At 45.1% G+C, this 57,671-nt stretch carries 52 protein-coding genes and 1 other RNA gene (1 of these 53 running past the window's edge); 10 read left to right on the top strand and 43 right to left on the bottom strand.

What is annotated here, in order from left to right; genetic code table 11:
• From smpB to AB4503_RS16040, 4 genes are all read left to right on the top strand, one after another.
• Window positions 1-41, top strand: partial view of an SsrA-binding protein SmpB gene (gene smpB, locus AB4503_RS16055; RefSeq protein WP_004735156.1) — the final stretch only. The gene continues 445 nt to the left of window position 1, outside the view; only the last 41 of its 486 coding nucleotides appear in the window; its start codon lies off the left edge, out of view; the stop codon is at window positions 39-41.
• A 66-nt stretch (window positions 42-107) separates the two neighbouring features.
• Window positions 108-474: a transfer-messenger RNA gene (gene ssrA / locus AB4503_RS16050) on the top strand.
• Between the two features lie 615 nt (window positions 475-1,089).
• Entirely contained in the window at window positions 1,090-1,338 is a 249-nt protein-coding gene (hipB, locus tag AB4503_RS16045; RefSeq protein ID WP_171732553.1) for a type II toxin-antitoxin system antitoxin HipB, read from the top strand.
• Window positions 1,338-2,654 carry a type II toxin-antitoxin system HipA family toxin gene (locus tag AB4503_RS16040; protein WP_372115379.1) on the top strand — a complete coding sequence of 439 codons (1,317 nt, stop codon included), beginning with the start codon at window positions 1,338-1,340 and terminating at the stop codon, window positions 2,652-2,654. The genes hipB and AB4503_RS16040 overlap by 1 nt, the downstream gene beginning before the upstream one ends.
• 111 nt (window positions 2,655-2,765) lie before the next feature.
• Here AB4503_RS16040 and AB4503_RS16035 read toward each other — a convergent pair whose 3' ends face one another.
• The 4 genes from AB4503_RS16035 to AB4503_RS16020 all read right to left on the bottom strand — a co-directional run bounded on the left by AB4503_RS16035 (window position 2,766) and on the right by AB4503_RS16020 (window position 8,342).
• On the bottom strand, window positions 2,766-4,646 hold the full coding sequence (locus AB4503_RS16035; protein ID WP_372115378.1) for an ATP-dependent zinc protease: 1,881 nt from the start codon (window positions 4,644-4,646) through the stop codon (window positions 2,766-2,768).
• A gap of 305 nt (window positions 4,647-4,951) precedes the next feature.
• Window positions 4,952-5,761, bottom strand: a complete 810-nt coding sequence (locus AB4503_RS16030) for a M15 family metallopeptidase (RefSeq protein WP_372115377.1) — start codon at window positions 5,759-5,761, stop codon at window positions 4,952-4,954.
• An 81-nt stretch (window positions 5,762-5,842) separates the two neighbouring features.
• Window positions 5,843-6,571, bottom strand: a complete 729-nt coding sequence (locus AB4503_RS16025) for a DUF429 domain-containing protein (protein WP_017065619.1) — start codon at window positions 6,569-6,571, stop codon at window positions 5,843-5,845.
• A 58-nt stretch (window positions 6,572-6,629) separates the two neighbouring features.
• A complete protein-coding gene (locus AB4503_RS16020) occupies window positions 6,630-8,342 on the bottom strand; it encodes a class I SAM-dependent methyltransferase (protein WP_372115376.1) in 1,713 nt (570 codons plus the stop codon).
• Between the two features lie 270 nt (window positions 8,343-8,612).
• On the opposite strand from AB4503_RS16020, the gene AB4503_RS16015 reads away from it, so the two are divergent.
• From AB4503_RS16015 to AB4503_RS16000, 4 genes are all read left to right on the top strand, one after another.
• Window positions 8,613-9,551 carry a hypothetical protein gene (locus AB4503_RS16015; RefSeq protein ID WP_372115375.1) on the top strand — a complete coding sequence of 313 codons (939 nt, stop codon included), beginning with the start codon at window positions 8,613-8,615 and terminating at the stop codon, window positions 9,549-9,551.
• 196 nt (window positions 9,552-9,747) lie between these two features.
• Window positions 9,748-10,515, top strand: a complete 768-nt coding sequence (locus AB4503_RS16010; RefSeq protein WP_102333729.1) for a 1-acylglycerol-3-phosphate O-acyltransferase — start codon at window positions 9,748-9,750, stop codon at window positions 10,513-10,515.
• Window positions 10,516-10,662: 147 nt separating this feature from the next.
• The gene (locus tag AB4503_RS16005; protein WP_372115374.1) at window positions 10,663-12,033 is read left to right on the top strand and encodes an MBL fold metallo-hydrolase; all 1,371 of its coding nucleotides are present in this window, start codon (window positions 10,663-10,665) and stop codon (window positions 12,031-12,033) included.
• A gap of 455 nt (window positions 12,034-12,488) precedes the next feature.
• The gene (locus AB4503_RS16000) at window positions 12,489-14,036 is read left to right on the top strand and encodes a sodium:alanine symporter family protein (RefSeq protein ID WP_017069529.1); all 1,548 of its coding nucleotides are present in this window, start codon (window positions 12,489-12,491) and stop codon (window positions 14,034-14,036) included.
• Between the two features lie 145 nt (window positions 14,037-14,181).
• On the opposite strand, the gene AB4503_RS15995 is transcribed toward AB4503_RS16000, so the two are convergent.
• From AB4503_RS15995 to guaB, 5 genes are all read right to left on the bottom strand, one after another.
• Window positions 14,182-14,775 (bottom strand): acetate uptake transporter, encoded by a 594-nt coding sequence (locus tag AB4503_RS15995; protein WP_010440610.1) that lies wholly within the window; start codon window positions 14,773-14,775, stop codon window positions 14,182-14,184.
• A 483-nt stretch (window positions 14,776-15,258) separates the two neighbouring features.
• Window positions 15,259-16,809: a Na+/H+ antiporter NhaC family protein gene (locus tag AB4503_RS15990; RefSeq protein WP_372115373.1), complete on the bottom strand. Its 1,551-nt coding sequence runs from the start codon at window positions 16,807-16,809 to the stop codon at window positions 15,259-15,261.
• A gap of 274 nt (window positions 16,810-17,083) precedes the next feature.
• Window positions 17,084-18,796, bottom strand: a complete 1,713-nt coding sequence (locus AB4503_RS15985; RefSeq protein WP_372115372.1) for a glycoside hydrolase family 19 protein — start codon at window positions 18,794-18,796, stop codon at window positions 17,084-17,086.
• 324 nt (window positions 18,797-19,120) lie between these two features.
• The gene (gene guaA, locus AB4503_RS15980) at window positions 19,121-20,674 is read right to left on the bottom strand and encodes a glutamine-hydrolyzing GMP synthase (RefSeq protein ID WP_017059729.1); all 1,554 of its coding nucleotides are present in this window, start codon (window positions 20,672-20,674) and stop codon (window positions 19,121-19,123) included.
• A 378-nt stretch (window positions 20,675-21,052) separates the two neighbouring features.
• Window positions 21,053-22,516 (bottom strand): IMP dehydrogenase, encoded by a 1,464-nt coding sequence (gene guaB / locus AB4503_RS15975; protein ID WP_017062496.1) that lies wholly within the window; start codon window positions 22,514-22,516, stop codon window positions 21,053-21,055.
• Between the two features lie 244 nt (window positions 22,517-22,760).
• Here guaB and xseA point away from each other — a divergent pair, with 244 nt between their 5' ends.
• Window positions 22,761-24,107 carry an exodeoxyribonuclease VII large subunit gene (gene xseA, locus AB4503_RS15970; RefSeq protein WP_372115371.1) on the top strand — a complete coding sequence of 449 codons (1,347 nt, stop codon included), beginning with the start codon at window positions 22,761-22,763 and terminating at the stop codon, window positions 24,105-24,107.
• A gap of 93 nt (window positions 24,108-24,200) precedes the next feature.
• Here the strand turns inward: xseA and ureG are convergent, their stop codons facing one another.
• The 34 genes from ureG to trmJ form a co-directional block, all read right to left on the bottom strand.
• Entirely contained in the window at window positions 24,201-24,839 is a 639-nt protein-coding gene (gene ureG / locus AB4503_RS15965; protein ID WP_017062498.1) for an urease accessory protein UreG, read from the bottom strand.
• A 48-nt stretch (window positions 24,840-24,887) separates the two neighbouring features.
• Window positions 24,888-25,568, bottom strand: coding sequence for an urease accessory protein UreF (locus tag AB4503_RS15960; RefSeq protein WP_372115370.1), 681 nt, complete (start codon window positions 25,566-25,568; stop codon window positions 24,888-24,890).
• 42 nt (window positions 25,569-25,610) lie between these two features.
• Entirely contained in the window at window positions 25,611-26,207 is a 597-nt protein-coding gene (locus AB4503_RS15955) for a HupE/UreJ family protein (RefSeq protein ID WP_102569721.1), read from the bottom strand.
• Window positions 26,208-26,281: 74 nt separating this feature from the next.
• A complete protein-coding gene (gene ureE / locus AB4503_RS15950; protein ID WP_048614367.1) occupies window positions 26,282-26,734 on the bottom strand; it encodes an urease accessory protein UreE in 453 nt (150 codons plus the stop codon).
• A gap of 77 nt (window positions 26,735-26,811) precedes the next feature.
• Window positions 26,812-28,515: an urease subunit alpha gene (ureC, locus tag AB4503_RS15945; RefSeq protein WP_372115369.1), complete on the bottom strand. Its 1,704-nt coding sequence runs from the start codon at window positions 28,513-28,515 to the stop codon at window positions 26,812-26,814.
• Between the two features lie 39 nt (window positions 28,516-28,554).
• Entirely contained in the window at window positions 28,555-28,890 is a 336-nt protein-coding gene (locus AB4503_RS15940) for an urease subunit beta (protein WP_017062503.1), read from the bottom strand.
• Between the two features lie 11 nt (window positions 28,891-28,901).
• Window positions 28,902-29,204 (bottom strand): urease subunit gamma, encoded by a 303-nt coding sequence (ureA, locus tag AB4503_RS15935; protein ID WP_004735119.1) that lies wholly within the window; start codon window positions 29,202-29,204, stop codon window positions 28,902-28,904.
• 133 nt (window positions 29,205-29,337) lie between these two features.
• Window positions 29,338-30,285, bottom strand: coding sequence for an urease accessory protein UreD (locus tag AB4503_RS15930; protein ID WP_017062504.1), 948 nt, complete (start codon window positions 30,283-30,285; stop codon window positions 29,338-29,340).
• Window positions 30,282-30,977, bottom strand: coding sequence for an urea ABC transporter ATP-binding subunit UrtE (gene urtE / locus AB4503_RS15925; protein ID WP_017062505.1), 696 nt, complete (start codon window positions 30,975-30,977; stop codon window positions 30,282-30,284). The genes AB4503_RS15930 and urtE overlap by 4 nt, the downstream gene beginning before the upstream one ends.
• Before the next feature lies 1 nt (window position 30,978).
• The gene (urtD, locus tag AB4503_RS15920; RefSeq protein ID WP_372115368.1) at window positions 30,979-31,821 is read right to left on the bottom strand and encodes an urea ABC transporter ATP-binding protein UrtD; all 843 of its coding nucleotides are present in this window, start codon (window positions 31,819-31,821) and stop codon (window positions 30,979-30,981) included.
• Window positions 31,818-32,999, bottom strand: coding sequence for an urea ABC transporter permease subunit UrtC (gene urtC, locus AB4503_RS15915; protein WP_248395822.1), 1,182 nt, complete (start codon window positions 32,997-32,999; stop codon window positions 31,818-31,820). Before urtC ends, urtD begins: the two co-directional genes overlap by 4 nt.
• A 10-nt stretch (window positions 33,000-33,009) precedes the next feature.
• Window positions 33,010-34,638: an urea ABC transporter permease subunit UrtB gene (urtB, locus tag AB4503_RS15910; protein WP_065584654.1), complete on the bottom strand. Its 1,629-nt coding sequence runs from the start codon at window positions 34,636-34,638 to the stop codon at window positions 33,010-33,012.
• A 160-nt stretch (window positions 34,639-34,798) separates the two neighbouring features.
• Window positions 34,799-36,085: an urea ABC transporter substrate-binding protein gene (urtA, locus tag AB4503_RS15905; protein ID WP_065584655.1), complete on the bottom strand. Its 1,287-nt coding sequence runs from the start codon at window positions 36,083-36,085 to the stop codon at window positions 34,799-34,801.
• A 295-nt stretch (window positions 36,086-36,380) separates the two neighbouring features.
• Window positions 36,381-36,608 (bottom strand): zinc ribbon domain-containing protein, encoded by a 228-nt coding sequence (locus AB4503_RS15900; protein ID WP_010440564.1) that lies wholly within the window; start codon window positions 36,606-36,608, stop codon window positions 36,381-36,383.
• 40 nt (window positions 36,609-36,648) lie between these two features.
• On the bottom strand, window positions 36,649-37,653 hold the full coding sequence (locus AB4503_RS15895; protein WP_065584656.1) for a sensor domain-containing diguanylate cyclase: 1,005 nt from the start codon (window positions 37,651-37,653) through the stop codon (window positions 36,649-36,651).
• Window positions 37,654-37,942: 289 nt separating this feature from the next.
• Window positions 37,943-38,845, bottom strand: a complete 903-nt coding sequence (locus AB4503_RS15890) for an alanyl-tRNA editing protein (RefSeq protein WP_372115367.1) — start codon at window positions 38,843-38,845, stop codon at window positions 37,943-37,945.
• A 131-nt stretch (window positions 38,846-38,976) separates the two neighbouring features.
• Window positions 38,977-40,458: a ribosome biogenesis GTPase Der gene (gene der / locus AB4503_RS15885; RefSeq protein WP_017062511.1), complete on the bottom strand. Its 1,482-nt coding sequence runs from the start codon at window positions 40,456-40,458 to the stop codon at window positions 38,977-38,979.
• A gap of 158 nt (window positions 40,459-40,616) precedes the next feature.
• Complete coding sequence (gene bamB, locus AB4503_RS15880) at window positions 40,617-41,777, bottom strand: outer membrane protein assembly factor BamB (RefSeq protein WP_017062512.1); 1,161 nt, start codon at window positions 41,775-41,777, stop codon at window positions 40,617-40,619.
• 10 nt (window positions 41,778-41,787) lie between these two features.
• Entirely contained in the window at window positions 41,788-42,402 is a 615-nt protein-coding gene (locus tag AB4503_RS15875) for a YfgM family protein (RefSeq protein WP_017062513.1), read from the bottom strand.
• Window positions 42,403-42,481: 79 nt separating this feature from the next.
• Window positions 42,482-43,750 (bottom strand): histidine--tRNA ligase, encoded by a 1,269-nt coding sequence (gene hisS / locus AB4503_RS15870; RefSeq protein ID WP_004735105.1) that lies wholly within the window; start codon window positions 43,748-43,750, stop codon window positions 42,482-42,484.
• Between the two features lie 70 nt (window positions 43,751-43,820).
• Complete coding sequence (gene ispG / locus AB4503_RS15865) at window positions 43,821-44,942, bottom strand: flavodoxin-dependent (E)-4-hydroxy-3-methylbut-2-enyl-diphosphate synthase (RefSeq protein WP_009848294.1); 1,122 nt, start codon at window positions 44,940-44,942, stop codon at window positions 43,821-43,823.
• A 7-nt stretch (window positions 44,943-44,949) separates the two neighbouring features.
• Window positions 44,950-45,906: a cytoskeleton protein RodZ gene (rodZ, locus tag AB4503_RS15860; RefSeq protein WP_372115366.1), complete on the bottom strand. Its 957-nt coding sequence runs from the start codon at window positions 45,904-45,906 to the stop codon at window positions 44,950-44,952.
• A 440-nt stretch (window positions 45,907-46,346) separates the two neighbouring features.
• Window positions 46,347-47,489 carry a bifunctional tRNA (adenosine(37)-C2)-methyltransferase TrmG/ribosomal RNA large subunit methyltransferase RlmN gene (locus AB4503_RS15855; protein ID WP_017062516.1) on the bottom strand — a complete coding sequence of 381 codons (1,143 nt, stop codon included), beginning with the start codon at window positions 47,487-47,489 and terminating at the stop codon, window positions 46,347-46,349.
• Between the two features lie 433 nt (window positions 47,490-47,922).
• Window positions 47,923-48,357, bottom strand: a complete 435-nt coding sequence (gene ndk / locus AB4503_RS15850; RefSeq protein WP_016797173.1) for a nucleoside-diphosphate kinase — start codon at window positions 48,355-48,357, stop codon at window positions 47,923-47,925.
• A gap of 106 nt (window positions 48,358-48,463) precedes the next feature.
• The gene (pepB, locus tag AB4503_RS15845; protein WP_372115365.1) at window positions 48,464-49,759 is read right to left on the bottom strand and encodes an aminopeptidase PepB; all 1,296 of its coding nucleotides are present in this window, start codon (window positions 49,757-49,759) and stop codon (window positions 48,464-48,466) included.
• A 206-nt stretch (window positions 49,760-49,965) separates the two neighbouring features.
• Window positions 49,966-50,166, bottom strand: a complete 201-nt coding sequence (iscX, locus tag AB4503_RS15840; RefSeq protein WP_004740335.1) for a Fe-S cluster assembly protein IscX — start codon at window positions 50,164-50,166, stop codon at window positions 49,966-49,968.
• A gap of 134 nt (window positions 50,167-50,300) precedes the next feature.
• Window positions 50,301-50,639: an ISC system 2Fe-2S type ferredoxin gene (gene fdx / locus AB4503_RS15835; RefSeq protein WP_010440525.1), complete on the bottom strand. Its 339-nt coding sequence runs from the start codon at window positions 50,637-50,639 to the stop codon at window positions 50,301-50,303.
• Between the two features lie 20 nt (window positions 50,640-50,659).
• Window positions 50,660-52,510 carry a Fe-S protein assembly chaperone HscA gene (hscA, locus tag AB4503_RS15830; RefSeq protein WP_017062518.1) on the bottom strand — a complete coding sequence of 617 codons (1,851 nt, stop codon included), beginning with the start codon at window positions 52,508-52,510 and terminating at the stop codon, window positions 50,660-50,662.
• A gap of 22 nt (window positions 52,511-52,532) precedes the next feature.
• Window positions 52,533-53,048 carry a co-chaperone HscB gene (hscB, locus tag AB4503_RS15825; protein ID WP_010440522.1) on the bottom strand — a complete coding sequence of 172 codons (516 nt, stop codon included), beginning with the start codon at window positions 53,046-53,048 and terminating at the stop codon, window positions 52,533-52,535.
• A gap of 84 nt (window positions 53,049-53,132) precedes the next feature.
• The gene (iscA, locus tag AB4503_RS15820; RefSeq protein WP_010440519.1) at window positions 53,133-53,456 is read right to left on the bottom strand and encodes an iron-sulfur cluster assembly protein IscA; all 324 of its coding nucleotides are present in this window, start codon (window positions 53,454-53,456) and stop codon (window positions 53,133-53,135) included.
• 98 nt (window positions 53,457-53,554) lie between these two features.
• Window positions 53,555-53,932 (bottom strand): Fe-S cluster assembly scaffold IscU, encoded by a 378-nt coding sequence (iscU, locus tag AB4503_RS15815; RefSeq protein WP_004735094.1) that lies wholly within the window; start codon window positions 53,930-53,932, stop codon window positions 53,555-53,557.
• A gap of 33 nt (window positions 53,933-53,965) precedes the next feature.
• Window positions 53,966-55,180 (bottom strand): IscS subfamily cysteine desulfurase, encoded by a 1,215-nt coding sequence (locus tag AB4503_RS15810; RefSeq protein ID WP_010440514.1) that lies wholly within the window; start codon window positions 55,178-55,180, stop codon window positions 53,966-53,968.
• 27 nt (window positions 55,181-55,207) lie between these two features.
• Entirely contained in the window at window positions 55,208-55,729 is a 522-nt protein-coding gene (gene iscR / locus AB4503_RS15805; RefSeq protein WP_010440512.1) for a Fe-S cluster assembly transcriptional regulator IscR, read from the bottom strand.
• Window positions 55,730-55,845: 116 nt separating this feature from the next.
• Window positions 55,846-56,574: a tRNA (cytosine(32)/uridine(32)-2'-O)-methyltransferase TrmJ gene (gene trmJ, locus AB4503_RS15800; protein WP_017062835.1), complete on the bottom strand. Its 729-nt coding sequence runs from the start codon at window positions 56,572-56,574 to the stop codon at window positions 55,846-55,848.
• 181 nt (window positions 56,575-56,755) lie between these two features.
• Between trmJ and suhB the strand changes: the two genes are divergently transcribed.
• Entirely contained in the window at window positions 56,756-57,559 is an 804-nt protein-coding gene (suhB, locus tag AB4503_RS15795) for an inositol-1-monophosphatase (RefSeq protein ID WP_017062836.1), read from the top strand.
• Window positions 57,560-57,671 lie beyond the last annotated feature (112 nt).

Genomic DNA, 57,671 nt, shown 5'->3' with positions numbered 1-57,671 from the left:
CGAGAGATAAAGCACGAATTATGAAGAGTAATTTGCGTTAATTTTAAGCACTTAAACGCACAGTGCTAGACAGGGTAAGCTTTTCTGGTACTATGCAAATAACACTTGGGGCTGATTTAGGATTCGACAGGAATTTTGAAGTCTGAGGTGCATGCCGTGGGGCGGTTGGCCACGTTAAAAGCCGCAAAAAAATAGTCGCAAACGACGAAAACTACGCACTAGCAGCTTAATAACCTGCTCAGAGCTCTCTTACCCTAGCTTCCGCTCGTAAGACGGGGACCAATAAGAGATCAAACCCAAACTAGCTAGCGTGGCTTCTCCCACCTGAGAGGAAAAGCGCGAATTATAATTCAGGTTAGCCTTTAACTAGCGTGTCGGTTCGCAGGTTGCTGGTGAAATTAAAGATCGACTAAGCATGTAGTACCAATGATGAATGATTTTTGGACGCGGGTTCAACTCCCGCCAGCTCCACCAAACGTTTGGAAAGGGCGGTAACTCACTGAGTTATCGCCCTTTTTGTATTTATAATCATTAATTATGCTATTAGTACTAAAAGCAGATACTAAACGCGCCACCTTGCACTTTCGCTTTCAACACACCTTCAAAAGCCGTAAATAAATCAAACGTAGCCTCCACACATCCAACTTGGATGATGCTAATACCTTGCGTTACCATTATTTATTTCTTAATCACCTGTGTTTTCACTCACAGGGTGATGCACAGTGTAAGTGCTTTTGATTGCCATAACTTTAGTTTAGAACCATCTCGTTGCGCTTCAAAGTCAGTATTTCTAATTATCTCTTGTGTGGCATATTTGATCTACTTACGTGTAACTATCACCTCACCTTACCCGCATGGATAATCGCCAATCGCAAAAGAACTTAGCGACAAGTCTAACAAAGGCTGGCATCCACCTTCTTGCAATACCTCTTTAAGCTAAAGGCTTTGATAATCCTACTTTATCCCCTACAAGGTATATAACTTGCAATATCCCCTACAAGGTATAAAGTTACATATATCCCTTTGTTGGGATAGCACGACCAATATCCTCTAATGGGGATAAAACATCATAGTAAGGAGTGACAACTTGTGATTTATAGCCCACAACAATTAGCCAATACTTTACTGCTAATACGCCAAAAGAATAGGTGGACTCAGTCTGAGCTGGCAAAAAAAGTAGGGATAAAACAAGCAACCATTTCGAACTTTGAAAATAGACCAGAAAAGGCAACTATTTCAACAATGTTCAAGCTTATCCAAGCATTAGAGCTCACCCTTAAAATCGAACCCAAAGATGCAAAAAATAGTCAAAGCACTGTTGATGAGGAAGATTGGTAATGCAACAACTTAATGCCTACATGAATGGTGAGTTGGTCGGTACTCTCATAAAGCAAAACAATGGCTCTCACGAATTTAAATATAATGAGTCTTGGCTAAGTAACGACAAATCTCGCCCATTATCTTTATCCCTTAAGCTACAAATACCTACGATAACTTCTGATGCCGTTATCAACTACTTTGACAACCTACTACCAGACAATATTGCTATACGTAATAGGATTGTTGCACGCTATCAAACGGCTTCAAATCAACCTTTTGATCTTCTGAAAGAAATTGGCAAAGACAGCGTTGGTGCCATTGCTCTGCTCCCTCCAAGTCAACCCTATATCGAGAACAAACTGTCATACGAACTTCTTGATGAATCTCGGCTTGAAAAAATCTTAGCTGCCCATCATTCCGATATTCCATTAGGTATGATTAAGGAAGAAGATGATTTCCGAATATCGGTTGCTGGCGCTCAAGAAAAAACAGCATTGCTAAGGTTGAATGGAGATTGGTGTTTGCCTAAAGGGAATACACCTACAAGCCATATCATTAAGCTACCTATTGGTGAGATTAAGCAGCCCACCTCTATTCTAGATCTGACTGAAAGTGTCGAGAATGAGTTCATCTGTATTGAGTTAGCTAGAGAGTTGGGGTTTGATGTTCCGACAGTCGAGATCATCACAACCCATAATTATAAAGCCATTGCTGTTGAGCGTTTTGATAGACGTTGGATTAAGGATCGTACACACCTACTGCGCCTTCCTCAGGAAGATATCTGTCAAGCCAAAGGAATCCCTTCATCGATAAAATACGAAAGTGATGGAGGCCCCGGAATCGCCGATATTATGAAGCTACTTGAAGGATCATCAAATGCACTGGAAGACAGATATAACTTCATGAAGTTTCAAGTCTTCCAATGGGCTATAGGCGCTATTGATGGGCATGCAAAGAACTATTCAATATTTATTGAAAAGCAAGGTAGTTATCGCTTAACACCATTTTATGACATTTTGTCGGCTTACCCTATCACAGGAAAAAAAGGACTTAACATCAGAAAGTTAAAGTTAGCAATGGGGTTAAAAGCAAGCCGTGGTAAAAAATACCAGATAAGCAAGATCTACTCTCGCCACTTTCTTGATACCGCCCATTCAGTTGGCTTTAATTCTGATAGCATGCAAAGCATATTGGATGACATGCAAACTGAATTACCCAAAGCAATCGAGCGCCTCGCCGCACGCTTGCCTGAAGGTTTCCCAAAACACATAACCGAAGCTATCTTTGATAACTCTATTGCCATGCTTAACAAATTGAATTTGAGCAAGAACTAGATCATTTCCCTTTAGAGAAGATGGAGCACTCAATAAAAAACCACACATCCCATTGTTGAAATGTGTGGCTGTTTAGAACTGTTCTGATACGAACTTAGATAAGTTTAGGTGTTACTCCATATCACCGAGTAAGTAATCTTCATCACTGCTCACGACTGCGCCGTGTTTCAGGAAGTTCTTACCTAAGATCATGCTGTATTCAAAGCGAGAGCGATCTTGAAGGTTTACCCTCACCTCTTTCTCTAAGTCACCCAACTTAACCTTCATTTCTACTACGGGGCGAATGTTCACCTTCTCGCCTTTCTTGGCTTTGATGCGCATTACATCAATCACTGGCTTGGTGAAATCTTGCTTATCGCCTTGGTTGTTTTGATAGGTAAAGCTCACCATGTCTTGGCCGTCTTTCTTAAATCGTTTGATGTTGACTGCATTCATTGAGCTCACATCCGCACCAGTGTCGAGCTTGGCCGGGAACTTCATGCCGTTCACTTCTACTACTTCAATGTGCCCTACTTTAAACAGTGGCTCAGCTTTCAGAAGGTAATCAGAACGCGTATTAACGTAAACGCCTTCTTTTGCCATCTTCTTACCTAAAATAAAGTACGCTTCTTTCTCATTTGTATTAAGCACATCGATGGCAAACTCTTGCGTACGCACTTTTCCAGACACCGCAAACTCACCACTTACAACCGGACGAGTATCATCCCCGACTTTAAGCTTCTTAATAATTGGCTTGGTCACCTTCTGCTTCTCACCATTTACATCCGTAAGATAAAATTCAACGGAAGCATCTTTGCCTTTACCTGTCATTTCAAAACTGTCGACCTTCAGCAAAGGTGTATTGACAGTGAAAGAAGCCACAGCCTTAAGCGGGAAGTCATCTAGGGTGATGTCCTCTTCCGGCGAGATAATCATAGGCTCACCAGACTCAGCCACATCACTAAAGTTCTCTGAACCTTCTAATAAAATATTCTCAGCACTGGTGTCAATCATGAAGAGTTCGCTGGCGGTGTTGGTTCCAAATCTCAACTGCGACTCACTACTCGAGCGCTCACGTAGGTACACCAGAACGTCTTTAGTCGTGTTTTCATCGAGTTGAACAGGCACATACACCAAAGGTCTCTTCTTACCGCTCACGCTTAACATACGAACCAACGGCAATGTCATCTCTTTTTGCTTGCCGTCGTTGTCGAACATATCAAACGTCACTTCACTGTTCTTCTTATCTATATCGATGTCTTTTGCATGAAGGATGCTGTAGCGATTTTTTAATGAGAAGGTCGCGTTCATCGCCATTCCAGAGATAGACACCACCTCTTTTCGGCCAACAACGGTCGCGTTTTCCTGCTCTTGCAAGTAGTCATAGCCCGCAAACACTAAAGCGTTGTCAACAAGGAAGGTTTTACCAATCAGCACTGGCGCAGAGAAATGGCTTCTGTCGGTCAGGTTAACGTCTGTTTTTAGCTCTTGATCTGCAATGGTCAGCGACATTTTTACGGTAGGACGAAGCAAAGGCGTGCTGCTGGTGCGGCTTCGTATCATACTGACACGCTCTAAAGGCGCTTCGATTAATACCATGTCTCCCGTCCGCGGGTTTTGAACCTTAAAAGACACCACAGCCTCATATTTCGCAAAGGTACTGCCATCCCAATCATCGTAATCAACATCGGAATTGTTCAACAGGTCTTCGGTTAACGCCGCCATCAACTCTTGGTCTTTGAGATTTTGGTAATCGGGATTAGAGCTCTTCACATGAATGTCTTCAGCATGCATAGAAGTGGTTTCCGCACCAGTATCAATTTTACCAATGAAAGGAACGTCTTTTAACCCTTGAACGCTAGATAGGTACACGTTCTCAGTGCGGCCTAATACCGACTTACCATCGAGTTCGTAAGTAGGATTTTGAGTGGTAGGTGAAGTGTCAGTAGCCAAAGTGTATTGTGAAAAAAGTAGAGTGCTTAAAAGAGTTAGAGCCAAAGGTATCTTTTTCATTAGTTGGTCCGTTGTGATCAGTTCACTAATAATACTGGCGTTTGCGCGAAGAATTCCCCCACCAGCAATGGTTCTCACATAACGTTAACGCTATGAGTTTTTAAATGACAAACCGATGACTTTGCGCTGCATTCGCTTATCGATTATTGACTAATGGATACCCAATAACCTTTTCAATGCTCGGTGTTCTATTGAAGAAATGAATACAAAAAAGGCCAACGACGAGCGCTGACCTTAGCTATTCAAAACACACCTGAAGCGAGTTTAACTTGCTAAAACACAAACGGTTCTAGATAAACATAGCACTAAAAAGTCCCGACTGTTTTCTTTGCACAGATAGCTCGAGCTTTTTCTGCGTCCTCACCTTTATTTTTGAGATAGCACTGTCGATAAGATTTGACGTAGCGCTCAAATAACACCTCGGCTTCAGGTTGTGGTTTAGAGAGCAGTTGGTTAACGAACTTTCTTGATCCAACCTCAAAATGCTGAGTATCGATTGGGCTATTCCAATCCCCTCCCCAGATCATAAATCCGTGATGGGCAAACAGCTCCACCACATCTTCAGCCATGCCGCGGCGTTCAATTTCATCACGAGCACGAAAACGAGTACGGTTCACATAACTTGTCGCAGATTGTGAAGGCTTGACCGTGATTTTTCCGTTGCTATCGAACTCTAAGAAAGGGTTTTGAACTGGGTTGATGTCTATTGCCACACCATACGCATGTTTCGACCAACCTCCTCCGCCTGTAATAGGACGAGCGTTAAACGCACTGCTGTTGTTCGCATCCATTGAGGCGTTATCGTCACCTCTGAATTCACGCATTAAACGAGCGGAATGAAGAGGAAAATTGCGCTGTTTAAGCTCTGAAAAGATTTGTTCAACAGCCGGCGCAACAACATCAAGCACAATCATGTTCCCCTGCTGCGTTTCGCCCTTAAAGTTAACGAAATCGAAATCCACTTTGGATAATCGCTCACAACCGACGGGCGCACCACTACTCAAGACATTGTTCTTTTTCATCATGTCGCATTGCCATTGAGATATAGGGGCAACTTGGGCATAACTCGCAGCACTGAGCACAGTGGCCAGCAAGCCGACAATAAAACGTTTCATATCAAAGACTCAAAAATAGTAAGAGTGAAAAGTAGCAGAGTTGGAAAATAACATATTAAGCCAAGTTGAGCGCACGCTTTGTTAGCGTGTTTTGTTCCAGTAAACAATCTCTCTAACTCGTCCGTTCTGATCCTTGTCAGCTTCTCCACCAACATCAGAAAGTTCAGGTAAGGTCGATAATTGCGGAGCGTAATAGGCAACTAACATAAGTACGAACGCATCGTAAATATCGTCTATCGCGGCGTCTTTACGTTTGGTATTTGAAATGGCCAACGACAAGCGGTCACACCATTGAGGGGATAGCTGCTGAATAATAGAAAGCCGTTCCTCTTTGCCTTCTTGCGTTCGTTTTGAAAACGTCAGCGGTTCGTCTTTCAATGCTGCAAACACCACTTCAGGATGTGATTCCCTGATAGAAAGATTGGGATGAGTTTCAATGAGCTCATCAAGCTCGCGAATCTTGGGCACAATTCCCCAAGTCTGTTTAGAAAACTTCTTATCAAGCTGCTCCACATTGGCATTACACGCCGCAATGTAATCGGTTTGGTAAACCGCCTCACGACACGGAACCGGAAACACCGAAGAACCACGTTTGCTGGTTAGAAAACGCCTTGCTGCTTTGTCACACAAGCGATCTGGAGTTTGTGCATCACTAAAACCAATAGGCATATCGATAAGCGCCGTTGAACCGATAAGATCACTCGCTAGCTCATCGAGGGTGTTTACCACTTTAAACGCAGGTATCTCATTGTCAGAGACAATCCAAGCGATCCAACCCGACTTGCAGCCATCAATTCCGATGTATTTCATTATGTTCTCGATGATTAGTTTGTTGAGGGTTATTTGGGATAACTAGCCCACTTAATGATCAGTGCCACTCACTAATCAGCAGTCTGCTTTTTACACCACGTACCTGCAAGCCCATTGCATCGAACACCTCTTCAAAGTCTCGACACTGCGCAGGGATGTTAGGTAACGAAAGCGCGGCTTCTGAAAAGAATTGTTGTTCAAAATGAGCCGAATCGTTCCAAGCGAGTTGCCACCACTCTAGAATCCTCGACTTAGACGAGCGCAGCTTTTCAGCCGTAGGAACTTTATCACTTTTACTTAAGTTCTCTTTGCTTGTAGTAGGAAAGAGGTTCCACTTATCGTTGTTTGGCCAGTAAGCGAAAGGCAAACAGTGATCAACGTGATACTCATTTTTTAATGATTTTCCACTCCACACGCTGACAATGTCGGCACGATCAGATCTAAGTTGCTCGACACGTTTACGCACATCGCGAGTATCATGGTTTTGATCGATCCATACCAAGCAGTCGTGATAAGTCTGTAGTGAAATGCTTCGCTGTCGGTTCAACTCGAAACGCTGCATCTCCATGACCCATTGATTCACCACCAGTGGTTCAATCCAAGAGTGGTAGATTCTAAAGCACTCCCACAGGCTTTCATCGAGAGTGAAATAACCAAAACTTTCTAAGAACTCACTATCAATGACCAGTGATTCTCGGCTCTTCCGTCGTTTGTGAGGTGGGTATATATCGAATAGTCGGTTGTCTTTCGAGCCTTGATAAATGAAAGTCACAGGTCCTGATTTAATGGTGCTGATCGTTTGTGAAAATAGCTTTTGTAGAGCCTTAGCTTCATCGCCGAGAAACATAGCGCCTATCGCTAGATCATCAGCACTTAAGTGTTTGAGTTTATTCCACCCATCCTCTTTTACAAACCCAAGTCCCTTCGTTGTGTTGCTATTTTGCTGAATCCCTGCGCCTTCTATGTCGATATCAATCAGTCGCTTAAACTGCCTAACCCAATACAGAGCAACCAAGCCCACTGGTAGAGAAATTTTTCCATCAGTTCGATCAATCACAGCGCCTGAATGCGCATCAGCAATTCGCAGTAATGTTCTCAACAAAGCCAACTTGTATGTGGCCGACTTGTTGTCATTCACAATAATGTGGCGCACCTTGTTCAAATCACCGGAGCCATCATCTGGCAAGGTCATCACCACGGTTTGCCACCAAACCTCACAGCGCTTCAAGGTGTCTTGGCTGTTATCAACATGACGCACCAACAAAGCACTGTTCTTCGACAAACGCTCAAGCTCTTCAACCGAGACCTCATAACCCTCTCGGTCGTCATGAAACTCTCCGTGACGTAGGGTAATCACCAATTTGCCATTTGGAGCGAGTAAGTTAGATAACTTTCTGAATGCTCGCTCTCGATGAGACGGAGCGAGATGCATCCAAACCGCACTGACCAATATCAAGTCAAAACGCATTCCGAGGTTTTCAGTGCGGCTAAGCGAGGGAAGTGAATCATCAATCCAGGTAACACTTGGGCCTGTATATTTCGAGCCTTGTTCGCGTAATGAAGCACTTGGTTCTATCGCAATAACATCAGATCCGGCCTTGTACATCCATAGCGCATCACGACCGCATCCAGCACCGACATCGAGTACTTTATCGCCCACTAAAGGCCAATAAGCTTGCCAGCTTTTATGCACCGTCTCGAAGGTCACTGAGTTGTACTGCTGGCAAAGTGTGTGAGCATTTTTATCGTAAAAAGGAATCGATGAGGACATATGCGCTATTGGAGTAAGGAGTCTACCTCAATAGTAATGGGGAGCTTAGGCGATTGCTAGCAGCTCATGTAAGTTCAGCCACACCAATCAGCATTTATCGTTAGTGACTGTTTTATATCAATATCCACCTAATGAGTTCATCAGGCGAGTCACACCTCGAATTGATCTCGTCAGAAAAACAAAAACAAACAAGGTGCAAGCTGACGTGCGAACAGAGATAATTGTTTGAAGATGATTAACTCGCCTCAAGCACCTAGCCGATAAAGACTAATGAACACATACTCGCACATAGATACCCCATTCAACCTGCGCCACAGCTGTTGGTTTTGTGGTGAACCTTCCAATGATGTTGTTGAATTCCCTAAGACAGCGCAGGCAGTTGCCAAGATAGGCCATTCACCGATCGCACTGCCGGCTTGTAATGAGTGTGCGAGAATTAACTATTCAAAGAATCTAACCTCAATTTGGTCAGTGCGCGATCAGATAAAACACACTCTGATAGACAAGTACGCTAAGCACCTTGGCATCGGTGAGAACTGGACGGAGCAAGAGCTTATTGATTCTGATTTCTCGGGTTCGACGCTCGGTGGGTTTGGGCGCAGCGCTTGGAAGATGTATCAAATCGCCAAACAACGCGTCGATTATAAAGGCTGGCCTTTGTCGGTTGATGACATCCCACTTGAGGTATACGACGAAACCAGTGGCTTTGAGTTTGACGGTACTCGTTATGCCTCAATCAATTCATGTATCGACTATTTCACCAAGGCAGCAGGCGTAGACAAAGAGCTGTTGTCGCAGCTTGTCGACATCGTTTCATCAGAAAGGTTTAGCTACGCACTGCGAATCGCCAAGCTGAACAAGAATGTCTCTAATACCAAGCGCTCGGAGATCGTCGAAGAGGTACTACAACAAGAGTCTGAACAAGAAGAGATACTGCTTGAGCAAGCTAATTCAATGTTTAACCCAAACGTCGAAGAGGTGAATATTTCAGGCTCAATAGCGCCTGTATTTGCCATTCAGTGGGCGCTGGCTAACAAGGTTAAAGATTTAGCCCACCTTTGTGCTCTCGAAGATGAGTATTTTGACTATTTCGAGCACCTCGGCAGCCCTGCAGCTTTCATGTCCTATAACGGCCTACAACTCTATTTAGAGTCGCGTCAAGATCCTGAATGGGTAGAAGAGTTGGATCCAAATAAACAGTATTGGTGAACATGCCTCGCTACTGGTGAACACGTGTAAGCTCGATAATCGTGTCAAACACCCATTGTTAGTCCTTGTTTTATATAAAGATCTAAAAACAGAACCCTATAACAGTTAATTGTTGCAATTCGGTTAAATAGAGTGAAAACTTCAAGCATCTAAAACTATTTAATCACTGCCATCTGCGGTGAGTAAGGAGTGAATTGTGCTTGCTGTTCTTCGTATTATTTTGGCTACGGTGTTTATTATTTTCACCACTCTATGTGCTTTTGTTTACTGCTTGTTTAGCCCCAAGAACCCCAAGCATGTGTACGTTTTCTGTCGTTGGTTCAACCAACTCCAAAAGATCATCGGTGTAAAACTGGTGCAGCGCGGCCTAGACAATGCCCCAACACCAGAAAACAGCGTCTACATCTCTAACCACCAAAGCATATTGGACTTTGTGACCGATCCAGGAATGCTAAGACCGCGCACCGTTTCATTGGGCAAGCGCGATTTGTTGTACGTGCCTTTCTTTGGCCTGCTGTATTGGATCACCGGTAACATCATGATTAACCGCGAAGATAAGTCCAAAGCACGCGATACCATCAAGCAAGTGGCGGAAGCGATTCATCAGAGAGATCTGTCTGTTTGGGTTTACCCGGAAGGAACCCGTAGTAAAGGGCGTGGACTATTGCCATTCAAAACGGGCGCTTTCCGAATGGCAATTGAAGCTGGTGTGCCTATCACCCCGATGTGTACCAGCACCACGCACAATAAGATCGACTTGAATCGAGCCAATAATGGCATTGTGATCACCGAGATGCTGGAACCTATCGATGTATCCGGATACAAGCTTAGCGACGCAAGAGAGCTGGCCAATCGCTGTCACGCACTCATGGCAGAGAAAATAGCAGAGCTTGATGCCGAAGTGGCTCGTTTAGAGGCGCAGCAAAAAACAGAGTTGGATTCAGATCGTTCTTCTACGAACTAACTCGCAACGAAACCACTGAGTCATCGCTCAGTTACTTAAAAAGACACTCAACGATCGCAACTCTCATTGTTCTTGTTTTACTTGCTGGCGCTTATCCGCAAAATAAAAACAGGCGTTATCTGCCTTATAGAGCAATGGGAGTAAACGATGGAAGTGATTCACCATGGTGGCAAACATACTGTCACAGGATCTTGTCACGAATTAAGAGATTCAGGCCAAGCGGTACTCATCGATTGTGGCTTATTTCAAGGTTTAGATCTTCAAGGTAAAAAGCTTCAAGGAGAAGATGCACGCCCTCTTGATATTGAATTTGAAACGTCCCACCTCAACGCTCTGCTGCTGACCCATACTCACATTGATCATATTGGTCGATTACCTTGGTTACTCGCCAGTGGATTTAACCAGCCAATTTATTGCACGCAAGCCACCGCCGAACTCGCTCCTTTAATGATTGAGGATGGCTTAAAACTGCAAGGGCTCAGCAATAAACAATCGAAGCTGATACTCAAAAAGATTCATTCGCTAATTGCTCCCAAGCCTTACGGGGAATGGTTTCCAATCACGTCTAAACAGCAAAACAACGGAAAGGATCATCATAGGCCAAATACTCTACATGCTCGCTTTCAACCTGCGGGGCACATCTTAGGTTCTGCCTATATCGAGATTAAATTACCCAACCAAGAGGTGGTAGTCTTCTCTGGCGATTTGGGCCCAAGTAACACACCACTACTGCCCGATCCTAAGCCACCACGACAAGCCGACTATCTGTTTATCGAATCCACTTATGGCACCAGTACTCATGATGATATCGCTACGCGAGCTGAGCGCCTCAAAGCAATAATTGATCGTTCACTGCTCGACGGTGGCGTTATTCTAATTCCGGCCTTCAGTATCGGCAGAACTCAGGAACTGCTGTTTGATATCGAGCACCTGATCTTTGAGCATCAACTCAGTAGCGATATTCCTATTATTCTCGATTCTCCGATGGCTCAGAAAGTGACACGTTCATACCGACGCTTTAAAGAGTTGTGGGGACAAGAAGCAAAGCAGCGTCTTGAACTGGAACGCCACCCACTCGCTTTTGAGCAGTGCATTACCGTCGATGGACATAGAATGCACAAGAAAATCGTGAATCGCCTCAAGTCGACAGGTGAACCCGCGATTGTGGTCGCAGCTTCTGGGATGTGTCAGGGTGGTAGGATAATGAACTACTTATCTGCCTTGCTTCCCGATAAACGAACCGATGTAATTTTAGCGAGCTATCAAGCGCACGGGACGCTCGGACGAGAGCTGCAACAAGGCGAAATGCAGGTTTCTATTGATAACAAAGACGTTGAGGTTAATGCTCAAATTCATGGCATGTCTGGCTATTCTGCCCATGCTGATAAAGAGGATCTTTACCAATTTATAGACGGCATCGCGACTCCACCGAAAGAGGTGCATTTGATTCACGGCGAGCCAAATACTCAGTCTGAGTTCGCTAAAGAATTACAGGCGCGAGGGTTCGTAGTTGTTTGAAACAGGCATCAAATTAACAACTTTTACTAGGTAGATATTAAGGCCTCAATTATCAAACCTTCAAAAGCCATAGTCTCATAGACCTGCTAGCTCACCTGATGCAGGTGATATATTCCAACCTACTTATCCCACCATCCATATGTCAGCCGTTTATGCTAATCGGCTTTAACCGCTGTTTTGCGCAATTTCGTTTCTTATGCGCACCTCAAGATCCCCTTTCTGTATTAATCACTATTTATTCACTTTTCAAAACACAACAAATCACAACTAGTTGCATATCAGATTAAATGGAACGATTCTAGAATTAGCACTAAGCATTAACAAACACCCTCTATAACTTGCTTTATGTCACAGTAATCCTAATGCGCAGTTAAATAATTTAACACTCGGGTTACAAGTGAAGTATTGTGTTGTTCGAAAAACAATCATAAGCAAAACTAACAGGGAAAATACTCATGCAGTCATTCGTTGATTTTTTGAATGGAATAATCTGGAGCCCAGTACTTATCTACCTATGTTTAGGTGCAGGTTTGTTCTACTCCATCATGACTCGATTTGTTCAAATCCGTCACTTCTTTGAAATGTGGCGCTTGCTACTATCGGGTAAAAGCTCATCAAAAGGCATCTCGTCTTTCCAAGCTCTAGCCGTTTCGCTATCTGGCCGTGTCGGTACAGGTAACATTGCTGGTGTTGCTGCCGCTATCGGTTTCGGTGGCCCAGGTGCAGTATTCTGGATGTGGGTTGTAGCCTTCTTTGGCGCCGCGACTGCTTATGCAGAATCTACGCTAGCGCAAATCTACAAAGAAGAAGACGAAGGCCAGTTCCGTGGTGGTCCGGCTTACTACATTGAAAAAGCAATGGGTCAGAAGTGGTACGCATGGATCTTCGCAATCGCGACTATTTTTGCATGTGGTATTTTGCTTCCAGGTGTTCAGTCAAACAGTATTGGTAATGCTGTAGAAGCTGCATTTGGTTCAGGTGACATGATTGAAACAGCTGTCGGTACATTCAGTTTCGCTAAAATTTTCACCGGTACTGTTGTTGCTATCATCCTTGCTTTCATCATCTTTGGTGGTGTTAAACGTATTGCGAACTTCACACAGATCGTTGTTCCTTTCATGGCATTGGCTTACATCATCATCGCGTTCGTTATCATTCTGCTAAACATCAGCCAAGTGCCAACTGTTTTCGCAATGATTGTTGGTGATGCATTCACACCTATGGCAGGCTTCGGTGCTGCAATTGGTTGGGGTGTTAAGCGTGGTGTTTACTCAAACGAAGCAGGTCAAGGTACTGGTCCTCACGCGGCAGCTGCTGCAAGTGTTGATCACCCAGCTCAGCAAGGTTTAGTACAAGCATTCTCTATCTACATCGATACTCTTCTAGTATGTTCTGCTACAGCGTTCATGATCATCATCACTGGTGCTTACAACGTTCACGGCGGCGCTGAGGGTGTGTTCCTTGTTCAGAACCTAGCAGCAAACATCGGTGCGAATGGTCCTGTATTTACACAGCTTGCTATTGAAAGTGCACTACCAGGCATTGGTAAGCCATTCATCGCATTTGCTCTGTTCTTCTTCGCATTTACAACGATTCTTGCTTACTACTACATCGCAGAAACGAATATTGCTTACCTACGTCGTACCATCAAGATCCCTGGCATGATGTTCGTACTTAAGCTTGTTCTTATCACTGCCGTTTTCTATGGCACAGTTAAAACAGCGAACCTTGCATGGGCAATGGGTGATGTTGGTGTTGGCTTGATGGCATGGTTAAACATCGTTGGTATTCTGATCATCTTCTTCATGTCTAAGCCTGCGCTTAAAGCTCTAGCTGACTACGAAGAACAGCAGAAACAAGGCGTAACTGAGTACACATTCAACCCTGTAAAACTAGGCATTAAAGGTGCAACTTACTGGGAAGAGAAGTACAAGCGTAAAACAGGCAAGTCTCCAGAAGCAGAAGCTGCAGACACTAAACCTGTAGAGCAACCTTCAGCTTAAGCTTTCCTTAGCAAATAGATCGCTTTAACAAATAGTGCTATTAATAACGCATAAAAAAGGGGTTAGCTATTTCGGCTAACCCCTTTTGTTTTATTCATAACCAATAAATGGCTTATAACAAACTAACTGTTCCCGAGTTAGAGTATTAAGCAGCGATTTCTTGTGTTGCCATTTGAGGCGCTTTCTTCTCACCGATAGGCAGTACTGTGCGGCCGTATTCGTTGTTGATTACTTGTGCCATTGCAAAGTAAATAGCTGAAGCGCCACAGAAGATACCTTCAAAACCAGCGATAGTGCCGATTAGTTCGCTGCCAGTGAAATCACGAGCTGCAAGTAGGAAGAACAAGATAGTTAGTGAACCGAATACTACTTGCTTCGCCACTGGGTAGCATAGAGAACCGATGAACATGAAGCCTGTGAAGATGCCCCATAGTAGTAGGTACCAACCCATGAATGCTGCAGGGCTTGCAGGTAGACCCATGTAAGGCATCACGATTAAACCAACCAAAGACAACCAGAATAGGCCGTAAGAAGTAAACGCAGTTGTACCGAACGTGTCACCACGTTTGAAACACATCGTGCCCACGATAACTTGGCTCAAACCACCGTAAAAAATACCCATAGCAAGAATCATTGAATCGATTGGAAAGAAACCTGCGTTGTGGATATTAAGAAGAATAGTGGTCATACCGAAACCCATTAAGCCTAGTGGCGCTGGGTTAGCTAGTTTGGTCGACATTGCGAATTTACCTTATTAAAGTGGTTGATTAAAAAAAAACGATAAAAGTTATCAGAAAATTTTAATCTATAAACCGTACAACTAGGTAATCCAGTTATCGAAAACTAAGATTGTGTAAATGATCTTATGGAAAATTAGTTTCATAACAATACCAATCAATTCACATAAACTATAAGTAAGCAGGTTCCCTATCGCGTATCTACTCATTAGATCGTCATTCCAGAATCGAGGGACGAGATGTCTGGAATCTTGCACTTAGACATAAACACCGACGATAAAAGCTAGAGATTCCCTATCACGTTCGTTCCTCACTGTAGGGAATGACGGAGGTTTGCTTAGATGCGGGTAACGAGATACGGGATGCGAAGAGCGCGTTCAGATTAAGCAAGCGAGAAACTAAATTGCAAACACGAGTAATAATAGGGCGAGCTTTTCGTTACTTGTTTACTCCATTAAATCTCGTATCTACTTGGACAGATTAAATTACGCTTGTTGTGGTTTAGATTCAGACACTTGAGATTGAACGTCTGAAGAAGCGTTTTTACTCGCATCGCGCTTGGCTAACAACGTCACGACAATCAACTGAGCAACAAGAGCGCCTAACACAACCAATGCACTTCCCGTAAAGCCTGCGACTACAAAACTAATCAGAGCAATAGAGCCGTTCATCAATGCGTAAGGAAGCTGCGTCTTAAAGTGTTCAAACTGATCACACCCTGCCCCGGTTGAAGAAAGAATCGTGGTTTCAGAAATCGGTGAGCAATGGTCACCAAACAAGCCACCAGACAACACAGCGCCAATTGCGACGAGAAGCGGAGCATCTATCGCAATCGCGGTTGGAATAACCAATGGCATCATTATCGCGAAGGTTCCCCACGACGATCCCGTTGCGAATGAAATGATAGCCGATAATAAAAACGTGACCGCAGGTACTAACCAATATGGAAAGCCGCTCTGTGCTTGCTCAGCAATATAAGCTGCCGCACCCAACTCTTTACCAACGGTGCTTAATGCCCAAGCCAATACCAAGATGATCGCGACTGGCATCATGTTTCCCATGCCTTTTAAGTACACAGAAACACCATCAGACAACTTTCTTACACCGTAGTAAGCCATTAACGAAATTAATGTAATCGCCGCAAAGAAATAAGCCGATGATAACGCCGCTCTAAATGATGAACCTGCGACCTTTTGGAACGGGAAACCTTGTGGTACCAGCATGGCACACAACACCACCAGCATCACTAACAATGGTGCCCAGACAAAAGATGCCTTTGCATTTTTATGCGAGAACGGATTTAGTGATTCGTTATTCACGCTAGAGTTAATTCCCGCCTGGCAATCACGCTCAGCTTTTGCCATTGGCCCAAAATCTAAACCTTTAACGGACACGAGCGGAACGATGAAAATCGCGAGGAATGCGTAGAACTGAAAAGGAATCGCACCGATGAAGGCATCCCAATCGGACATGTTGACATTCAACGCCGTGAACTCTTTCTGAATAAGGCTCATGATGTAAACACCCCATCCAATGAAAGGGATAAGAATAGCAACGGGCGACGAGGTTGAATCAATGATGAATGCTAGCTTCTGTCTAGAAAGTTTCAGTTTATCGAAAAGGGGGCGAAAAACAGGGCCAACAATTAAAGGGGTGCCTAAGTCTGAGAAAAATATAACGATTCCACCCAACCATGCTGACAATTGAGCTTGGCATTTATTGCTTACCCACTGAGTCACTCGCTTTGCAAACGCGACGCCACCACCGGACTTTTCCATCAATGCGACAAAGCCACCGATGAATACCAACAGCATGATCACACCAGCGTTATAGCTGTCGGTAAGTTGAGGGACTAGGTAACCTTTCACCATGGTACCAAACGTATCAAGCGGGTTAAGTTCGCTAAACATGCCAGTCAGCATTGCAACACCACTCAGCACACCAGCAAAAAGGCCTATCACCACATTCCTTGTCGCCAATGACAACACCAAAGTAATCACAATGGGGATGAGTGACGTGATATCTGTCTGTTCCATAGGTACACCTTAACCCTAAAATAAGAGAGTAAATATAAATTAAATTTGAATATAAATTCACAAACATCATTTGTACAGAACTTTATCCTCTAACTGGATAATTAGTCTTTAAATGCGCTTCAACATAGCCAAATAGACCAATCACCCTGCTTAAATAGCCAAGTTCGAAACGGAAAAAAGCCGAAAGTAGAAACTTTCGGCTTTTGATTATTTATATCGCTATGGTCGTACTACTGAGCTCGTAACTTAGGCCACCTCTTCAGTATTCAGACTATCAATTACAGCTGATTTCATCCCAGAACCAATTCGATTGAACTGGGCTTTCCCAAACACCTGGGCCGTTTTTAGCCACGAAGCACTTACCGTTATGCGTCACTTTATCGCCATTACTCACTTGGCTAACACCGGCTTGCCACGTAATAAATTCAGATGGATCGACAACCACTGGCGGTTCTGTCACAGGTGGTTCAACGGGTGCAGGGTCTACTGGTTCTGGATCGACAGGGGCAGGATCAACAGGCGTTGGATCTGTCACAACTGGTGGTGTTGGCTCTCCAGCAATCAATTTCCAAGGGCCGCCATTGGTAGGGTCATCCCCTTGTGTCCACCATTTCGCTTCATAGGTTGCACCGTTGTGAGTCACTTGGTCACCCGCGTTGTAAACCTTGGTCGCACTCCAACCATTACCACCGGGATTGGTTCCTGGATCTACCGGATCCAGCTTATCGACCACTTTCACTTCAGGCCAACTCGCATGTGACCCATAAAAATTGGTCACACACTTCTCGTAATCGCCAGCCACCAACGCAGAATAAGCCGTTTGGAAACCAACAAGCTCACACTCAAACGAGTAACCTTCTGGGCGGTCTGCGTAGTATTTCCAGTTACCATCCCAGTTGGTGTACAACACATCCGTTGCTCCGTTGAGGTTTAAGCTTCCGTAAGGCGTTTGCTGCCAACAAGTATTGGCTTCATCCGCTTCTACCGGAATTTCATAGTGCGCTGCTAACCCTTCCCAATAACGAATACGGTTAACGGGTTGGCCTTTGTCTTTGTTCTGCTCGCCACATTCAATACCACCATTGATCACGTTGATTGTGGTACCAAAGCCATAACCAATACCCGCATCCAATTCGCGTTGAGATGGCGTCCAAGTGCGGTCGATGACATGCAGCATAGCTGGTTTAGGTGCTTGAGGGGTAAGGAAAAACCAAATAGCAGAAGCTAAGTTCAACCAAGAGTCCGCCACTAAGCCCGGATTGTTGAGAAGCACCGTCGCGTCACCATCAAACATCACTTCAGAGAACGCGCCATAATTAAAATGGTAAGAAAGCTGTTTAGCACCACGTCCGAAGTAGCCCTGTCCCGCAGCACATGGCCAACGGGCATTCTGCCAATCGTTCTGACCACAACCTGTGGTGTAACCTTCTTGGCCTTCAGACCAACCCATTTCGCGAACATGCACCAGCGCTTGCTGCCACTCTTCTAGAGCTAATGGATTATCAGAGGTGTTGTCTATCGCGATATGCCCACCCGTCTCTTGTGAAAAGTGAGCAAAGGCCGTGATGATGGATTTTTTACAGATAGCATCAGAATCACGGCCATCGGTGTACTCTCCACAGAACGCTGGGAATTTACCGATCGCACGTAAGAAGCGAGTGTAGGTGTATTCTGGCGCTGCCATCTGAGTGAGGAAGTCCCATTCAGATTGAGGGAACACGCGCTCTACACGCTTTATGTTTTCAGGATTCGAGGGGGAACCGGGTTCAATCGCTTCAACGATTGTATTCGGGCGAGTTTGAAGGGCCTGTGACCAGATCGCATACATAGGATCGGATGTTTTCGCTTGTTCAGCAGCTTGTAGAGCCGACTTTTCAACAAGGTAACCATTCGGGTTTTGCGGATCAGGTTGAATGTTCAAAGACGCATGACTTTGCGCTGCTAATGTGCAGCCCAGTACTGTCGCCAAATATTTGATTTTTAACATGATGGATTCTCTTATCTGTCCTTAATAAGTCCATCAAAGAGTATGCTTCACATGTGGAATGGCCTAGCTGTAGCTGTGTGAATTTATAAAAAGTGCGAGTGATCTTTTTGATACATGGCTCAGCACAACAAAGCGTCTCATGGTTTCTTGAGCTGATATCTAGTTTCCAACTCATTTGGTTTCTAGTTATTGTTCATTTGATTTCGAGGTATTGCTCATAAGCCTTTAATGTAATGAATCAATATAATCAATCGAAAAGAAAAAAGCCCCGAACTGAGTTCGAGGCTTAAGATCTTAATCAAAGCTGGTTAAATCTCTAAGAGATTATTCCCACTCGATAGTTGCTGGTGGCTTACCAGAAATATCGTAAACAACACGTGAAATGCCGTTAACTTCGTTGATAATACGGTTAGAAACCTTACCTAGGAAGTCGTATGGTAGGTGTGCCCAGTGAGCAGTCATGAAGTCGATAGTTTCTACGGCACGTAGAGATACAACCCAATCGTACTTACGGCCATCGCCCATTACGCCAACTGAACGTACTGGTAGGAATACCGTGAATGCTTGAGATACTTTGTGGTAAAGGTCAGCAGCGTGAAGCTCTTCAATGAAAATAGCATCTGCGCGACGCAGTAGATCACAGTACTCTTTCTTGATTTCGCCAAGAACACGAACACCTAGACCAGGACCCGGGAATGGGTGGCGGTAAAGCATGTTGTATGGAAGACCAAGCTCAAGGCCGATCTTACGTACTTCATCTTTAAACAGCTCACGTAGAGGTTCAACAAGACCCATTTCCATATCATCAGGAAGGCCACCAACGTTGTGGTGAGATTTGATTACGTGTGCTTTACCTGTCTTAGATGCTGCAGACTCGATTACGTCTGGGTAGATAGTACCCTGAGCAAGCCATTTAGCATTAGATAGTTTCTTAGACTCTTCATCGAAGATATCTACGAATACGTGACCGATGATTTTACGCTTAGCTTCTGGTTCAGCTTCGCCTTCCAGAGCTTTAAGGAAACGATCTTCTGCATCGACTTTGATGATGTTTAGGCCGAACTGGTCACCAAACATATCCATAACTTGCTCAGCTTCGTTTAGACGAAGAAGGCCGTTATCAACAAATACACATGTTAGTTTGTCGCCGATAGCGCGGTGAGCAAGCATCGCAACTACAGATGAATCAACACCACCAGAAAGACCAAGGATAACTTCGTCGTCACCTACTTGTTCTTTAATACGTGCAACTGCATCTTCAATGATTGAAGCTGAAGTCCACAGACCTTCACAACCACATACGTTAAGAACGAAGTTCTCAAGCATTTTCAGGCCGTTTTTAGTGTGTGTTACTTCTGGGTGGAATTGAACACCGAAGTACTTCTTCTCTTCGTTTGCCATTGCAGCGTATGGGCAAGTGTCTGTTTCAGCGATCTTTGTGAAATCAGCTGGAATCTCAACTACTTTGTCGCCGTGGCTCATCCAAACATCTTGAGTAGACTCAAGGTCAGCGAAAAGTGCAGATTCGCCAGTCACTTGTACCGCTGCGTAGCCGAACTCGCGCTCAGTAGACGTTGCTACTTTACCGCCAAGTTGCTCAGCCATAGTTTGCATGCCGTAGCAGATACCGAATACAGGAACACCTGAATCAAATACGTACTGAGGTGCACGTGGAGAGTTCTCCTCCGTTACACTTTCAGGACCACCAGATAGGATGATGCCGTCTGGATTGAATTCACGAATATCCGCTTCTTCTACGTCCCAGCTCCAAAGTTCACAGTAAACACCGATCTCACGAATACGACGAGCTACTAGCTGTGTGTATTGAGAACCGAAGTCCAGAATTAGAATACGTTGGTCATGAATATTTTTAGTCATTGTAAGCAGTCTTATTGGCTATGTGATAAAACGGAGGAGAGTTTACTCACCTCTGATTAACTCTTCAAGAAATAAAGCAAACGTTTTCGTTAGATATCTTTAACCACGTGTTTTGAGAAAATCGGACTTTTAACAAAACAGGCGGTAGATATAATACCAATCACAGTAAGTAAGTGTTCAGGAATAGCGTAGGAAAAAAGCCTGAGAACAAGGCTGCTCTATTCGACAAAGAGTTCTGATAAGTAGTTATTCTACAATCAAAAATTCTAACGAAGTTATCGAGGTTTTTAACAAGCTAGGATGACCAGTTATTTACTACGATTGGTATATTAATGTGCCGACTAAATCAGCACATTATTCAAACGTTTGGACGTATTATTAACCTAAACGGTAGTTAGGTGCTTCTTTCGTGATTTGAACATCGTGTACGTGAGATTCTTTCATGCCCGCACCAGAGATACGAACAAACTCAGCTTTAGTACGCATGTCTTCAACAGTTGCAGAACCCGTTAGGCCCATGCTTGAGCGTAGACCGCCCATCTGTTGGTGAACGATCTCTTTTAGACGACCTTTGTATGCGATACGACCTTCAATACCTTCTGGAACAAGCTTGTCTGCAGCGTTGTCAGATTGGAAGTAACGGTCAGAAGAGCCTTGAGACATAGCGCCAAGAGAACCCATACCACGGTAAGACTTGTAAGAACGACCGTTGTAAAGGATAACTTCACCCGGTGCTTCTTCAGTACCAGCGAACATTGAACCAACCATCACACAAGATGCGCCAGCAACGATAGCTTTACAGATATCGCCAGAGAAGCGGATACCGCCATCTGCGATTACTGGAATACCGTATTCGTTTGCAACTTCCGCTGCGTCTGCGATGGCTGTTACTTGAGGAACACCAACACCAGTAACGATACGAGTCGTACAGATTGAACCTGGGCCGATACCAACTTTAACTGCACTAACACCAGCTTCGATAAGAGCACGTGCGCCAGCGCCAGTTGCTACGTTACCACCGATGATTTGTAGATCAGGGTATGCAGCGCGAGTTTCGCGGATACGGTTAAGTACGCCTTCAGAGTGACCGTGTGAAGAGTCGATAAGTAGAACGTCTACGCCAGCTTCAACTAGAGCAGCAACGCGCTCTTCGTTACCAGCGCCAGCACCAACAGCTGCACCTACACGTAGGCTGCCGCGCTCATCTTTACAAGCGTTTGGTTTACGTTCTGCTTTGTGGAAATCTTTTGCAGTGATCATTCCAGTAAGTTGGAAGTCATCATTTACAACAAGAACTTTTTCAACACGCGCTTCGTGCATTTTCTCTTGAACTTCTTCACGAGTTGCACCTTCTTTAACAGAAGCAAGGCGAGCTTTAGGCGTCATTACTACATCAACTTTCTTAGAAAGGTCAGTAACAAAGCGAACGTCACGGCCAGTAATGATACCAACCAATTCGTTTGTTTCAGTAACAACAGGGAAACCGGCGAAGCCGTGTTTTTGAGTAAGGGCTACAACATCAGCGATTGTCGCGTCAGGGCTTACAGTTACTGGGTGAGAAACCACACCAGCTTCGTAAATTTTAACCTGGCGAACCATTTCAGCTTGCTGCTCGATTGACATATTCTTATGAATAAAGCCAATACCACCTTCTTGCGCAAGGGCAATTGCTAGGCGTGCTTCCGTAACAGTATCCATCGATGCAGAGATCATTGGGATGTTTAAAGAAATGTTTTTCGTTAACTGAGTGCGAAGATCAGCTGTGTTCGGAAGAACGGTTGAGTGTGCTGGGACGAGTAAAACGTCATCAAAAGTTAAAGCTTCTTTTGCGATTCGTAGCATTTGCAATATCTCACAACAAAGGTGTTAAAAGGAGTAAACCCAACTTTATCGTTTCGCATAATAAAGTGATTTGGATTTGATATTGCAGACGGATTATACGCACGGCGAAATCGCTTGGCTACACATTTTTGTATTTTTAATTTGCATTTACCCCCTTGCTATGTATTATATTGCCGCTATCTTCCATACTCACGCCCTGTGAGATTCCAAGAAAGACCTTCCTTCAAGGAAAGATAGTGCTTCTATGACTAATCCAAACATCTTTACTGTTTCTCGCCTCAACTCAGAGGTTCGTCTCCTATTAGAAAACGAAATGGGAATAGTCTGGCTCGTTGGTGAAATCTCAAACTTCTCTGCACCTGTCTCTGGTCACTGGTACCTCACGCTAAAAGACTCTCGCGCTCAAGTTAAATGCGCCATGTTTCGTGGCAATAACCGCCGTGTGACCTTTAAGCCTCAGAACGGCAATCAAGTTTTAGTCAAAGCTCGCCTATCTCTTTACGAGCCACGCGGTGACTACCAACTGATCATCGAAAGCATGCAGCCAGAGGGTGACGGTAAACTTCAGCAAGAATTTGAAAAGCTGAAGATGAACCTTGCCGCAGAAGGACTGTTTGCTCAATCAAGTAAGCAAGCTCTTCCTGAACACCCAAAACGTGTTGGCGTTATCACATCTAAAACCGGTGCAGCGCTGTTTGATATTCTTGATGTACTAAAAAGGCGCGATCCTTCGCTACCGGTTGTGGTTTACCCGACCATGGTTCAAGGCGAAGAGGCGGCGATTCAGATTGCCCAAGCGATTGGACGCGCTAACGAACGCAATGAATGTGATGTGTTAATCGTCGGCCGTGGTGGCGGCTCACTGGAAGACCTATGGTGCTTCAATAACGAGATCGTAGCTCGCACAATCGCAGCAAGCCAAATCCCGATTATCAGCGCCGTTGGCCACGAAGTGGATGTCACTATCGCTGATTTCGTTGCCGATATGCGTGCCCCAACGCCATCAGCTGCCGCAGAATTGGTTAGCCGTGATAACAGTCATAAAGAACAAGCTTTCGCGTCTAAACGTGCTCGCTTAGTCAGTGCGATTCGTCATGTGTTAATCAAACAGGCGCAATCAACTCAAACGTTGAAATACCGCTTAGAGAAGCAACACCCTAGCTACCAACTTCAAAAGCAGAGTCAGCAGCTTGATGACCTAGATATGCGTTTGCGTCGTGGTATGACTCAATACCTAAAACAGCATGCACAGCGTGTTGAACGTAAACAGCACCAGCTTCAATTGAACTCGCCAGTGAAACGCCTTGGCGAACAGAAACTGCATCTGCAACGTTCAGAGCAAAAGCTATTGGATGCAATGGACAAGACATTACTAACCACTCGCCACCAGCTCGCTATGGCTGCAGAGAAGTTAGAGACCGTTAGTCCACTGGCAACCCTAAAGCGTGGCTACAGCATTACTCATTCAGAATCGAGCAAGACGGTATCATCGATTAACGATGTCGAAGTCGGTGAAGTGATCACCACTCAAGTTGAAGACGGTGTGATTGAGTCGCAAGTGACCAAAAGAGTGACTAAGAGCGAGCTTTAAGTTCGACCTAACGTTTCAAACCAGAAAGCCCTATCGATAATCGACAGGGCTTTTTAGTATCTAACGCTTTCAAAAAACTAACCTATTCCAACCCTACTCAGTAGTAGAAGGCTCCTTCATGGTTAGCATCCCTTCCGTCACAATAAAGTTGATGATGAAATCTAAACCTTGGCTCTCTTTGAGGTTGGTGAACACGTATGGCTTAGTTGGTCGCATGCGTTGAGTGTCTTGCTCCATCACTTCAAGTGACGCACCAACATACGGTGCTAAATCGATCTTGTTGATGACTAACAGATCGGATCGTGTAATACCCGGACCACCTTTACGTGGGATCTTCTCCCCCTCCGCTACATCAATCACGTAGATGGTAAGATCGGCTAATTCAGGGCTGAACGTCGCACTCAAGTTATCACCACCGCTTTCGACGAATACCACATCGAGGTTTTTGTGCAGCTTAGCCAGCTCTTCTACCGCAGCTAAGTTCATCGACGCATCTTCACGGATCGCCGTGTGCGGACAGCCACCCGTTTCAACACCAATGATACGATCCGGTTCTAGCGCTTCCGCTCGCGTGAGTATCTTTGCATCTTCTTGGGTGTAGATGTCGTTGGTTACTACGGCAATGTTGAGCTTGTCGCGAATCGCCTTACACAGCACTTCCAACAACGCTGTTTTACCAGATCCAACCGGACCACCAATACCAATTCGAAGGGGTTGCTTATAACTTTCCATTATCTACTTCCTTATATTCTTTTCTTGCTACCTCGTTCGCGCTGACCGCTACGAACGAAATAGTCGTGTATATTGTGTTTCGTGCAGTGAACTCGCTAATGCCATCGAAGGCGAAAAGCTACCTATCATCCAATCCTCTATCGTGCGTGCTTTCTCAATCACCTCGGGAAAGGTGTTAGTGATATTAATCAGCGCCAATTGCCCATCGGTTTGGCCTAAAGGCACCAGCTTTACGCCTGCAGTAACGATATTTTCAAGCCAGCTCCATAGATAGCCCTGCTTGAGGCTTTCCAAATCGATATCCCAATGTTGAGCGGCGATACACATGCCCAACAGTTGGTTTGGGTGACTATCAACAGAATCCACCAGCGAAATATCGATATCCAAGCGCTTCAACAAGGTGTTCAATGCATGCCCACGCTGCTTTTCTTCCGCTCGCAATTCACTGGTTTCACGGCTTGAGTATAAGTAGTTACACCAATGCTCAATCTCATCGATTTCACCCTTTTCTAGCGCGTGATAAAGACGCTCTAAGATAGGTAATTCCAAAGTTGCGACACTGGAACTGACGATGGTATTAAGCCACTGTTCCATGCTGTTGCGATCGGTCACCCACCCCGCTTCAACCGCTAACTCTAAGCCTTGCGAATAAGTGAACCCACCAATCGGCAACGATGGACTGATCAATTGAAACAGACGATAGACGGCTACATTTTCTGTTGTGGTCATAATCGTGCCCTCAGTCTTCCAGAATCAAATAAGTTCGAGAGCCTACGCGCCTAACAACAATAGTGCGCTTGCTGAAGCCACGCCGACTGACAACCATTTAGAGTAAACCGCGCGACCAACAAAAGTACCGATAACCATCAGAGCCAAAGCACTGATACTCATGCCTGTTGCGAACTGAGTCAGGTTGCTCGCGGCTTCAACGCCGTGTGCGTAACCATGGAAAAACAACATAGCAATCGAAGCAACTAATACGCTGTTTACACGCTTGGTTGATGGTGAGAATACATGCCATAAACATAAGCTGACGACAAACAGAGAAGCGATAATGGCAGGCTCAACAATCACAGAGAAACCTAGGGCTTGGCCTGCGATAAGCCCTACCACTAAAGACACCAATCCACCGCCAATCAGAGCGGCTTTTATCTTGGTTGAAAATGACAGTGCGCCAATTAACAGACCAAAAGCGATCAGCATGATCAGATGATCCATGCCAGTCACAGGGTGAGTTAAGCCAGACATAAACGAGTGAGACTCATGAACTGAATGCGCCCCATGTCCTGGGTGAGCGAAAGCCATCGTTGATGTTGTTAGAGAAGCTATTGTGAAAGTGCATAAGCCTGCAGCTGTTTTAAAGTTCATCGCGAGTTCCTTGCGTTTATAGTTATTAATATTTGTTGCTATATAAATCGTCTAGTGAGCCATCAATGACTCGATTAATGATGGTGATGATGTCCACCTGAGCGACCGCCATAAGCGCCGCCTTCTGGCTCAAATGGTTGCTTCTCGGTAGTCACCTTCGCACCTAAACCTTCAACCATTTCATCCAAAACATGGTCGTGTTGGTAACGAACCCAACCCGCTTCCACTTGCAGCGGAACATGACGGTTGCCAAGGTGATACGCCACTCGCGTTAGCAAGTGTGGGTCTTCACAATAAACAGTCGAAACAGTTTCCGGTGCCGCTTTCACTTCTACGACTAAACCACATTCACTTGAGAGTTGTTCGCCGCCACGCAAGATATGACCTCGTGGTAGAAACAGCCCTGCATTGCGCCCGTCATCTAGCATCACCTTAAGGCGGCTTTTGATGCGACTATCGATCGGCAGGCTCAAATAGCCGTCCGGTGCATTTTGTATTTGAGTATTCAGTTGAGTCAGTTCAATCATGCTATTACCTCAATCTCCTTGTGAGATTTATAACGTTCAAAATAGGGTCACTAAAATAAGATTCTTTAGTCAAAGGCTTAGAATAGAAAATACCGTTGTGCCATTGGTAGTTCTTCAGCAGGCTCACAAGTTAGCAATTCACCATCGGCGCGTACTTGATACGTCTGAGAGTCGACCTCAATTTTTGGCATCCAATCGTTGAGCTTCATGTCGGCTTTGCTGATATTTCGGCAGTTGCTCACAACACCAATCAAGCTCTGCAGACCCAATTGCTTATCAATGTTCTGCGCCTTGGCTTCCTTAGAAACAAACAACATTGATGTGTTTTGACATGCCTTGCCGTAGCTACCAAACATTGAACGGTAATGGACTGGCTGAGGTGTTGGGATTGAAGCATTTGGGTCACCCATCGGCGCCATGGCGATCATGCCGCCTTTCAAAATCACACTAGGTTTCACACCAAAGAAAGCGGGCTTCCACAACACTAAGTCTGCTAATTTCCCTGCTTCGATAGAACCGATTTCATGAGACATACCATGAGTGATCGCTGGGTTGATGGTGTACTTAGCGACATAGCGTCTTAATCGGAAGTTATCGCTGTAGTCTGAATCTTCTTTTAGGCTGCCGCGCTGAACTTTCATCTTGTGCGCAGTTTGCCAAGTTCGAGTGATCACCTCGCCTACACGTCCCATTGCTTGTGAGTCCGAAGCGATCATCGAAAAGGCACCTAAGTCATGAAGAATGTCTTCTGCGGCAATGGTTTCACGGCGGATACGTGACTCTGCGAACGCGACATCTTCAGCAATCGATGGTGACAAGTGATGACAGACCATCAACATGTCTAAGTGCTCATCGACGGTATTGATGGTGTAAGGGCGTGTTGGATTGGTTGAGGAAGGCAAAACGTTCGGCTCACCTGCAGCACGAATAATATCGGGAGCATGACCACCGCCCGCACCTTCGGTGTGATAGGTATGAATCACGCGGTCGTCGATTGCGCCAAGTGTCGATTCAACAAAACCAGATTCATTCAGAGTGTCGGTATGAATCGCAACTTGTACGTCCATCTCGTCAGCCACACTCAAACAGGTATCGATTGAAGCGGGAGTGGTTCCCCAGTCTTCGTGTAACTTCAAACCCACCGCGCCTGCCGCTACTTGCTCACGTAGTGCTTCTGGCTGACTTGCGTTGCCTTTGCCTAACAAGCCAAAGTTCATCGGGAATTGATCGAGTGACTCTAGCATGCGGTGCATGTTCCAAGGCCCCGGTGTGCATGTGGTCGCGTTAGTACCTGTGTTTGGTCCAGTGCCACCGCCGATCATGGTTGTCACACCTGACGCCAGTGCTTCTTCAATCTGTTGTGGGCAAATAAAATGAATGTGTGAATCAATACCACCAGCAGTCAAGATTGAACCTTCGCCTGCTAAAATTTCCGTGCCCGGGCCAATCACAATATCAACGCCCGGTTGAACATCTGGGTTGCCCGCTTTGCCCAATGCCTGAACTCGACCATCTTTGACTGCGACATCGGCTTTTACGATGCCCCAGTAATCCAACACAATCGCGTTAGTGATCACCAAATCTGGAGTTTCGGCACTTGGACGTTGGCTTTGCCCTTGTCCATCACGGATAACTTTGCCGCCGCCGAATTTCACTTCGTCGCCGTATACGGTGTAATCTTTTTCAACTTCTAGCCATAAATCAGTGTCAGCAAGACGCACTCGGTCACCGACTGTTGGCCCAAACATTTCGGCATAAGCCTGTCTGGATATCGTCGCCATGTTCAATCCTTTGTTATTTTCATTATTCCGTGGGAGCGCTTAGAGCTTGCCCATCACCTTTCCTTGGAAGCCATAGATCTCTAACTTACCGGCGTAACGCACTAACTCGACGCTACGCGACTGACCCGGCTCAAAGCGGGTTGCAGTACCCGCAGGAATATTGAGTCGAAAGCCTTTAGTGACTTCTCGGTTAAAGATCAGCGAAGGGTTTGCTTCATAGAAGTGGTAATGAGAGCCAATTTGGACAGGACGATCGCCAATGTTTTGCACCTTAACGGACGTTGTGTCTCGGCCTTCATTGAGAGTGATGTCACCCGGTGCGGTTTCTACTTTTCCGGGAACGAATCCTGAGTATTGTTTTGTGGAACCAGCCATATTACTTCTCCCTACACGATAGGTTCATGAACGGTCACCAGCTTGGTGCCATCAGGAAAAGTGGCTTCGACTTGTACATCAGGGATCATGGAAGGGATCCCCTCCATAACGTCATCGACAGTAAGAAGTGTGCGTCCAAAATCCATTAATTCTGAAACGGTTTTACCCTCGCGGGCACCTTCGAGAATGGCACTGCTGATCAGTGCGATAGATTCTGGGTAGTTGAGCTTTAAGCCTTTTTGTTTGCGCTGCTGTGCCAGCATTCCTGCGCAGAAGATAAGTAGCTTATCTTTTTCTCTTGGTGTTAATTCCATTTAGCCGCCCGCTGTTAGTGTTGTTTTCTTATTGCTCAAAAACGCATGAGCAGTAAGTGGGATTCAATCACAGCAAGCTTGAAAAAATGTACCTAGGGTCGGAAGTCACCCTAGGTACAAAAAGGGCTAATCGCTAAGTCGCCCAAATCCTTGGTAAATCAGGAGTCGTACCACATAAATGAGAGCGAGTTGCTTGCCAAATCTGACCAAAGGCTTGGAGGATATCTTCACTCCAATTACCCAAGGCTCGCACCACAATCAATCCTTCTATCTGAGTAGCACCCAATATTAATGTGGGTTCACTCGACGTTTTTGATGTAACTGATTGCTGTGAAGCTTGCTGTGTAATAGATATGAGCAAGCTCTGTACCAACTCTAGATCTTGCTTCTCATTTGAGGTGATATAAAAGGTTCCCATCATTGAATAATCAAGTAACCCCATATTTATCATTAACTTATCGCCACCGTGAAAATTAAAACCTTCAGTCAGAAGCCTTTGATTATCAAGATAGATTTCTGTTTTCCCAACGAGGTGACCATGCTCGAATCCCTCATTCTGTGCAGGGCGTCCAAAACAGTGCATCTCCCAACCCCAAAATTGTGCACCCTTTTCTAGGCGAATTTCAGTGTCTAAACGAACGTGTGCATTCGGGAAAAAGATGTTCTCTTGCGGCATCCATTCTAAGCGTGCATCTTTCTTCACTCGTAGGGTCTGCTTCTGCTTGGCGTACTTGTTGTTTGAGCGGTAAAACTTGGTCGCACCGGGTGTGGTAATCAACGCGTGAGCACCGTGCTCAAGATTCACGTTAATATTGAGAGTGTCACCACCTACCACTCCGCCGGGGGGATGGAGTAAGTAGGTGTGACACGTTTCCCCATCAGGATACAGGGGGCGTTGCACCGCAAGCGGACCAGACTGCTGACGATTCTTTAATACGGTTTTATCACCTCGATCGACAAAGGTGAGGTTTAAACTCGCTTGCCAACCATCACGAATATCTTGTTCGATGGTCTCATTCAAAGATAAAGCTTCTACTAAAGAAGCCTTGCTTACTTCATTCGGAGAAAAAAGAGAATTCATACGGTTAGGTACTCCTTTATCAAGGACTCATCGAGCCCTGTCATTTCACCTTCTGCCACTTGGCGTCCACGGTCGATAATGCAAAAACGGTCACCGACCTTTCTTGCAAACGGCAGCTTCTGTTCAACCAACAGAACCGTGAGCCCCATTTTCTCGTTGAGCATGCGAATGATGTCGCCAATCTCTTGCACAATATTGGGTTGAATACCCTCCGTCGGCTCATCCAAGATCAATAGCTTTGGATTAACCACCAGCGCACGCCCAATCGCTAGCTGTTGCTGCTGGCCACCCGATAAATCACCACCGCGACGATGTAGCATCTCTTTCAACACTGGGAAAATATCGAAGATGAATTCAGGGATCTTGCGGTCACCCTTTTTACGAATCGGTAAACCGACCTCTAGATTTTCTTGAACAGTGAGCATTGGGAAGATCTGGCGACCTTGCGGTACATAGCCGATCCCTTGGCGTGGACGGTCCTCGGCATCGGTTTTCAAAAGTGACTCACCCGATAAGGAGATGTCACCGCTTTCAACCTTCACCAACCCCATAATGCATTGCAGTAAGGTGGTTTTACCGACACCATTTCGCCCCATTAGCACCGTGCATTTACCTTCTGGGATCTGCATATCCAAATCCCACAGCGTGTGGCTCTCACCGTAATATTGATTAACTGATTTAACCTCTAGCATCCTATTCTCCGAGATAAACTTGTTTAACTTCAGGGTGAGCCTGCACTTGATCCATGGTGCCTTCAGCCAACACATGACCTTGATGAAGCACGGTGACATGGCTGGCGATAGAACGAACGAAATCCATATCGTGTTCAACGACCACAACCGAGTGCTTACCTGCCAGTGAGTTAAGTAACTCAGAAGTGCGATCCATTTCTTGGTGAGTCATACCTGCCACGGGTTCATCCACCAGCAACAGCTTAGGTTTTTGCATCAATAGCATGCCGATCTCTAACCACTGCTTTTGTCCGTGAGACAGGTTACCTGCCAAATTCGCCGCTTCGTCTTTTAAATGAATCAGCTCAAGTACCGAGGTCAATTTGTCTTTCTGTTCACCAGACATCACAGCGGTGAACGTCGCCCACACTGAGCGGTCACCGGCCATGGCTAATTCAAGGTTCTGCCACACAGTTAAACACTCAATCACGGTCGGTTTTTGGAATTTACGCCCAACGCCTGCATTGGCGATTTCGGCTTCGTTCATCTTCAATAAGTTGATGTTCGAACCCAACCACACCTCGCCGGTGTCTGGCTTAGTTTTACCTGTGATAATGTCCATCATGGTGGTTTTACCTGCGCCATTAGGACCTATGATACAGCGTAGCTCTCCCTCTTTGATGTAGAGGTTGAGGTCGTTTATCGCTTGGAAACCATCGAAGCTTTTGTTGACGCCTTCGACATACAACAGCACGTTATGTCGAGTATCGATGGCAGGATGAATATCGGGTTTGAGGTAATCAAAGACTTCGTCTCGACGAGTGAACGCCTGAACCGATTCCTTAACGTTACTAAATGTGGTCATACGATCACCTCCTTGTTTTCTGACTGATCATCCTTATCTGATTTTCCTTTTCCCTTACCTCGTGAACCTGACGCCTTACGCAGTTGTTGCCATTTCTCGCTAACAAAGCCAATCACACCTTGTGGGAAGTACATGGTTGAAAGTACAAATAGACCACCTAGGGCGAATAACCACACCTCTGGGAATTCAACCGTAAACCAACTCTTGGCGTAGTTGATGATCAGGGCACCAACGATGGCACCAAACAGAGTGGCACGACCGCCCAAGGCAACCCAAACCACTATCTCAATCGAGTTAAGCGGAGCAAACTCTCCCGGGTTGATGATACCGACTTGAGGCACATATAAAGCACCAGCAATACCCGCGATAACCGCAGACAGAACGAAGACCCACAGCTTGATACCATCGACGTCGTAACCCATGAATCGAGTGCGAGATTCAGTATCACGAATCGCTAAAGCCACTCGCCCTAATCGACTGGTCACCACCATGCGACACGCGATGTAGCTGAGGATTAGCGCAATACCAGTCGCAACAAACAGACCTATCTTGACTGCATCACTTTGCAAGCTCAGACCGATGATGTCTTTAAAGTCCGTCAATCCATTGTTACCACCAAAGCCCATTTCGTTGCGGAAAAACGCCAGCATCAATGCGTAAGTTAACGCTTGAGTCATGATAGAAAGATACACCCCTGACACTCGAGAACGGAAAGCCAGATAACCGAACAAATAAGCCAATGCGCCCGGCACTAGCACCACCATCAGGCAAGCAAACCAGAACTGGTCAAAGCCCTGCCAGAACCACGGCAACGCAGACCAATCAAGGAACACCATGAAATCTGGTAAGACTGGATCACCATAAACCCCACGGTCACCAATCTGACGCATCAAGTACATGCCCATCGCATAACCACCAAGCGCAAAGAAAGCACCGTGGCCAAGGCTCAAGATTCCGAGATAGCCCCACACCAGATCGAGCGCCAACGCCAACATTGCGTAGCTCAGATATTTGCCCATCAGCGAGATAGTAAAAGTCTCTACATGGAGCGGGTGCCCACTTGGTAACATGGTGTTAGCCAGTGGGATAAGAATAACGGCCGCTAGAATGGCAAGGATGGTCAGTTGGCCACCTTTGTCACCACGCATTGCCGAAAGTACAAATGATTTTGACTGCATGATGTTGTCCTTAACCTTCAGCCGCACGACCACGTTGCGGGAAGAGTCCGCGTGGGCGTTTTTGAATAAATAGAATGATGAAAACCAGTACCAGAATCTTGGCGAGAACCGCACCAGCCCATGGTTCTAAAATTTTATTGAACAGACCAAGGCTTAAGCCTGCGACTAGCGTGCCCCATAGGTTGCCAACACCGCCGAATACCACCACCATGAATGAGTCGATGATGTACGCCTGTCCCATATTAGGGCCAACGTTGGTCAGTTGAGACAGTGCCACGCCTGCAACACCCGCAACGCCAGAGCCTAAACCGAAGGTCATCGCATCAACTCGCTCTGAACGAATACCCATCGCACGAGCCATGCCACGGTTTTGAGAAACCGCACGAACCTGCAAACCTAGTGGTGTCTTTTTCAGAACCATTAATAAGCCCATAAATACCAAACCACAGAAGAGAATGATATAAAGTCGGTTGTAAGTCAGGGACAACATTGGGTTCAATTGAAGTGCGCCAGACATCCATTCAGGCGTGCTCACTGAGCGGTTCAAAGGAGAGAAAATAGAGCGAACGGCTTGCTGCAAGATTAAGCTGATACCAAAGGTGGCGAGCAAGGTCTCTAATGGACGCCCATAAAGGTGACGAATCACGCTTCGCTCAATCGCAATACCCACTAAGCCCGAAACGATGAATGCTGCAGGAATAGAAAGTATTAGCGCTAAACCAATATGATTCGGCATCAGAAGTTGCAATACATAGGTGGTGTAAGCGCCAATCATGATCAGCTCACCATGAGCCATGTTGATAACGCCCATCACACCAAAGGTGATCGCTAAGCCAATACCCGCTAGTACCAATACCGAACCTAAACTCAAGCCAAAGAATACGGTTTCAACACCTGAGTACAGAGCTTGGCTTTGTTGATAATCGTCCATCGCACGCTCTGTTGCAGCCAAAATGCTTGGTTCTTGCTCACCGTTAAGTAGTTGGTTCAGTGTTTTTAGAACGACTGAATGCTTAAAGTCGCCCACTCGTTCAATCGATGTTACTCGAGCTTCAGTTGTTGCACTGTTATCAAGCGAGGTAAAAATAGCTAATGACAAATCCATTAGTTCAGCGACTTTACCATCGGTCTCATTTTCTCTAAGTTCGGATAAACGATCGATGATAGTGGCATCCTTAGTTCCCAGTAGATCGAGAACCGCTTGATAACGCACATCTGGGTTACTGCTATTTAATCCAATAGAGGCAATTTCACCCCGTAAGATCCCGCGAAGTTTGTTGTTTACGCGCACCTTTTTAAACAGCTTAGCATTGTCGATATTGAGAGTTGATTCATCCCATACAGACTGAGCTGAAGTGGCTGTTTTGGTGTTTTGAATGAGATAGAGCTGTTTATAATGTTCGTTTTTTTTATCATTGAAGTAATAGAGATTGCCGTTTAACCATCCATATAAAATAGCCTTCGACACGTCTTCCGTTTGTGTCTCAATGATCCAATCGATGGCTAGCTCTTTATCCGATGTTTTTTTACCAACTAGCGCCTTGGTAAAGCTAGCTTCATCCGTTATTCCAGCAAAAGCCAACTGAGCACTGACTGCCATGAGCAACAGCGCTTTAAATACGTTTAATACGTTTTTCATCCCTGCTTCCTTAACCAACCAAGTTAGATATTGTTATTTTTACTTGGAGGATGTGTGGATAGTGGTTGTTACCTGAAACGATGAGCCTTCCGTTCGCTTCGCCCGTTAAACAGACGCGTTCTTCCCAAACCGGAAGGCTCAATATTCCTGAATTGACGATCTAGTTACCGCCAGAACACTTCTTCGTTTCAACGTTGAACGCACCACATGAGAATGGCTTAGACCAACTAGAGAATAGTTTTGCTGATTCAGGTAAGTAGTTAGACCAAGCATCACCTGCAACAAGGCCTGTGGTTTCCCAAACGATATCGAATTGACCATCGTCTTGGATTTCACCGATCAGGACTGGTTTAGTAATGTGGTGGTTTGGCAGCATGGTAGAGTAGCCGCCAGAAAGGTTAGGTACAGACACGCCAATCAAGGCATCTTGCACAGATTCAGGATCGGTTGTGCCCGCATTAGTCACAGCTTGAGCCCACATATTGAAACCAATATAGTGTGCTTCCATCGGGTCATTCGTTACACGTTTGTCACTCTTAATGAATGACTGCCATGTTTCAACGAACTCTTCATTGACTTCGGTATCGACGCTCATGAAATAGTTCCATGCCGCTAAGTGACCCACTAGAGGTTCAGTATCCATGCCCGATAGCTCTTCTTCGCCAACCGAGAATGCAATCACTGGAATGTCTTCAGATGAAACACCTTGAGCACCAAGCTCTTTATAGAAAGGTACGTTTGCATCGCCATTCACAGTAGATACAACGGCGGTTTTCTTACCAGCTTCACCAAACTTCTTGATATCTGAAACAATAGATTGCCAATCAGAATGACCAAACGGTGTGTAGTTGATCATGATGTCTTCTTCTGCGACACCTTTACTTTTTAGGTAGGCCTCTAAGATCTTATTGGTGGTACGTGGATAAACGTAATCGGTACCTGCAAGCACCCAACGTTCCACTTCAAGTTCATCCATTAAGTAATCAACGGCAGGAATCGCTTGTTGGTTTGGCGCAGCACCGGTGTAGAAAACGTTTTTAGAGGACTCTTCGCCTTCATACTGTACTGGGTAGAAAAGGATGCTGTTTAGCTCTTCAAAAACTGGCAGCATGGATTTACGTGATACCGATGTCCAACCACCAAATACCACATCCACTTTTTCTTTCTCGATAAGCTCACGTGCTTTCTCAGCAAACAACGGCCAGTTTGACGCAGGGTCAACAACTACAGGCTCAAGCTTCTTACCAAGTAAGCCACCTTTTTTGTTTTGCTCGTCGATGAGCATAAGAACGGTATCTTTTAGCGTTGTTTCACTGATCGCCATAGTGCCTGACAATGAATGTAGAACGCCGACTTTAATGGTATCGTCAGCCGCAAGCACTGTTGCAGAAGAAAATGAAAGTGTTGTACACAGTGCAGCTAGCGATAAATTGAACACCTTGTTCATGATTGTTACTCCATAATTGTATTTTTGTTATTCAATTACAGAGTTACAAGAAGAGTGCCAAACTTAAAACATAACCAACAAAGTTTTAAGCCTTTGTATTTAATAGTACTTTAACTAAGTTAACACCAATGCAGTGCATAGCGACAAGGTTACTATGTTTCATGCTGGTGCAGTGACGATAAGATTGAACCAAGATGACACACGCATATTCGCTAAATACAAAAAAGGCCCAATATTTTCATACTAGACCTACAAAAAACACCTCAGATTATCGTCTTGCCATTGAGAGGTAAGACTATTCGGCTTGTTGAAACTCGAATTTCACTCTCGACTTAGATTTAAGCTCGTTACAATCACCATTGCAGAAATAGCTCGCAGCCCCACAAGCTTGAAGCTTCTCTAATTGGCTGCTGCACTCAGGACAAAAGCCCACTTTTGTAAAGTGATCTTGGCAGCTTTCACAGTGGTATTTACCATCCCAGCTAAGTTCTGACTGGCATTTAGGGCAGATATTTTCACTCATAGGAAATCCTAACTTTTTACTTTCAGTACTAATAAGCAATCTACTCTTTCTTCGCCTTGGCTTGCTTGATTTGATACATGCTTTTGTCAGCTGACGCAATCAACTGATCGAGCCCTTTAGGCGACTTTTCACAAGCAATCCCAACACTGACTGAAAACTGAACGCCATTAATATAGAGAGCTTTATCCAACGCTTTTTCTAAGCTGTGATAAAAGTCTGACACTTTTTGTTCGGTATCAAAGCAAGAAAACACTACAAACTCGTCACCGCCGTAACGACCTACCTTGGCACATGCCGTAGTCGCTTCATCGAGAACTTTTGCAACGGCTAACAGAACATCATCGCCAAAGCTATGGCCATACGTATCGTTGATTGACTTGAATTTATCAACATCAACAAACAGGCAGGCCATCACTTTGTCCGCAAAACATCGTTTAACTAAAACCTTCTTAGCTTCACTTAACAATGCTCGGCGGTTCAAGCAATGCGTCAGCGAATCATGACTGGCAAAAAAGTTGAGTTGATTCTCTAGCTCGTATTTCTCTAGCGCTACTGAATACAAAGAAGCAAGCAGCTCCAAGATCTCGAGTTCAAATTCATGAGGTTCTGAAATGCATCGGCTGTAAATCGCAAATGTACCTAGCACGTGGCCATGCGAAGAGATGATGGGCACCGACCAACAAGCGTGTAAGTTGGCTTGATTGGTCAAGGTTAAGAAAGGCGCCCAATTTGAGTGAGTATTAATATCAGAGACCATAACAGCTTTCTTAAGCGCAGCTGCCTCGCCACAAGAGCCTATCCCCGCACCAATTCCTACCCCTTCAATCTGTTGATTGTAAAAATCAGGCAGGTTTGGGGCATATTCAAGGTGTAACGTTTTAGACTCTGAGTTGAGCAGTAGAATTGAAGCCATGCGCTGCCCAAAAAGCTGCTCGGTAAGCTGAATAATCTTGTGATTTAAATCTTTGCGATCCATCCCAAGCGCAAGCTTCCGCAGCAAACTATTGACGGCTCGATGACCTTCTAATAAAAATTGTTGTTCCATTCACTAAGGCTTTCAATTATGTAATCGGGTACAGCTTGTTCTTATGCAAGCTTGTTATTGGTTAATAATAACACACTAAATTAGTACGACACACAATCGAAGATCATAGGTTGATCTTTCGCTTTATCTATTTTGATCAGCGATCTACCCCAAAAAGAATATTTATATCACCACACACCGAAAGCATAAGTTACATATGCTGCATTTCAATTTCAAATAGTCATTTATATCAAAAGTGACATGTAAAAATAAAATAAACAGCACAAGCCATTTCGATCTGTAGTCTAAATCATCGAATTACATGCGTCAGCATTTCAATGTTTTGGCCATCTAGCTGGGTCAGCTTAACGGACAGCGCACCAAGTTCTGAGGTGTTCTCAATGTGAGTACCACCACACGGAATAGACACTAAAGTGTCGGCATCCAACTGCCACTCCCAGTAACGAGAGTCTGTTAACGCCTCGCCTTCTAGTCTCATCGCAACTGGCGTCGGCTCTGCAAGCCAGCCCGCAAGCATTTGGTTGATATCAGCTTCGATGTCATCAAGATTTGCTAGCATGTCTGCAACGTTCAAACCGCGCTTCTTCAGGGTTTTGCCTAAGCGATACTTATCGGTACACAGCTCTGGAGTCACAAAGCTCGTCACTTGTGCATAACTATTGAAGTCGTAACTGCCAAGCGGATCTTTTCTGTCCGCATCTTTACGCCAGTAGCTCTCAGCCAATACTTTATTCAAGGCTAGGAAAGCGATGTGGCCAGCACTGTGACCACGGCTCAAACTGGCTTGGTACTCTTTATCAACCGACAACACGACTTCGTCGTTAACCTTAATCATAGAAGCAGATGTAGGTAGCTGGTGGACAACAACAAACGCCCACCCTTCCGTATCACGCTTAACAGGGATATCTGCTGCGATATGAAGCTTGCCAGTAGATTGTTCTATAGCACCAACAAGGCAGTCTTCAACTGGATATAGCACGTCACCAACACTCACAAAGCCTTGGTCTGCAGGGTGATCTGGCCAAATGTGACTCACTGGGTGGAAGGGTGTCACGTCGGTGATCAGGTAAGTTTTGCTGTCATCGCTTTCAACGTACTGCGCTTTAGCATTGAGCTGCCAAGCCTGATGACAAAATTGAGTGATGGTTGGTGTGATTGCTGACACAGGTGTAGTCAAATCGCTAGTAGTCATATCGTTCTTCTTCTGGAATCTAGTCTGATTCGTTGAGCCATGATGATAAAAACGTATTGTTATGGCTTAACGTGAATTTTGCTTAAAAAAATACCCGAGACAGGCTCGGGTATCAAATCTATTGGAAAGGTTTACTTACGACCTTTAACCATGCTCATCATACGTTTACGTTTACGTTCTTGAGAAATTGTCAGCTTGTTAGTCTTAGCTTCAAATGGGTTCTCGCTGTTCTGGAATTGAATGCGAATAGGTGTACCCATGATTTCTAGTGAACGACGGTAGTAGTTCATCAAGAATCGTTTGTATGAATCTGGCAAGTTACGAACTTGGTTGCCGTGGATAACGATAATCGGTGGGTTGTAGCCACCAGCGTGCGCGTATTTCAGTTTCACACGACGGCCACGAACCATAGGCGGTTGGTGATCATCAGTCGCCATCTTCATGATACGAGTTAGCACAGAAGTACCAACACGAGTAGTCGCTGATTTGTAAGCTTCTTGTACAGACTCAAACAAGTGACCAACACCTGTACCGTGAAGTGCAGAGATAAAGTGAATACGTGCGAAATCAACGAAGCCTAAGCGACGGTCTAGCTCTTTCTTAACGCGTTCTTTAACGTCGTTATCTAGGCCATCCCACTTGTTTACGGCAATAACAATTGAACGACCAGCGTTCAACGCAAAGCCTAGCAAGCTTAGATCTTGATCAGAGATGTTTTCGCGAGCATCGATAAGCAGCAATACAACGTTAGCATCTTCAATCGCTTTCAGTGTTTTAACCACTGAGAACTTCTCTACCGTTTCGTTGATGTTTTTACGACGACGAACACCCGCAGTATCGATTAGAACGTATTCACGCTCGTCACGCTGCATTGGGATGTAGATAGAGTCACGAGTCGTACCTGGCATATCGTAAACAACCACACGCTCTTCACCAAGAATACGGTTCGTTAGCGTTGATTTACCTACGTTAGGACGGCCAATGATCGCTAGTTTGATCGGTTGATCTTGAAGACGCTTGAATTCTGCTTCAGCTTCTTCTTCTGTAAATTCAACCTGCTCTTCTTCTTCGTCTTCAAACTCAGTTAAGTCGCTTACTTCGCCATTCTCAGCTTTTAGCGCTTCTGCGAATGGGTTAAGAGCAAGGTCAATAAGTGCAGTAACACCACGACCATGCGCCGCAGCGATTTGGTACATGTCTTCTACACCTAGTTGCCAGAAGTCAGCACTTGCAGCATCAGGGTCGATACCATCAACCTTGTTTACTACTAGCATTGAAGGCTTTTCTAGTTGACGTAGGTGCTTAGCAATCGCCACGTCTGAAGGTGTTAGACCCGCACGGCCATCTACCATAAATAGAACGACATCAGCTTCATCAATCGCCGCTAGCGACTGTTCAGCCATTTTAGTTTCAACACCTTCTTCAGTACCGTCGATACCGCCAGTGTCAATAACAATAAAGTCATGCTCGCTAAAATGAGCATGACCGTATTTACGGTCACGCGTTAAGCCAGGGAAATCCGCAACCAATGCATCACGAGTTCGAGTCAATCGGTTAAATAACGTAGATTTACCTACGTTCGGACGCCCTACTAGAGCAACAACAGGTACCATAACAACCTCTACAATTTCTTCTCTAAATGTAGTTATAGGTAAGCACTTGTTCGCAAGTTTAAACTCTTACCTATAACCACACGGTTTATTAATTTTTAACAACAAAACGGCTCCTGGCTGTTACCAACCAGGAGCCGACTGTGAATTATATCACGCTTTTATTGGCTAATCGTTAGTTTCTTTACATCGCCATTGCGAGTCGTCACTAAGTAGCCTTCAGGCAGTTCAATTGGTGCAACCGCAAAGCCGCTATCATCGACAAGCTGTTGAGCAACAAACTCACCCGATGAACGATCCAACCAGTGCAGATAACCTTCAGTATCACCCACGACTACATAACCATTAATAATAGCAGGTGCTGTCAGTAAGCGGTTTTCTAACAATGGAGTGCTCCACAGTTCAGTACCACTACGCGCATCAACCGCAACCACATGGTCTTTGTCGGTAACAACGAACAAACGGCTACCATCACTTGCTAAATCAATCGCTGATGAGTAGTTACGTTTCCAAATTGGCTTACCAGAACGAAGGTCGATAGCAATCAGCTGACCATTGATACCTACGGTATACAGGGTGCCACCAAGAACAATTGGAGATGCATCAACATCAACCAAACGATCAATTTCCGTTGCACCTTTTGGTGTGCCTACTGGCTGTTGCCAAATAAGCTGACCACGGTCAACGATAGCCGCAGCTAGACGACCATTTGCTGTACCCCAGAATACACCACCAGAAACCGCAACAGGCGAGCTATCGCCACGAAGTGTTAGGCTTGGTACTTCCGTACTGATGGTCCATTTTTGTTCACCGCTTGCTTGATCTAACGCGATCAACATACCGCGACTGGTATGAACAATGACCATGTTGCTATCAGTTGCTGGGGATGCAAGCACCTCGCCATTGACTGATACACGCCACAGCTCTTCACCGGTCGATTCTTCCAGTGCGATCACTTCGCCATTTTCAGAACCAACAAAAACTTTACCGTAAGCCGCCGTTAAGCCACCCGATAAACGAGCCAATACGTCTTTCTCAAGATCGACTTTCCACAGCGCTTTACCTGTATCAGGATCAAGCGCTTTAACCATACCTTCACGGCTTGCAACAAACACTTTGTCGTAAGCCAATTCTGGCGTTAGTTTTGAAAAGTAGTGACCAACACCATCACCAACCGACGTAGACCATTCCTGACTAGGAGTGAACTCGCTGTTTACCGTTGGGACTGGAGCCATGATTACGGTGTCTTCTTCACCCGCACAGCCAGCTAGTAGGCCAAGAGCAATCGCACACAACGCCGCTTTTGGAAACATCTTCTTCATTCAAAGCGCCTTATTTAGCTAGGTCGTCAAGTTTGATTTGAAGCGTTTGGCTAGCGTCAACAGCTTGCTGTGCTTCTGTGTAAGCACTGTATGCTGCGTCTGTGTCGCCTTTACGAAGTGAGATATCACCACGCAGTTCAGCAACACGGCCTTTCCAAGATTCATCTGTCATAGCAGCAAGATCAGTCAGTGCTGCGTCAAATTCACCTTGCTCAGCTTTAATACGTGCAACACGGTAAGTAAGTAGTGGCGCAAGTGCCGCGTCCTTAGTTGCCGATTTTGCCCACTCGAGCTGTTCAAGTGCCGCCGCTAGATCGCCTGCTTGTACTTGTACTTTTGCTAGTTGCATAGCAGCAAGTACTGAGTACTCAGCATCTTTGTTTGCGTCGATGAAAGCTTGAATATCAGATTGAGCATCAACACCCTTAACATCAAGAGCTGAAATTACAGAGGTGTAGCTTTCTGAAGCTGCTTCACGCGCTTCAACTACTGAATCTTGGTAATAGCGCCAGCCAAATAGACCACCTAAACCAATAACCGCACCAAAGATTACGGCTTTACCGTTCTCTTTCCACCAATCTTTAATGGCTTCAACTTGTTGCTCTTCGCTATCGTAAAGTTCCACTTCCTGTCCTCTTTAATTCTTTAAACGCCAGCATAGTGCTGACGTTAGTATTCATTATGAGCGTTTGCTCAATGGCTAATTAGATTAGCGCAGCAACTTTCTCTGCAACTTCCGTTTGAGACACGGTTTCTTGCTCGCCGCCAACCAGATCTTTTAACACAACTGTATTGTCAGCAACTTCGTTCTCACCAAGTACCAGCGCCACAACAGCACCTACTTTGTCAGCACGTTTGAATTGCTTCTTGAAGTTACCACCACCGAAGTGGTTCATTACACGCACGCCTTCAACGGTGTCGCGTAACTGATTCGCTAACTGCATGCCCGCGATCATAGTACCTTCGCCAGCAGCAACTACGTATACATCAACGCTACGACGAACTTCTGTTAGCTCTAGCGTTTCCATCATAAGAACCAAACGCTCTAGACCCATTGCGAAGCCAACTGCATTTGTTGCTTTGCCGCCTAGTTGCTCAACAAGACCATCGTAACGACCGCCGCCACATACTGTACCTTGAGCACCAAGGCTATCTGTGATCCACTCAAATACGGTGCGGTTGTAGTAATCTAGGCCACGTACTAGACGCTCATTAACTTGGTATTCGATACCAACAGCGTCAAGAAGTTCACACAAACCAGCAAAATGTTGCTTCGATTCTTCACCTAGATATTCAGATAGTCGAGGTGCGTCACCTAAGATAGCTTGAACATCAGGGTTCTTAGTATCAAGTACACGTAGAGGGTTAGTGTGCATGCGACGTTTGCAGTCTTCGTCAAGCACATCAATGTGTTGCTCAAGGAAAGCCACTAACGCAGTGCGGTAGCTAACGCGATCTTCTTGAGAACCGATTGAGTTCAGCTCTAGGCGAACGTGCTTGTCGATGCCTAGCTCACGCCATAGACGTGCTGTCATCATGATAAGTTCTGCGTCAACGTCTGGACCGTCTAGGCCAAACACTTCAACACCACATTGGTGGAATTGACGGTAACGACCTTTTTGAGGACGCTCGTGACGGAACATAGGGCCCATGTACCATAGGCGCTGTTCATCACGGTTGATAAGGCTGTTTTGAATACATGAACGAACACAACCTGCTGTGCCTTCTGGACGCAGCGTTAGGCTATCGCCATTGCGGTCGTCAAAGGTGTACATCTCTTTAGAAACAACGTCTGTCTCTTCACCAACTGCACGGCTAAATAGGTTTGTTTCTTCAACGATAGGCATACGTACTTCGTTGTAACCGTATGCGCTCACCACGCTTTTAACTGCGCTTTCTACTTTCTGCCACAGTGGTGATTGAGTTGGAAGGCAGTCGTTCATGCCTCGAATTGCTTGGATATTTTTAGCCACAGTATTTATTCCGTAATTTCTCACGACCAGGTGTTAGTGCGAATAGACAATCACACCCCATCGCGTTGTATTAATCTTCTAAGTTTTCTACATCAATGCGATTTGCTTTATCAAGCACTGACGCTTTTGCACGAATCTTAGCTTCAAGTTTGTCGACAAGGTCATCGTTGTCGAAGCGCTCTTTCTGACGCTTACCATCTTCGTAGAAGGCACTCTTACGTGCACTACCAGCTAAACCTAAGTGAGACACTTCAGCTTCACCAGGGCCGTTAACCACACAACCGATGATAGATACGTCCATTGGAGTGATCACGTCTTCTAAGCGTTCTTCAAGGGCATTAACGGTGTTAATAACATCGAACTCTTGACGAGAACAGCTCGGGCACGCAATGAAGTTGATGCCACGCGAACGAATGCGCAAAGATTTAAGAATATCAAAGCCAACTTTGATCTCTTCAACCGGATCAGCCGCTAGCGAGATACGCAGCGTATCGCCGATACCTTCAGAAAGAAGCATACCTAAACCTACCGCTGACTTCACAGAGCCAGCACGCGCACCACCCGCTTCGGTAATGCCAAGGTGAAGAGGTTGATCAATCTGCTTAGCCAGCAAACGGTAAGAACCGACTGCTAGGAATACATCAGACGCCTTAACGCTGACTTTGAATTGATCAAAGTTCAGACGGTCTAGGATATCTACGTGACGCATTGCTGATTCAACAAGCGCTTCTGCTGTAGGTTCTGTGTATTTCTCTTGGATCTCTTTCTCAAGAGAACCGCCGTTAACACCAATACGAATCGGAATATTCATATCACGTGCACAATCAACAACTGAGCGGATACGGCTTTCGTTACCGATGTTGCCTGGGTTAATACGCAGACAGTCAACGCCGTATTCGGCCACTTTTAGGGCGATACGGTAGTCGAAGTGAATATCAGCAACCAAAGGAACAGAGACCTGCTGCTTGATTAGCTTAAAGGCTTCAGCGGCATCCATAGTCGGTACAGATACGCGAACGATATCAGCGCCAACTTTTTCCAGAGCTCTAATTTGAGCAACGGTCGCGGCTACATCTGTTGTTCTTGTGTTGGTCATGGATTGCACAGCAATTGGTGCGCCATCACCGATCGGCACATCACCCACATAAATACGGGTTGATTTGCGACGAATAATAGGAGATTCGTGTTGCATATTAACTCTAAGGTAAGGTTATTCTAGCTACTTTGCCTGAAGTATACCCAGAAAGGTCGACAGGTTCACTTGCAAATGTCATTGATACGCCTTCTGGCGCACCTAGAATCACTTTATATGGCGCAGTTCCTGATAGATTTAACGACTGACCTGCTTTTTTGATGCCAGTCGACAAGGTTTTACCCGTTGCATCTTTTACTTGGATCCAGCAATCAGCAGAGAACTGCATGACTAGCTCGTTAGCCACAGCTTCAGGAGCAGTGCTTGCTTCAACCGCTTCTGCATTCGCAGCAACTTCAGCAGTTGGCTCTGTCTCTGTTGCTTGTTGTGCAGGAGTTTCGTCAGCTGGAGTAACAGCATCTGAAGTATCTTCCGCATCGCTTATCGCAGCAAGGCCTTCAGTATCTTCAACAACAGAAGCACCCGCTTCATTTTGTTCAGCTTCAATCACTTCTAAAGATGTGAATTCAGGGGAAAGTGATTCTTCTACCGCGAGCTCTTCTGAGCTTTCGGTATTCGCTAAAGATTGAGATAGGGTGTCTTGTTGTTGGTTCTGCCACCACCAAAGTGAGGAGATACCCGCAATGACCGCAAAAATACTCCAAGTCAGGATCATAATACGGCTGTTGTGCTTCTCGGTTTTGGTCTTACGAGAAAAGCTCAACATTTCTTGCTCTTGATGCTGAGCATCACCGGCATGATGCAGCGCACTCAATACGACTTTTTCGTCAAGATTGACGTATTTCGCGTATGAACGAATATAGCCACGCATAAACGTCGCCACTTGATCTGACTCGAATTGGTTTTCTTCAATTTGTTGGATCAGAGTAACGCGAAGTTTCAAGCGATCAGAAATCTGCTTTTGCGTTAAACCAAGAGATTCTCGTTTGTTCTTAAGCAGCGTTCCCGCTTCCAAAGCTGGAGCTACGTTTTCTTGCGCTTGTGTATCTTGTTCTGTGTTCATAGAGAGTGAACTTCTAAAGTATTATCGCAGGTTGAGGAGAGCGTTTTCTTATTGTCGTTTAAGCTCAATCTAACAACCCACGTTATGTGGAATTTTTCCTGCTATCTAAATCATCAACCCTTAAAGGCGAACATCATTCATTTATTATGGATGACCTTCTCAGGAAGCTAGTTTATCAAGTAGCCAACCTAAATAGACATATTGATGATCAGTAGCAAGCGAGCACTTAAATTAATTTAAGATTAGTTAATCATAAGCTAATGCCATTACAAGGCAAAAACACTTTAAACAAAATTTACCGTCAGCTCATGGTTTTGTCCAAAATTTGACGAAAAATGTAAGAAAGCGTGGGCAAGAAGTCCAAAAAATCAAAAACTGCACCCCAGAAAAGCAACAAGCCAGAAGTAAGACTTCTGGCTTGTTTAGGTTCTAATCGCGTTTTATACCGCTTTTACTTCAATCACACCACCGGCAATCAAGTTCGCTTCAGAGGCTGCTTTAAGCATTTTAGTACGCTTGGTTCTATCAATCACATCACCGACTAACTGACCACACGCGGCATCAATATCATCACCACGAGTCTTACGAACGGTTACTGTGTAGTTGTATTCCATCAGCGTTTTTTGGAAGCGATCAATACGAGAGTTGCTTGGCTTCTTATAAGGCGACCCCGGGTAAGGGTTGAATGGAATCAAGTTGATCTTACAAGGCGTCTCTTTCATTAGCTCAGCAAGTTCACGTGCGTGGTCCATATCATCATTCACATGATCCAATAACACGTACTCAACCGTTACTTTACCGCGGTTAGCATTTGAAGATGCAATGTAACGACGAACAGATGCTAGGAAGTCTTGGATATCCCAACGGTCGTTGATCGGCATGATTTGGCTACGTAGTGCATCGTTTGGCGCATGTAGAGAAATAGCCAATGCGACATCGATGTTGTCTGTCATTTGGTCAAGGCCAGAAACAACACCAGAAGTTGATACGGTTACACGACGCTTAGACAGTGCGAAACCTAGATCATCAAGCATGATTTCTAATGATGGCATTAGGTTCTTCATGTTCAATAGAGGCTCGCCCATACCCATCATTACAACGTTAGTAATTGGACGACGACCGGTTTCTTTTTCTAGGCCGATTTCGCGAGATGCACGCCAGATTTGGCCAACAATCTCTGAAACTTTTAGGTTACGGTTGAAGCCTTGTTGAGCTGTAGAACAGAACTTACATTCAAGTGCACAACCAACCTGTGAAGATACACATAGCGTCGCACGGTCACCATCTGGGATGTATACCGTTTCAACGTCTTGGTCGCCAACGCTCATCGCCCATTTAATTGTGCCATCTGAAGAGTGTTGAGCTTCAGAAACAACAGGTGCAACAATCTCACAGCGACGTTGAAGTTTCTCACGTAACTTTTTGTTGATGTTGTTCATTTGTTCGAAGTCATCGACACCGAAGTGATAAATCCACTTCATCACTTGCTCTGCTCGAAACGCTTTCTCATTCAGTTCTTCTGTGAAAAATTTACGAAGACCTTTACGATCAAAATCGAGTAGATTGACTTTAGCTGTGGTCATGATGCCTCTCAATGACGGAACAATAATTAAGGGCGCGAATTGTACAGCCTTTACGCATGTTCAACAAGGGCTGTAAAACCCTGTGTTTACTAAGACATTCAAACTTAAGTGATTAAAGTTTGAACAACTACCTTTCATTACTTACAATTCTGGAAATAAGAATAAGATTCCCAACTACGCTCCTGCGTCGCTATCGGGAATGACGTAAAAACTTACTCAGTCACTTTCCATTCATAGTCACCAGTTCCTAAAACCTCGTCATTCCAGAATCGAGGGACGAGATATCAGGAATCTCTAACTTCAACAGAGATTCCCGACTGCGGTCCTTAGTCACTATCGGGAATGACGACTAGGTAAACTATCTCTAACGTAAAATCCACTTACAAAAAAGGCCTCACCGAAGTGAAGCCTTTAGAATCATTTGCTGTGCCGATTATTGAGCTGGGCGTGGGCAAATTTCAGATTCTGGGAAGAAGAATTCGATTTCGCGAGCTGCAGACTCAGGGCTGTCGCTGCCGTGTACTGAGTTGTAACGCATGCTGATTGCGTAGTCAGCACGGATAGTGCCACATGCCGCTTCTTCTGGGTTTGTTTTACCCATAAGCTCACGGTAACGAGCGATAGCGTTTTCGCCTTCAAGCACTTGAACCATGATAGGACCAGAAGTCATAAACTCTTTAAGAGCCGGGAAGAACTCTTTGCCTTCGTGTTCAGCGTAGAAGCCACTCGCTTGCTCTTCAGTAAGACGAACCATTTTAGCAGCAATAATTTCTAGGCCTGCTTTTTCGATACGGTGGTAGATTTCACCAACAAGGTTACGCTTAACTGCATCCGGCTTAACAATTGAGAACGTTCTTTCTAGAGCCATAGGGATTCCTTCACTTCATTTTTTTGTTATTAAATACTGAAATTACTGAGATCTTTCGATCTGAGCTTTATGAATGAGCGGCACAAAATACCGCTCACCCTTATTATTATTTTGCTTGGTCGATAAGAAGACGAGCCAGTGTGCGAACGCCCATACCCGTTGCGCCTGCCGCCCACTTGTCACTTGCTGACTTACGGTAAGTACCCGCGCAATCCATATGAATCCAACCTTTTTTGTAATCATCTACAAAGTAAGAAAGGAATGCCGCTGCTGTACTTGCACCCGGTGTGTAATCGCCTGTGCTGATGTTTGAAAGATCAGCAAAGTTTGAAGGCAACATACCACGGTGGAAATCAGCAAGAGGCAGTGGCCATAAGCCTTCTTTCTCTTGGTTTGCCGCTGTTAGCGCTTGGTGAGACAACTCATCATCGAAGCTTAATAGTGCGTGGTAGTCGTTACCTAATGCGTTTTTAGCCGCGCCTGTTAGCGTTGCACAGTCGATGATCAGCTCAGGGCTTTGTGCACTTGCGTACATCAGGCCATCAGCTAGCACTAAGCGACCTTCCGCATCAGTGTTCATGATCTCAACTGTTTTACCGTTTTTGTAGGTAATGATATCGCCAAGCTTCAATGCGCGACCAGAGATCATGTTCTCCGCACAACATAGAATAAGCTTAATACGCTTGTTCAGGCCGCGTTCAATCGCTAGACCTAAACCACCCGTAATAGTCGCCGCGCCGCCCATGTCAGCCTTCATTGCTGTCATGAATTGACCTGGCTTGATGCTGTAACCGCCTGAGTCGAAAGTGATACCTTTACCAACCAGACAAGCAAATACAGGTGCGTCTTCGTCGCCGGTAGGGTTGAAGTCCAGTTGAAGCATTGCAGAAGTACGCTCAGAGCCGCGGCCTACCGCGTAGATGCCTTCCCAACCTTCGGTTAGTAGGTCTTTGTCTTTAACGATTTTCGCTTTAACTGTGCCCGCAGGAGCCACTGACTTGATGTATTCCGCAGCCATCGTCGCTAATTGACGAGGTGCCACTTCTTCAGCGGTTTTGTTGATAATGTCACGAGTCCAATCAGTAGAGCGAATGCGAGCTTCTAGCTCAGCTTGGTCGGTTTCTGAAAGTGTATCCCATTCCAATGCATTCTTTTTCTTTGGTCCACGGTAGCCTTGGTAGAAAGCCCAAACGCTTTCTAAATCCCACCCTTCACCGCTAAGTGAAACCAATGCGATACCTTGTCCGTCAAGCGTACGACCAGCACGTTGAACCGCCCCTAAATCGTGGCCTTCACCAATGTGAACTGTCGCTCCCGCTTCAGAAAACGATAAAATAGCTCTTGCTCCCCACTGAGGCTGGGCAGCTTCTTGACTTAAAAATACTGACATCTGTGTAGACATGATTTCTCCTTGTCATGAACCACTGTGAGTGTGTGATTCTGATTATTTTTTATTAGCGCACTGATGTTAGCATTATGTAGGAGGAAAATGTCATTTTGATAAAAAAACGGACCATAAGGTCCGCTTTTTTTAGTAAGAATTGTTAACTTGGCTGCGTTTTATATTGGACTGATACCAACCCGCGACCAAATCATTAGACAAGAGGATTAATCCATCTCATCCATCCAGCACAAAATAATAGCCTCTAAGATTTTCTCATTCGAGTGGTTAGGCTCGTCGTCGAACTCTTCAAGGTCTAGCACCCATTGATGCAGATCGGTAAAACGTACCGTTTTAGGATCAGTATCAGGGTACAAATCACATAGCTCAATTGCGATATCTCGCGAATCAATCCACTTCAAGCTCATAACACTTCCTTATATTTATCAGCGACGCTTGGTCACCTTTATGATCTATATTCTAGGCCAGTTTTCTTAGTATGTTTGTCTAAGCAATAACTCTCTCAGTCATCGCTGTATTAGCCATGACTGAGAACAGGTTCTTAATGGTCTTCAGAAGCCAGGTTCAACGTGTACTTTGGAATCTCTACAACAAGATCCGTATCAGCCACTTTAGCTTGGCAACCCAAGCGAGATTCCATCTCTAAGCCCCATGCTTTATCTAGCATGTCGTCTTCTAGATCATCACTCTCTTCTAAAGAATCAAAACCTTCACGAATCACAACGTGACATGTTGTACATGCGCACGATTTCTCACATGCGTGTTCAATACCAATACCGGCCTTCAGTGCAACATCAAGAACCGTCTCACCAGTTTTTGCTTCTAAAACAGCGCCTTCTGGACATAGATCTTCGTGAGGTAAAACAATAATCTTTGGCATGTTTATCTATTCTCTAACTATTAAATATTATCGACTGACTGACCTGACAGTGCAGCACGAATTGATTTATCCATACGACGAGAAGCAAAGTCTTGGCTCGCTTTGTCGGTATTCTTAATTTCTAGTTCAATAGCATCAGCGTTGTCGCCATTACGCACTTCAATCAGTGCTTCAATCGCTTGAACAAGTTGTTGTTTGCCTTGCTCATCAAGTAGCTCGTCACCGTCGGCTTGCATTGCAGCGATAAGGCCTTCGATAACGCGATCCGCTTCTACGCGTTGCTCAGCAAGAGCACGCGCTTGCATGTCTTCTTTTGCAAACGTCATCGAATCTTTCAGCATGCTAGCCACTTCGTTGTCGCTTAGACCGTAAGAAGGCTTAACTTGGATTTCAGCTTGAACGCCAGTGCTCTTCTCCATTGCGGTAACCGATAGCAGGCCATCAGCATCCACTTGGTAAGTAACGCGAATATGAGCAGCACCTGCTGTCATCGGCGGGATGCCTTTCAAAGCAAATCGAGCCAGTGAACGACAGTCATCAACCATCTCACGCTCGCCTTGCACGGTGTGTACTGTCATTGCAGTTTGACCGTCTTTGAACGTGGTAAACTCTTGTGCACGAGCAACTGGGATCGTGGTATTACGAGGGATGATCTTTTCGACTAAGCCACCCATGGTTTCGATACCCAGTGACAGAGGGATAACATCCAATAGCAGCATCTCAGAGTCAGGCTTGTTGCCAACTAAGATATCCGCTTGAATCGATGCGCCAATCGCAACCACTTCATCAGGGTTAATACTGGTTAATGGAGTACGACCAAAGAAGCCACCGACCATTTCACGAACAAGTAAGGTACGAGTTGAACCACCTACCATCACGACTTCTAGTACTTCATCCGCGTCAACTTCCGCATCTTTCAGTGCTCGGCGGCACGAAAGCAGCGTTTTCTTAACTAGTGGCTTGATGATCTCTTCGAACTCTTCACGAGTTAAAGAGCCAGACCAACCTAGTGCTTCAACATTAACGCTTTCAGCTTCAGATAAGCCAATCTTCGCTTCTGTTGCTGCGTCTAGAAGAATACGGTTCTGTTCTGCTGTCAGCTCTAACAAGCCCATTTGCTCTTGGAAATGATCCGCAATTAAATGGTCAAAGTCATCGCCGCCTAATGCAGAGTCACCACCGGTTGCTAAAACTTCGAAGACACCTTTAGACAGGCGTAGGATAGAGATATCAAACGTACCACCGCCTAAGTCATAAACAGCGATTACCCCTTCTTTACCTGAATCCAAGCCATAAGCAATCGCAGCTGCAGTGGGTTCATTAAGAAGACGTAACACATGAAGACCAGCAAGTTGCGCTGCGTCTTTGGTACCTGCACGTTGTGCATCATCAAAGTACGCAGGGACGGTAATCACGGCACCAGCCAATTCACCACCTAACGTCGACTCAGCACGTTGACCGAGTGCACGAAGAATATCTGCAGATACTTGAATTGGGTTCTTATTTCCTTGCGCTGTGTTAATCACAGGCAGGCCATTATCACTTTCTTCAAACTGATATGGCAGAGATGGGTATCGCTGTTGAATATCTGACAGTGAACGACCGATTAATCGCTTAACTGAGATAATGGTATTTTTAGGATCAGTTTGTGCATTTACACGCGCTTCATCACCAGTGGTGTACGACTCTGACTGATAGTGAACAACGGAAGGGAGAATACTGCGACCTTGTTGATCAACAAGCGTGCTTGCCTCACCACTGCGCACTGACGCAACCAATGAGTTTGTTGTACCTAAATCAATACCCACTGCAAGCTTGTGCTGGTGAGGAGCGGCGCTTTGCCCTGGTTCTGCAATCTGAAGTAGTGCCATGGATGTGTCCTTGTTATACGAACTAGCCGATCAAACGATCTTCAACTAACTCGATTTCATTCTTTAATTTTGCAATAAACTTAAGCTTTCTTACTCGGTCTGCAGCTTCTAACCAAGCTTCGCTGTCGAGTTCTTGTTGGATAGCGCTTAATTGTTGTTTATACATTTTGCTAACCTTTCCTTCAAATGCAAACAAAGCATCTTCAGGATCAGAACTGTCGGCGATATCTTCCAGCTCTTCACGCAATTCCATTTGCTCCATCAGGAACATAGGATCTTGCATAGTCTGCTGCTCACCACGAATATCCTCACCATGTTGAACTAACAGGTATTCAGCGCGGCTGACTGGATTTTTCAACACCTGGTACGCATCATTGATTTGCGCAGCTTTTTGCACAGCCAGCAAGCGATCTCGCTCAGAAGCCGTGGCAAATTTATCAGGGTGGAATTGGCGTTGCAGATCTCTAAACTGAGAAGAAAGAAGGCTACCATCCAGTTGAAACTGAAGTGGTAGCCCAAATAATTCGAAATGATTCATGTAACGGTGGTCCTAAGTTTAGGCTCTTTACTTAGAGCCTAATTTTATTCTTCGCTCATTATAAACGCTCAACGATTGAGGCGTTTATACATTGAAGCTCTCACCACAACCACATTCGCCTTTCGCGTTAGGGTTGTTGAATTCAAAACCTTCGTTTAGGCCTTCTTTTACGTAATCAAGCTCAGTACCGTCTAGGTAAACTAGGCTCTTTGGATCAATGATGACCTTAACACCTGAATGCTCGAACACTTCGTCTTCTTCGTTGAGCTCGTCAACGAATTCCAGTACATACGCCATACCCGAACAGCCAGTAGTTTTTACCGCTAAGCGCAACCCGATACCTTTACCTCGGTTATCTAGGAAAGCTTGAACTCGGCTTGCTGCCGTATCTGTCATGGTGATGGCCATACTACAACCTTGTGTTTTATATAAATTGAGAACTCAGGGGGAGCACAAAGGGTGCTCCCAAATATTACTTTTTTGAAGTGATTACGTTGTAGAAACGATTAGTGCTTCTTTTTGTAATCCGCAACCGCTGCTTTGATTGCATCTTCAGCAAGAATTGAACAGTGAACTTTCACTGGTGGCAACTCTAGCTCTTCTGCTATTTCAGAGTTTTTAATAGCAGCTGCTTCATCAATACTTTTACCTTTAACCCACTCAGTGACTAGTGAGCTAGAAGCGATTGCGCTACCGCAACCGTAAGTCTTGAATTTTGCGTCTTCAATAATACCTTCTGCAGATACTTTGATTTGCAGTTTCATTACGTCACCACAAGCTGGTGCGCCAACCATGCCGCTACCTACACTTGGATCTTCTTTATCAAACGAACCTACGTTACGTGGGTTTTCGTAGTGATCAATTACTTTTTCGCTATATGCCATGATAGTTACCTCGAATCCTCTATTTCCGTGAGATTAGTGATGAGCCCACTCAACAGTGTTCAAATCAATCCCTTCTTTATACATATCCCATAGAGGAGACATGTCGCGTAATTTATTTACTGCTACACGGATTTGTGCAATCGCGTAGTCGATTTCTTCTTCCGTAGTGAAACGGCCGAATGAAAAACGTACTGAGCTGTGTGCCAGTTCATCGTTTAAGCCAAGAGCGCGTAAAACGTATGAAGGCTCAAGACTCGCTGATGTACATGCAGAACCTGATGATACCGCTAAGTCTTTTAAAGACATAAGCAGAGATTCACCTTCAACGAAAGCAAAGCTCACGTTTAGGTTATGTGGTACACGTTGATCTAAGTCGCCATTTACCGTTACTGCTTCTAGATCTTGAACCCCTTTCAATAGACGCTCGCGAAGTGCTAGTGCGTGGTCATAATCTTTCTGCATGTCTTGTTTAGCGACAGCAAAAGCTTCACCCATACCCACGATTTGGTGAGTAGCAAGCGTACCAGAACGGAAACCACGTTCGTGACCTCCACCGTGCATCTGTGCTTCAAGACGAATACGTGGCTTACGACGAACGTACAAAGCACCAATGCCTTTAGGGCCGTATGCTTTGTGTGCAGAAAGAGAGATAAGGTCAACTTTCATCTCTTTTACATCTAGTGGGATTTTACCCGCAGACTGAGCCGCATCAACGTGGAAGATGATCTTGCGTGAACGACATAATTCGCCGATTGCAGAGATATCTTGGATTACACCAATCTCGTTGTTTACGTGCATGATAGAAACAAGAACCGTATCTTCACGCATTGCTGCTTGTAGCTTGTCTAAATCAATGATGCCGTTTGCTTCAGGCTCAAGGTAAGTCACCTCAAAACCTTCACGCTCTAGTTGGCGACATGGATCAAGAACCGCTTTATGTTCTGTTTTACACGTGATTACGTGCTTACCTTTCTTCTCGTAAAAGTGCGCTGCACCTTTGATAGCAAGGTTGTCTGACTCTGTAGCACCTGACGTGAAAACAATCTCACGTGGGTCTGCATTTAGTAGATCGGCAATTTGCTCACGAGCATTATCTACTGATTCTTCTGCCTGCCAGCCGTAACGGTGTGAACGAGATGCAGGGTTACCGAAGTTACCGTCCATCGTCATGCACTGAACCATTTTTTCAGCAACACGTGGATCGACTGGGCATGTAGCTGAATAGTCAAAGTAAATAGGCAGTTTCATTTTCTACTCCAATGTAAAAACTGACCGCTAAGAGCGGGCATTAACACCGTGAGGTGCTGCACTAATCGTTGTAGTGCTCGTATTTTTATGTGCAAAACCATTATTAACCGCAAGATCGATATCTTGACGATCAGAAATCTCTAAAACTTCGTTATCTTTCATTAGCTCACCGAGCGTAATGTCATTTAAGAAGCTGCTGATTCGGGAGCTTAAATCACGCCAAAGAGTGTGAGTTAAACAACGACTACCACCTTGGCAATCTGCTCGACCGTGACACTTAGTTGCATCAACTGATTCGTCTACTGCAGCAATTACAGTTCCGACAGCGATGTCGCTCGCTTCAGCACCTAAACGGTAACCACCGCCAGGACCACGAACACTAGCAACTAAGCCAGCTTTACGTAACTTAGAAAATAGCTGTTCTAAGTAAGATAATGAGATGCCCTGTCGCTCTGAAATATCAGCCAGAGGAACTGGGCTTTTTTGCGAATGCAGTGCTACATCTAGCATAGCTGTTACCGCATATCTTCCTTTAGATGTAAGTTTCATATCACACCGAATCCACATTGTTTATGTGGTTGGAATCTTCCCATACCTGACTAAATTGGTCAAGTATTTAGTTGACTATTTTAGTCAAGTATTCACCCTTAGGGTTTGTGTGGTTTTTATTTGTCGTTTTTGCTCTTCTCAATTGAAGTCAAAATGCCGCGTAGAGTGTTGATCTCTTGCAACTCTGGACGAGCTCGACTGAACAGACGACGTAGTTTATTCATCACCTGACCTGGCTTATCCTTAGAGATAAATTGGGTATCAATGATCACTTTTTCAAGGTGCTCATAGAACATTTCTAGTTCTTCGTGACGAGGGTACTCATCTTGTTGCTGTGGCTGATATTGGCTAGCGACCATATCAAGGTGAGCTACACGCACTTCGTAGCTCAGAGTCTGCACTGCCATTGCTAGGTTTAGCGAGCTGTATTCAGGGTTAGCTGGGATACATACATGGAAGTGGCACTTCTGAAGCTCATCGTTAGTCAAGCCAGTACGTTCACGGCCGAACACTAATGCGACTGGGTGCTTTTGACCTTCAATCGCAAACTTTTGTCCACACTCACGAGGCTCAAGCATTGGCCATTCAAGCGTACGTGAACGTGCACTCGAACCAACCACTAAACCACAGTCTTTTACGGCTTCGTCTAATGTAGAAACGATGGTCGCATTTTCTGCGATGTCACCTGCACCCGCAGCCAGTGCTAAGGTCTGCTCGTCAACTTCACATTGAGGGTCTACAAGAACTAATTGACTCAAACCCATCACTTTCATTGCGCGAGCTGCTGATCCGATATTTCCCGAATGAGACGTACCAACCAGAACGACTTTTACATTGTCTAACATGCTATATGACACCACTTTAAAAATAATCGCGAGATATTAACACATAGCAAAGTAAAATGGTCAGACCCTTCGCGTAATGTGAAACCAAGAGTTCAAAAAATAACCACTTCCCTTTTGGTAAAACTTTGGTATACTCGCCGCCGCTTTAAATTGTTCTTTAACATCTTGTGGGAAAAACCATATGCATCCAATGCTAAACATTGCGATACGCGCTGCGCGTAAAGCTGGCAACCATATTGCTAAATCTCTAGAAACAACTGATAAGATCGAATCGTCTCTAAAAGGTAACAACGATTACGTTACTAACATTGCTCAAGAAGCTGAGTACATGATCATTGAGACAATCAAAGCATCTTACCCAGAGCACAGCATTATTTCTGAAGAGAAAGGCCTGACTGAAGGTAAAGACTCTGATGTACAATGGATCGTTGACCCACTGGATGGCACCAACAACTTTGTAAAAGGTTTCCCTCACTTCTCTGTATCTATCGCTGTTCGCATGAACGGTCGTACAGAAGTTGCTTGTGTTTATGACCCAATGCTAAACGAGCTATTCACAGCTCAACGTGGCGCTGGCGCTCAACTTAACAACGCTCGTATGCGTGTTACTCAACTAAAAGACCTTCAAGGTACTGTTCTAGCGACTGGTTTCCCATTCAAGCAAAAACAACACTCTGAATCTTTCATGAAGATCATCTCTGGTCTATTCATCGACTGTGCTGATTTCCGTCGTACAGGTTCTCCTGCTCTTGACCTATGTTACCTAGCAGCTGGCCGTGTTGATGGTTACCTAGAACTTGGCCTTAAGCCATGGGATCTAGCAGCTGGCGATCTAATCGCTCGTGAAGCTGGTGCTATCATGACTGACTTTGCTGGCGGTACTGATTACATGACTTCTGGTAATGTTGTTGCTTCAAGCGCACGTGGTGTTAAGTCTATTCTTAAGCACGTTCGTGAGAACGCTAACGAAGGTATGCTGAAGTAATTCAGACCTTACGTTAACGCTCCCTATTTTAAGGGCGCATAAAAATTCCAAAGCCTCGCTATATAGCTATAGCGAGGCTTTTTTGTATCTGCGATACGAGATACGAGATACG

It is taken from the genome of Vibrio sp. 10N.222.55.B11 (assembly GCF_041473705.1).
Lineage (GTDB): Bacteria > Pseudomonadota > Gammaproteobacteria > Enterobacterales > Vibrionaceae > Vibrio > Vibrio crassostreae_C.
The sequence above is the reverse complement of the archived record's forward strand: the minus strand, read 5'-3'. Positions and strand labels throughout refer to the sequence as shown.

Bases quoted from the DNA above. Each gene is read 5' to 3' on its own strand.
- AB4503_RS16040 (WP_372115379.1), top strand. From the start codon at position 1,338: ATGCAACAACTTAATGCCTACATGAATGGTGAGTTGGTCGGTACTCTC.
- AB4503_RS16035 (WP_372115378.1), bottom strand. From the start codon at position 4,646: ATGAAAAAGATACCTTTGGCTCTAACTCTTTTAAGCACTCTACTTTTT.
- AB4503_RS16030 (WP_372115377.1), bottom strand. From the start codon at position 5,761: ATGAAACGTTTTATTGTCGGCTTGCTGGCCACTGTGCTCAGTGCTGCG.
- AB4503_RS16025 (WP_017065619.1), bottom strand. From the start codon at position 6,571: ATGAAATACATCGGAATTGATGGCTGCAAGTCGGGTTGGATCGCTTGG.
- AB4503_RS16020 (WP_372115376.1), bottom strand. From the start codon at position 8,342: ATGTCCTCATCGATTCCTTTTTACGATAAAAATGCTCACACACTTTGC.
- AB4503_RS16015 (WP_372115375.1), top strand. From the start codon at position 8,613: ATGAACACATACTCGCACATAGATACCCCATTCAACCTGCGCCACAGC.
- AB4503_RS16005 (WP_372115374.1), top strand. From the start codon at position 10,663: ATGGAAGTGATTCACCATGGTGGCAAACATACTGTCACAGGATCTTGT.
- AB4503_RS16000 (WP_017069529.1), top strand. From the start codon at position 12,489: ATGCAGTCATTCGTTGATTTTTTGAATGGAATAATCTGGAGCCCAGTA.
- AB4503_RS15995 (WP_010440610.1), bottom strand. From the start codon at position 14,775: ATGTCGACCAAACTAGCTAACCCAGCGCCACTAGGCTTAATGGGTTTC.
- AB4503_RS15990 (WP_372115373.1), bottom strand. From the start codon at position 16,809: ATGGAACAGACAGATATCACGTCACTCATCCCCATTGTGATTACTTTG.
- AB4503_RS15985 (WP_372115372.1), bottom strand. From the start codon at position 18,796: ATGTTAAAAATCAAATATTTGGCGACAGTACTGGGCTGCACATTAGCA.
- guaA (WP_017059729.1), bottom strand. From the start codon at position 20,674: ATGACTAAAAATATTCATGACCAACGTATTCTAATTCTGGACTTCGGT.
- guaB (WP_017062496.1), bottom strand. From the start codon at position 22,516: ATGCTACGAATCGCAAAAGAAGCTTTAACTTTTGATGACGTTTTACTC.
- xseA (WP_372115371.1), top strand. From the start codon at position 22,761: ATGACTAATCCAAACATCTTTACTGTTTCTCGCCTCAACTCAGAGGTT.
- ureG (WP_017062498.1), bottom strand. From the start codon at position 24,839: ATGGAAAGTTATAAGCAACCCCTTCGAATTGGTATTGGTGGTCCGGTT.
- AB4503_RS15960 (WP_372115370.1), bottom strand. From the start codon at position 25,568: ATGACCACAACAGAAAATGTAGCCGTCTATCGTCTGTTTCAATTGATC.
- AB4503_RS15955 (WP_102569721.1), bottom strand. From the start codon at position 26,207: ATGAACTTTAAAACAGCTGCAGGCTTATGCACTTTCACAATAGCTTCT.
- ureE (WP_048614367.1), bottom strand. From the start codon at position 26,734: ATGATTGAACTGACTCAACTGAATACTCAAATACAAAATGCACCGGAC.
- ureC (WP_372115369.1), bottom strand. From the start codon at position 28,515: ATGGCGACGATATCCAGACAGGCTTATGCCGAAATGTTTGGGCCAACA.
- AB4503_RS15940 (WP_017062503.1), bottom strand. From the start codon at position 28,890: ATGGCTGGTTCCACAAAACAATACTCAGGATTCGTTCCCGGAAAAGTA.
- ureA (WP_004735119.1), bottom strand. From the start codon at position 29,204: ATGGAATTAACACCAAGAGAAAAAGATAAGCTACTTATCTTCTGCGCA.
- AB4503_RS15930 (WP_017062504.1), bottom strand. From the start codon at position 30,285: ATGAATTCTCTTTTTTCTCCGAATGAAGTAAGCAAGGCTTCTTTAGTA.
- urtE (WP_017062505.1), bottom strand. From the start codon at position 30,977: ATGCTAGAGGTTAAATCAGTTAATCAATATTACGGTGAGAGCCACACG.
- urtD (WP_372115368.1), bottom strand. From the start codon at position 31,821: ATGACCACATTTAGTAACGTTAAGGAATCGGTTCAGGCGTTCACTCGT.
- urtC (WP_248395822.1), bottom strand. From the start codon at position 32,999: ATGCAGTCAAAATCATTTGTACTTTCGGCAATGCGTGGTGACAAAGGT.
- urtB (WP_065584654.1), bottom strand. From the start codon at position 34,638: ATGAAAAACGTATTAAACGTATTTAAAGCGCTGTTGCTCATGGCAGTC.
- urtA (WP_065584655.1), bottom strand. From the start codon at position 36,085: ATGAACAAGGTGTTCAATTTATCGCTAGCTGCACTGTGTACAACACTT.
- AB4503_RS15900 (WP_010440564.1), bottom strand. From the start codon at position 36,608: ATGAGTGAAAATATCTGCCCTAAATGCCAGTCAGAACTTAGCTGGGAT.
- AB4503_RS15895 (WP_065584656.1), bottom strand. From the start codon at position 37,653: ATGGAACAACAATTTTTATTAGAAGGTCATCGAGCCGTCAATAGTTTG.
- AB4503_RS15890 (WP_372115367.1), bottom strand. From the start codon at position 38,845: ATGACTACTAGCGATTTGACTACACCTGTGTCAGCAATCACACCAACC.
- der (WP_017062511.1), bottom strand. From the start codon at position 40,458: ATGGTACCTGTTGTTGCTCTAGTAGGGCGTCCGAACGTAGGTAAATCT.
- bamB (WP_017062512.1), bottom strand. From the start codon at position 41,777: ATGAAGAAGATGTTTCCAAAAGCGGCGTTGTGTGCGATTGCTCTTGGC.
- ispG (WP_009848294.1), bottom strand. From the start codon at position 44,942: ATGCAACACGAATCTCCTATTATTCGTCGCAAATCAACCCGTATTTAT.
- rodZ (WP_372115366.1), bottom strand. From the start codon at position 45,906: ATGAACACAGAACAAGATACACAAGCGCAAGAAAACGTAGCTCCAGCT.
- AB4503_RS15855 (WP_017062516.1), bottom strand. From the start codon at position 47,489: ATGACCACAGCTAAAGTCAATCTACTCGATTTTGATCGTAAAGGTCTT.
- ndk (WP_016797173.1), bottom strand. From the start codon at position 48,357: ATGGCTCTAGAAAGAACGTTCTCAATTGTTAAGCCGGATGCAGTTAAG.
- pepB (WP_372115365.1), bottom strand. From the start codon at position 49,759: ATGTCTACACAGATGTCAGTATTTTTAAGTCAAGAAGCTGCCCAGCCT.
- iscX (WP_004740335.1), bottom strand. From the start codon at position 50,166: ATGAGCTTGAAGTGGATTGATTCGCGAGATATCGCAATTGAGCTATGT.
- fdx (WP_010440525.1), bottom strand. From the start codon at position 50,639: ATGCCAAAGATTATTGTTTTACCTCACGAAGATCTATGTCCAGAAGGC.
- hscA (WP_017062518.1), bottom strand. From the start codon at position 52,510: ATGGCACTACTTCAGATTGCAGAACCAGGGCAAAGCGCCGCTCCTCAC.
- hscB (WP_010440522.1), bottom strand. From the start codon at position 53,048: ATGAATCATTTCGAATTATTTGGGCTACCACTTCAGTTTCAACTGGAT.
- iscA (WP_010440519.1), bottom strand. From the start codon at position 53,456: ATGGCCATCACCATGACAGATACGGCAGCAAGCCGAGTTCAAGCTTTC.
- iscU (WP_004735094.1), bottom strand. From the start codon at position 53,932: ATGGCATATAGCGAAAAAGTAATTGATCACTACGAAAACCCACGTAAC.
- AB4503_RS15810 (WP_010440514.1), bottom strand. From the start codon at position 55,180: ATGAAACTGCCTATTTACTTTGACTATTCAGCTACATGCCCAGTCGAT.
- iscR (WP_010440512.1), bottom strand. From the start codon at position 55,729: ATGAAACTTACATCTAAAGGAAGATATGCGGTAACAGCTATGCTAGAT.
- trmJ (WP_017062835.1), bottom strand. From the start codon at position 56,574: ATGTTAGACAATGTAAAAGTCGTTCTGGTTGGTACGTCTCATTCGGGA.
- suhB (WP_017062836.1), top strand. From the start codon at position 56,756: ATGCATCCAATGCTAAACATTGCGATACGCGCTGCGCGTAAAGCTGGC.